The following is a 57,671-nucleotide window of genomic DNA, read 5'->3' as shown; positions in this document are numbered from 1 at the left end:
TTTTACCTTTGATGTTACAGCAATGGTACTTACTGCCAGATTGGGAAAGTATTAATTGGTATGTAGCATTAGCGTTGTTTGCTTCAACTGTGCTGGGAGTAGTTATAGGTTCTACAGTTTATCTGCACAAAGCTTGGTCAAGATCGAGATTTTTGGCATGGAGATTTGTACAAGACTTATTAGGTTATGATTTTTATATTGACCGAGTTTATCGCGTAACTGTGGTAAGTGCAGTCGCACTGCTATCTAGAATTTCTGCTTGGAGCGATCGCTATTTAGTCGATGGTCTAGTAAACTTAGTTGGGTTTGCGACAATTTTTGGCGGACAAACTTTAAAATACAGCATTTCTGGGCAATCTCAGGGCTATATGTTGACCATCCTTGCAGTTGTCAGCGTCCTGGTTTTCTTCATCGGCTGGTCATCGGGTTTACTAGATAAATTGCCTTTTTAAAGATATTGTCATTGGTCATTTGTGATTGGGTAAGATTTTTTTCCCATTCCCCATTCCCCATTCCCCATTCCCAATTCCATATCTGCTTATGCTTAGTGTTTTAATTCTAGTGCCGTTAATCGGTGCAGCTTTAATTGGTTTCTCGCCTTCTGGTATCAATGGGAAATTTGCCCGTGGGGTGGCTTTGGTCTTTGCCATTATTGCTTTCTTGTGGACAATCGTACTAGCAATTCAGTTCCATCCAGGGGAAATCACTCAACAGTTTGCTGAATCTGTACCTTGGATAGATGTCTTAGGCTTAAACTATAACCTAGGAATTGATGGTTTATCTTTGCCACTGCTGGTTTTGAATGGACTGCTAACTTCTATTGCCATCTACAGTAGCGATGAATCTCTACAGCGCCCGAAATTTTATTACTCTTTGATACTATTATTGAGCGCTGGGGTGACTGGAGCATTTCTGGCACAGGATTTACTATTATTTTTCCTGTTTTACGAATTAGAATTAATTCCGCTATATCTGTTGATAGCTATTTGGGGTGGAGAAAAGCGGGGTTATGCGGCTACAAAATTTCTTATTTATACCGCCGTTTCAGGAATCTTGATTTTGGCAAGTTTCCTCGGCATGGTTTGGCTGAGTGGTTCCTCTAGCTTTGCACTAGCAACATTAAACCCTACGACTCTACCTCTAGCGACACAGCTTTTATTGCTAGCAGGGATTTTGATCGGTTTCGGGATTAAAATTCCCTTAGTTCCCTTTCATACTTGGTTGCCAGATGCTCACGTTGAAGCTTCCACACCAATTTCCGTGTTGTTGGCTGGGGTGTTGTTGAAGTTGGGAACTTACGGCTTACTGCGGTTTGGTATGAACTTGTTACCAGAAGCTTGGGCTTATTTAGCTCCTTGGTTAGCGACTTGGGCAGTGGTGAGTGTATTGTATGGTGCATCCTGCGCGATCGCTCAAACCGATATGAAAAAAATGGTAGCATACAGTTCCATTGGACACATGGGCTATGTGCTGTTAGCGACGGCGGCGGCTACACCATTAAGCGTGTTAGGTGCTGTAATGCAGATGATTAGCCACGGCTTAATTTCCGCCATGCTGTTTTTGTTGGTAGGAGTTGTGTATAAAAAAGCCGGAAGCCGAGATTTAGATGTTATCCAAGGATTGCTGAACCCAGAACGGGGTATGCCTGTAATTGGTAGCTTAATGGTTTTGGGAGTGATGGCCAGTGCTGGGATACCAGGAATGGTAGGGTTTATTTCCGAATTCATCATTTTTAGGGGCAGTTTCCCTGTTTTTCCAGTGCAAACTCTACTATCAATGCTTGGTACTGGCTTAACTGCGGTTTACTTCCTAATACTCCTTGACCGCGCCTTTTTTGGCCGCTTGTCTGCACAAGTTACTAACTTACCACGTGTGTATTGGAGCGATCGCGCCCCAGCTGCAATTTTAGCTGTCCTGATTGTGATTTTTGGCATTCAACCCGCTTGGTTAGCACGCTGGACTGAACCAACAATTACAGCAATGGTGAATAGCCAAAATGTAGTAGTAGCAGTGTCCTTGGAGAAAGCAATGGGGGCTAAGGATTAGGGAGTAGGGAATGGGGAATGGGGAATAGGTAAGAAGCAGGGGGAAAGGGAGAAAACTTTTCCCCTCTGCCCCCTGCACTCTGTCCCTCTGCCTCTTTTCAATGCCCAATGCCCAATGCCCTAATTCCTAAAGTTTTTGGAGAGATAGCAATGGTAACTATTAAAAAGAAAGCGGCTCACAACCCCTTGGCTGAGTATATTGAACGGCTGCAAAAAGGAGAAGCATTACTCCCCAATAGTCCAGAAAATGTATTAGAAGTAGTTGGTATTCTTAAAAGCTATGGTGTAGTTTTAGATGCCTACTCAAAAAATCTTAACTATATTGCCGAGCATCAGTTTTTAATATTTTTCCCATTTTTTAAATACTTTAATGGAGAAGTTTCTGTTGAGAAATTACTCCGCCACTGGTGGCATAATCGAATTAATTTTGAGTATGCCGAATATTGTATGAAAGCTATGATGTGGCACGGTGGTGGCGGACTAGATACCTATTTAGATACAACAGAATTTAAAGAAAGAGCGCAAGTCGTTATTTCCGCAAAATTTAAAAATAATCCCTTAATTTCGGGTATTAACCAACTGTTTCCAGATTTCTTAACAGAACAATTGCGTGTCTCTGCTTACTACACGGGTTTAGGTCAATTTTGGCGAGTCATGGCTGATATTTTCCTCAGCTTATCAGACCTCTACGATCAAGGCAAAATAAAATCGATTTCCGAAGTTGTAGAACATATTAAGGCAGGGTTGGTGGCAAATGCATCAAACCCAATTACATACGCCGTCAAAATTCGGGGTGAAGTCTATGAAATCATTCCTAAAAGCGTTGGTTTGACCTTCTTAGCAGATACAGCAATACCTTATGTAGAAGCAGTATTCTTCCGGGGAACTCCTTTCCACGGTACAGTTTCATACAACGCCCAAGGTTATCAAATCCCCCCAGATCAAACGCGATTTCAGTATGGCGCATTATATGCCGATCCTTTACCCATTGGCGGCGCAGGTATTCCTCCCACATTGTTGATGCAAGATATGCGTCATTATCTTCCAGAGTATTTGCACGAAATTTATCGTCGCAGTCTTCGGGGTGAAGATGATTTGCGGGTACAAATTTGTATGAGTTTCCAAAAATCGATGTTTTGCGTGACAACAGCAACGATTTTGGGACTGATGCCTTATCCTTTGGATACTAAAGATCCAAATGAGGAAAAAGGTAATCGAGTTTATTTAGAGAAGTGGATGAGTCGTTTAGAAACTTCGCGGTTGTTGGATGTGAATAAATAACTGAGTTGAATACAGAGCAATTTCAGATGCTTCTCAATCGCTATAAAAATCTTCACCTAATTCAACAACTTGATCCAGTGGAAGATCATTGCCGGATTTATCATTTAATGAATGGTTATGAGTTTCCTTGGGATATGACGCGATCGCTCGAAGTTGCTTTGATGCGAACTTATTGCGTTCCTAGTATTTCTAAATTGCTGAATCAGACAGGAGAATTTACCCATTGTCCGCAAAAACGCTACGATGATACGTCAATAATTGTTGGAGAGATGATTAAGTGGGGCTATGATAGCACCCGTGGCAAAGAAGCCCTGCAACGCATGAATGCACTCCACGGACGCTTCAAGATTGACAACGGTGATTTCTTGTATGTACTTTCAACTTTCATTTTCGAGCCTATCCGCTGGAATGTGCAGTTTGGCTGGCGGCTGATGTGCGAACAAGAAAAATTAGCGTCTTTTTACTTCTGGCGAGAAGTAGGTAAGCAAATGCAGATTCAGAATATCCCTGAAACCTACGAAGAATTCGAGCGCTATAACCTTGACTACGAACGCCAAAACTTCCGTTATTCAGATACAAATCGTCGAGTTGGGGAAGCTACACGCGATTTATTTTTAAGTTGGTTTCCTTCGTGGATGGGTTCTGCTATCAAACCAGGTATCTACGCTTTACTTGATGACACCATGCTCGATGCCTTTGGTTTTCCCTATCCTTCGCCATTGCTGCGATCGGGTATGGTAAGTCTACTAAAAATTCGAGCCAGATTAATCCGCTTATTCCCACCTCGGAATCACCCTAATTTTTATATTGACTCTCCTATCCCCAGCTATCCCACTGGCTATGAAATTTCAAATTTGGGGCCACTTCATCCAAAAATCTAGGCTTCTGGTTCGATACCTAGCGATCGCAATTGAGCAGTTAGGCGATCGGCTCTTTCCTCACCAGTCAACAACAAATTACCTTGCAAATCCCACCAACGTAGCCAAGGTAATTCCATATTGTAATATTGTCCCTGCCAAATCCCTAACTCAACTCCTAAAGGATGTATGGGATAATGTCCGCGTTCGTTTGCTGTTAATAACTGATATTGTCCCCCAATTAATTCATAAACTTCTACGCTGGCTTTATTCACTTCATAAATGCCGTAGAAGGGAGGACGAAATTCAGACAAGCTAACATTGTTTTCAATCTCTTGGATTTCGGAATTTGCTATATTAGTTGAGAAAGGTGCTTTAGTTGCAAGAGTTTTGATAAAAAGTCGTTCAACTTGATCCGCGTCATTAAGCCAGTGACGAAGAGGATAGTTAGGTGCAAGTATTATTGTATGGAAATCTTCTTTAGTGCGGAGGCTTACCTTTACCCCTTGAGCTTTGACTGCCTTTATGGTCTTAATTAGCTCAGACATTCTTTGCTGTGCTACTTGTTCATTCGGAGCCGGATTTCGCAAAGATAACTCATTTAATATTAAGTCAAAATCCACCTTTTACTCTCCCGCAGGCTCAAGTAAAACATCTAAACTTTTTTCCCATTCATCGAAGAAACCATCAGGCCATTTATCAATTCTTCCATTGCGATCAATATGTGGAGATACTACTTCTGTAACAGGTTGTCCTTCTTTTTCTTGTCGCTGAAAATAATGTAGCTGAACATCATACGGCTTAATTTTTCCCCCATGAACAGCAAGACGAATACCATTTAAAACATGATCACTATGAGTTTCTATTACTATTTGAATTCCACAACTAGCTGCAAGCGATAATAATTCACCCATCTTGACTTGCCCTTTAGGATGTAGATGTGCCTCTGGATTTTCAATTATAATTAGTGTACCCGGAGAAGATGATAAAACTGCTACGATAATCGGTAATGTGTAACTAATTCCAAATCCGACATTAGTAGTCCGATAGGGGTTACTATCCCCATAAAAATATTGTAAACTCATCAAACCGATATCTGAATTTGAGTTAATTTTAATCCTTGTACCAGGACTAACTTCTCTCATCCATCCTTCAACCTGGCTACTAAGGGCGTTAGATTTTGCCATCGGATGTCTTAGTTTAGTTTGAAGAACATCTTTATCTTGATTAATTGCTAAAAAATGTGCAGTATATTCACCCTTACTACCTAACTGTCCTAGTCGCCTTGCTTGATAATCTGACATATCATAAGATGTTCGTGGCCCGAGACGTTCAGCCTGTAAATAGTGAAATCTTCTATTGAAAGGACTTAATTTATAGACATTCTCAATTGGTAATTTAGAATCTAAATTATTTAAAACATCTGCACCTGTCTTAATTGGGTCATAGCTAAAACGCCAAATCCCTTTTTTTTTATCATTCCAAATAATCTCGAAACCAAGATAATCCTCTTTGGCTCTTTCACAAAATGCATCTTGAGCAGTACCAATGCGTACTAATTCACCATTCAATGCTAAACCGACATTTGGCAATAATTCTTGTTGATAAGATTGGCGCAGCAAAAGTAGCGATTGTAGTACAGAAGATTTTCCCGTACTATTTAGACCAGAAAGTAAAGTTAGTGGCTTAAATTCAATTAACTGATTTTCAAACGCTTTGTAATTGGTCAATCTTAGAGAATTAATCATAATAATACTTCTTGGATGATTTTTTCAACTGTTTCAAATCTATGCTCTATTTTGTTTGCTGCTTGAGATATTGATACTAGAAATTCTGTATCGTTGTCTACATATTTAACAAAAGTATCTATTAGTTCTTTTTTTCTCTCTTTTAATATTTCAATATTTTGAATATCGAGCTTTGCAAGATTCACAGACCAAACTTCAAACAAAGATTTATTGAGTGGAAATTTTCTTTTATTTTTCTTAGAGATTTTACGAAAAGCGTTATTATTAAAAATATCAAATGCTGCACTCATTGATTTTTTAAACATTTCTTCTAAACTTTGTATTTCTTCCTGACAAAGACTATTTACCTTAAATAAAGCTTTACTTAAAAAAGAATCTCTAGTTTCATCTTGATACTCTTTATAAGAAATTAAATAAAAAGCAATAAATCCTAGAACAAACTCTCTATCATCCATTCTCTTTTTTTTATCTGGGGTAAGATTAACAACACGTTTAAACTCTGGTAAAGAAGCTAGATTAGCCAAAAGTTTTGTAGCTTGCCCAGGATTCAAAGCATGTCGTAGTTCCTGATTTGAAAGACGTACACCTCCTGTATTGATACGTTTGAAGATATTATACTTAACTTCCAAAGGTGTGCCTTTTTCAATTAAATATACTGTAACTTGAGTTTCTAATATCCGACGTTGATATCTGCGCTCTAATTCTTCATAGGTTTTATTATTAAGCTCTTTCAGGTATTCTAATCCAACTAGTTTAAGACTTTTATCAATAACAAAATGTTTGAGTGCAGACAATCTTTGTAAGCCATCTACAACTACCCATTCATCTTCATTTGTAGCATCAATATAAAAAGCAGGCAATGGAATTCTAATTAGAATAGATTCAATTAATTTACCTTTTGCTTCTAGAGTCCATATATTTGCTTGTCGTTGAAATTCAGGTGCTAAATCAAGGGCATCTTCGTTAATTCTTCTGAGTAATTGCTCAATAGTTGGCTCCCTTGTAACAATATTGATTTTCTCAGGGTCATACTGAAATGTAACTTTTTCTTCTTGTTCTTCATCATTGTCTTCTTCATCAGCTAATTCTGGGTTGTAGTTACTCAAATCTGTCACAGCGCTTATTCCTTAGTATTAACACTTGTTTGTTCACTTAGTTATTAGTAATGCTTGGTTTTACTACATCAGCAAATGGGACTTTTTTACTAGCGTATTTCAATCCTACTATTTCCCCAAATAATAGAGACGCGAAATTTCGCGCCTCTATGTAACTAGTCTATTACTTGTTTACGTTCCCCAGGCAAATCAAAAATTGGTGCGATCGCCTCCAGTAACATTAGAGCGATCGCACCCTTAAACCAAATACTCAAACTTCCGCTTCAACACCGAGCGATCGCAATTGGGTAGTTAGGCGATGGGCTCTTTGTCTTTCCTGTTCGGCTCTTTCCTCACCAGTCAACAATAAATTACCTTGCAAATCCCACCAACGCAACCAGTGAAAATTAATACAAATATTTTGGAAGTTGCAAAGATTGCTTTGGCAGCAGGCGATCGCCTGCAAAGTGAGAAATAAACTAGGTTTTAACTACCGCAGCCAATAAAACGCGAAACTTAACATGCAAATTTGTCATCATGAGAGAAATTACCTATCGATTATTAACTCAGCACCAAGATGACTGAAGCAACAGCAACTCGTCCCAACGCATATATCCAGGAAACTGGCCCGACAATTCATTACCTAGTAGCAATGCCTCAACCAGAAACCCATCTGTTTGAGGTGACTTTACGCATTGTCGATTACCCCTCGCCGATTCTCGATTTAAAATTGCCGGTATGGACACCCGGTTCCTACTTAGTTCGAGAATATGCCAAGAATTTACAGGATTTTGTAGCTTTTGCAGAGGATAAGCCTTTACCTTGGCGGAAAATCAGTAAAAATCACTGGCAGGTAGACAAAACAGGTGTTTCAGAATTAACTGTACGTTACCGCATTTTTGCCAATGAGCTATCGGTACGGACAAATCACTTGGATGCTACCCACGGTTATTTCAATGGTGCAGCACTATTTTTTAGATTACCGGGCTGGGATAAGCAACCCATTCGCGTTACCATCGTACCACCATACCCAGAATGGCAGGTAACAACTGCTCTACCTCCCGTAGGTGAGGAAACAAATACTTTCTTGGCTAGCGATTTTGATACTTTGGTGGATACTCCCTTTGAGATTGGTAGCCATCAATTTTATAAATTTGAGGTCTTGGGAAAACCCCATGAACTGGCTATTTGGGGGAAAGGTAATTACCAAGTTCAGCAATTGATTGCTGATATCCAAAAAATTATTGAAGTAGAAGCGCAGATGTTCGGCGGTTTGCCTTATGAACGATATGTGTTTCTGCTACATTTATTTAGCCAAGCTTTTGGCGGTTTGGAGCATAAAAACTCTTGCTCCTTAATTTACCAGCGTTTTGGGTTTCGCGCTCAGGAAAAATACGATCGCTTTATGCAATTAGTTGCACACGAGTTCTTTCACTTGTGGAATGTCAAACGAATTCGCCCAAAAGCATTAGAGGTTTTTGATTATGACCAGGAAAACTACACATCATCATTATGGTTTTGTGAAGGTACTACTAGTTACTATGATTTGTTAATTCCTTTGCGGGCGGGAATTTATGATGTTAAATCATATTTGAATAATTTGAGCAAAGAAATTACCAGATATGAAATGACACCAGGGCGCAAGGTGCAACCCGTTTCCGAGTCGAGTTTTGATGCCTGGATAAAACTTTATCGCCCCGATGCAAATAGCGGTAATTCCCAAATTTCCTACTATTTAAAGGGAGAAATGGTATCGTTGTTGCTTGATTTACAGATTCGCTCCACTCACGACAATCAGCGTTCCCTCAATGACGTGATGCTGAAAATGTGGCAGCTGTTTGGGAAAGATGAAATTGGCTATACTCCAGAACAGTTGCAGGAAGTTATAGAATCTGTCGCCGGAATCGATTTGACTGATTTCTTTAAACGCTACATTGATAGTACTGATGATTTACCTTTCAATCAGTATTTAGAACCCTTTGGTTTGCAGTTGGTAGCTGAACAGCAGGAAGAACCTTACCTGGGTGTGAGAATAAATACAGAGAATGGGCGGGAGATGATTAAGTTTGTGGAAACTGATTCACCTGCACAAATAGGGGGAATTGATGCAGGTGATGAGTTGTTAGCAATTGACGGGATTAAGGTAACGGCGAGTAGTTTAAGCGATCGCCTGAAAGATTACCAAGCAAACGATACCATCCAAATCACAGTTTTCCACCAAGACGAACTGCGTACTTATTCCATTACCCTCGCGTCACCACATCCTACTCGATATCACGTAAAACCTGTTGATCATCCTGACTCCACACAGCAAAAAAACTTTGCTGGATGGCTTGGAGTTGCGATCGCAACTGTTTGATAAAGGGATTGGGCATGGGGCATTGGGCATTGGGTTATTGGTTATTAATTCTTCTCTCCCTTGCCCTCTGCTCCCTGCCCCCCTGCTTCTTCCCCATTCCCCACTTCTAAGGCGTTCTCAGTGCCCCAGAGTAAATCAAACCCCGTTGCAGATCCAGCGTTATAATCGCTCCATCTCGAATCACTTGCGTTGCCTGCTTCACGCCAACAATCACTGGTACACCGAGACGTAAGCCAATCACCGCCGCGTGACTTGTGAGACTTTCCTCTTCCGTAATAATCCCGGCAGATTTCCTAATAGCCTCAACAAAATCAGCACTAGTGCGCGGTGCAACTAATATGTCTCCAGGATTAAAGTTACTAACATCCATGCCAGTATTAGCTACCCGTGCGCGACCACTCACTAAACCTTGTCCTAATCCAATTCCATGACCTAGTACCGCTGTCACCACCTCAACCTTAATCAAATCTGTGGAGCCAGAAATTCCCTGGAGTGTGCCAGCAGTCATCACTACTAAATCACCCTCAGAGAGTAACTTCAACTCCTGAGCCACATTAATCGCAGCTTGGAATGTCTGACCAGTGGAAGGTAATCCTAGCACCAATAGCGGTTTTACTCCCCACACCATTTGTAGCTGCCGCGCTACATTCACATGGGGGGTAACAGCCAAAATCGGTGTATTGGGACGGAATTTAGAGACATTGCGAGCAGTTGCCCCAGTTTGCGTTAGGGTCATAATTGCCGCTGCACCTAGTTGTTCGGCAATTTGACCTACAGCTTGACTAATCGCATTAGGAATGGAGCGCCTAGCATCTCTCACGGAACGCAAGTTTAAGTGTTGGGCTTCTTCTTGCTCCATCCGCTCGGCAATCCGCGCCATTGTCGCTACTGCTTCTACAGGGAAGCTACCCACAGCAGTTTCGTTGGAGAGCATCACCGCGTCTGTGCCGTCTAAAATCGCGTTTGCCACATCTGACACTTCCGCGCGAGTAGGACGAGGATTGCTCACCATGCTGTCTAACATCTGGGTGGCAGTGATGATGGGAATCCCCAAACGATTTGCCGTAGCAATTAGCCGCTTTTGGAGTACTGGAACATCTTCTGCTGGCAATTCTACGCCTAAGTCGCCTCTGGCAACCATCACGCCATCACATAAAGCCAGAACTGCCTCCATTTGTTCAATGGCTTCATGTTTTTCAATTTTGGCAACCACTGGCACTTGTTTGCCCGTGCTGGAAATTAGTTCTTTAATTTCGATCATGTCCTGCGGATTGCGGACAAAGGAAAGTGCCACCCAATCTACACCTTGATCTAGACCAAACATCAGATCCTCTCGGTCTTTGTCGGTCATTGCCTTAATTGACAGGTAAACGCCGGGAAAGTTTACACCTTTATTGTTAGAAAGTTTACCAGGCACGGTGATGCGACAATGCAAATCACCTTTTTCTCGGTTAATCTCCTCCACGACCATTTCTACTCGTCCATCATCGAGGAGGATTTTTGCACCAACGGGGACTTCTTCGGCTAAATAATCGTAGGTGACGCAGCTAATTTCCTGCGTGCCTACCACCGGACGGTTTGTCAAGGTGAAGCGATCGCCTTTTGCCAAAACTATAGACCCGTTGTCAAACTTCCCCAAGCGAATTTTTGGGCCCTGCAAGTCTTGGAGAATGGCCACTGGCTGATTTAATTCAAAAGCGGTTTGCCGAATTAAGCGAATACTACGCTGATGGTCGGCATGAGTTCCGTGGGAGAAGTTTAGCCGCAGCGTCGTGGCTCCCGCTTCAATAATCGCCTTGAGCATTTCAGGACTGCTAGTGGCGGGGCCGATAGTAGCGACAATTTTTGTCCGGCGCAGAGAATCTCTTAATTGCATAGGGGCTGAAGTGAGGGAGCTATCTGGGAAGTCATCGTAACTTAAGTTGCATCTCCTTTTCAGTTACTGCTATATCAATAGATATAAGCAGTTAGAGAGGTTTTATGGGAGAGTGAGGGCTGTGGGATAGACTAGATATAGTACATCAATCTTGTATCCATCCTCCCAACGAAAGAGTTTATCCCATCAACTTTTTGCCAATTGCCATACCCCACTTATCAGTAAAGATTAAGTTCTTGTCTGGAATCATAGCGTTATTCATCTACTGATATGCAAAGCTGTGCATAAATATTGCTATACAAAAGGTTACAAAACTTTATTCTTCAGTAATATTTATCGTATATTCGTAATGTTTGATAAAGAAGGAGTCAATGTTAGAAATGATCGCATCGGAGGCACGAAAGCCACTGACAATCCCGCCAAAGGAATTTTTAGCGCCTCCTGGTGATTTTAATCCCACGCTATTGCTGTTTTTGGTAGCTGTAGCAATGCTGGTGTTATCTAACTTTGGTTACTGGCTGTGGGAATGGCCCCACTGGCTCTGCTTTAGCGTTAACACTATTGCGTTGCATTGTGCTGGGACGGTTATTCACGACGCTTGTCACCAATCTGCTCATCGTAACCGGGTGATGAATGCGATGTTAGGACATGGCAGTGCGTTGATGCTAGCTTTTGCTTTTCCAGTGTTTACGCGGGTGCATTTACAGCATCATGGCCATGTCAACCATCCCGAAGACGACCCAGATCATTATGTCTCTACGGGTGGCCCACTGTGGCTGATTGCAGTGCGGTTTTTGTATCACGAGGTATTTTTCTTTCAACGGCGACTGTGGCGGAAATATGAGCTATTGGAATGGTTCATCAGTCGCTTAATTGTCGGTATAATTGTTTATATATCAGTGCAATACCACTTTTTGGGTTACATTCTGAATTTTTGGTTTATACCAGCTTTTGTAGTGGGGATAGCACTAGGATTATTTTTCGACTATTTACCCCATCGTCCCTTTGCGGAGCGCGGTCGCTGGAAAAATGCTCGCGTCTACCCGAACCAAGTTCTCAATATTCTGATTATGGGACAGAATTACCACTTAATTCATCATTTGTGGCCTTCTATTCCTTGGTATAATTATCAACCTGCATACTATGTCATGAAGCCCCTGTTAGATGAAAAAGGGTGTTATCAAACTTCAGGATTGTTGCAGAAAAAGGACTTTTTTGAGTTTGTTTACGACATCTTTCTAGGAATTCGGTTTCATCATCAAAAAGAATAGAGTTTTTGTATACAGCGATGCCTAGGTTGGGCTGCGCCAACGCGTCAAAAATCTTTGATTTCAATAACCACACGTGGAGCGATCGCTGCTAGAACCTGCTAACACTGGGTATCAATGGAAGTAAATCAGCCAAATGTACAATAGCGATCGCGCCCCTTTTGTTTGGCATTGTACAGGGCTTTATCGGCTGAAGCGATGAGTGTATCTGGCTTGATGTCCAAAGTGGGTATTACAGAACTAATACCCAAACTAAGTGTGACGATATCCTTGATATCAGAGTTTGCATGAGGAATGGCCTGCTCGTGAATTGCTTGTTGAATACTTTCTGCTACTTTGATCGCTCCTACTAAGTCAGTATTGGGGAGTAGTACCGAAAATTCTTCTCCTCCGTAACGCGCTACTAGATCAGCAGGACGATGAACTATCTGTTGCACTGTTTGCGCTATTCTGATTAGACAATTATCGCCTCCAAGATGCCCATAGTAGTCGTTGTAAGATTTGAATTTATCAACATCCAATAAAATCAGTGATAGGGGTTGTTGTTCTCGTGCAAGGCGTTTCCATTCTGCTTGCAGTCGTCCATCAAAGCAGCGACGGTTAGCCACCTGAGTCAAACCATCTAGATTTACCAGTTGTTCTAGTTTCTGATTTGCATCTTCTGCTTTTTCTTTAGCAATTAGTAACTCTGCTGTTCTCTCCTGTACCCGTTGTTCTAGAGTTTCAAAAGATGTTTGTAACTGAAGTGCCATATTGTTAAACGATTTTGCCAGTTGACCTATTTCGTCTTTTGAGCTAATTTTGGCGCGGATATCTAAGTTACCTGCGGTAAACTGGAAAACTATATTGGTAAGGGAAATTATTGGCTTTGTTAGCACTTGCCCAATGGCAAAAGCAATGATTGTCACTACTGAAGCGATAATTGCAAATAGAAACATTGCGTCACGAATTTGCTTTTCCACAGGTGCTAGGGCAACAGCAAGGGGTTGCGCGAACAACACAGACCAAGGTTTATATTTTAAACGAGCGATCGCAATCAGATTAACCTGATTACCTGTTGCTGACAAAGATGTAATTAAATCCGACTGTTTATTATCCAATGCTTGCTTAAGTTTTGACTCATTAGTTGCCAATTCTTTGACAGGATAATTAGGCAAACGTCCTTCACGTTGCAGTTGATTTACAACATCGGCAGGCAGAGGGACAATTGATTTAAAAACCAGTTCTGATGTAGTGCTATGTGCCAGATAAATATTATGTTCATCTAAAAGAATAGCAAAGGATTTTGCCCCAGCCCGTTCAGTTTCTCTAGTTACTAACTGCTGAACAACAGTCGCATTGTATGAAACACGCAATACACCCAATATATCTCCCTTGGCATTGCGAACTGGACTGCTAAAAAACAGGGTAATAAGGTCAGGAATTGTCGGCGATCGCTTCATGCTAGAAACAAAAGATAACCCAGTTTCTAGCGGTTTTTTAAAATAATCTTCAACTGATTCATCTTTGCCAATATTCGGTGTTGTATATGTATCCAATACATTTTTCCCGTTTAAGTCGAGCAAAGAGTATGAGATAATGTTGAGCATATCTTTGCGACTGAGACGGATTAATGTTTCTGTCGCCAATTTCATTTCGGGACTGTGATCTCGCTGTTTTGGAGTTAGGCTGAGGTAGCGTGCCAAACCTGGTAAAATCGCCTCTACACGAACGGCATTGAGATTTCCATCAATAAAGGCATCTATTCTGTTAGCAGTTTCCTTAGCCGCCGCAGATAGGGCTTGTTTCGCGTTGTCAGTTAGTGCTTTTTCAGTTGTCTGTTTGTTGATAAATGACAATAACAGCAACGGAATCAAAGCAACAATCAGAAACGAAGTGATCAACTTTGTACGGATGCCGCCCAAAAGAGATTGCTTCATGGCTTTAAACTAGGAGGGAGGCTTCAAGAATGAAGAATTGAACAAAGTTTTTAGCTCAGGAATGCGCGTGACGTTTCCAGAGCGAATAAAAAAGTCTGTATATATCTTGGCAGTTTTGTAGATGGAGTTAGGGCTGCTAGATTGCAATAATTTTTGATTTTCACCTAAATCAATTAGGTTTACTCCCTCCAGAGAGATTGTATTGCTAGGAATTTTTAAGACTTTGCTGATGATAGCGTTTCCTTCCTGAACATTTGCTTTCCAGTAGTTTACTGCTTGCAGCCATCCTCGCACGAATGCACGAACATCTTCAGGGCGATCGCGGATTATCTCACCGCGAAAGACAATCATATCTAAAATCAAGCCAGGGGTTTCTTTGCTGCTAAATAGGATATGTTCCCCTAATTTTCTCGCTTCAGAAAGATGGGGTTCCCAAGTGTGTCCGGCTTGAATAGTATTATTTTTCAGACGTTGAGGAACTTCTGAAGCCTCTGACTTAACTAAGTTCACATCATCGCTGGTTAAGTTGGCAGTTTTCAACATCTCAGTTACGAAAACTTCGCTAAAACCGCCTAGATTTGCACCCAGCTTTTTCGCTTTCAAGTCAGCAACGGTTTTAATTTGTGATTGGGCGACTACTACATCTGCTCCTGTTGATTCATCTACAACCATCACGCATTGTATATCTGGATTTGTGGCGCTCAAGATGATAAAACTTCCCAAAGAATACATAGCACCATCATACTTACCCGCACTGAAATTTCCTTGTTCCAATTGGATGTATCGTTTATGAAGAATTAGTTCCACATCTACCCCTTGGGCTTTGAAGAATCCTTTCTCTTGGGCAATGATGGCTGGATACTCCCCAACAAAATATCCAGATGGTATTTTCAAGGGAGGGCGTTTGAATTCGATTGGTGCCCTCTGACAAGCAAATAGCAAACAGGCTGTAATGATAAAAATACCAGCGTATTTAAGTAATTTAAACATAGAATATTTGCTATTTTGTAATCATTGCCAGCTCAAATATTCCACTAAATTAACTATCTGTTCAAATTCAAATTAACAGGTAAAATTTTTAAATACTGGATGAAAAAAGTTCTGATTTTATGAATTCATCTGATTGATTTTATGACAAGATTACTATTTGCTTGTCAAGCAGTCTCACAGAAATGATTAATCATTTTTTGAAATATACAAATTGGGAGCATCCCAATGCAAAAAAATCTACTAAGATAATGAGTCGTCATTGCGTTCGCCTCTGGCGTTCCCGAAGGTATGAAGCGTAGAGCCTTCTCTTCTCTTTCAGAGACGCTAATGCGAACGAGAGGCTTGTCTGCGACACGCTACGCGAACTGCATAGCTTCGCTTAACGTGGTAGCGTCTCGTAAGAGAAGCAAAATGTACTCTTTATGATTCAATTTACACTTTTGACTTCACTACTGGCTGTGATGTTTGTAAAGACTGAGGCAAACTCCAGTCGGGACGCAAGCTAGCGGCATTGCGTAAATAAATATGATGAATTGAGGCGGAGGCTGGCAGATAGGCGTGGATTAAGAACCGAATGCAGCGCTGTAAGCTACCTTCTACGTGCATTTGCTGCACATCCAACATCGCCACATTATCCCAACCAGGACGCGCTCTAGCGATCGCAGCTGGAAAAATCGCATCCAAATCGCGTGTCACTGAGAAAGTCACACTAATCATGTCTGTCGGCTGAAATTGATTCCGATTTTCCAATTCATCCAGTAGTTCTGTAACTACCTCTTGAATTACCTCAACAGTATTTTCTGAAGCAGTTGTTGCTCCACGAATAGCCCGCATTTGCCACTCCACGCCAAAATCCTCCTAAAAAGATAAAAGTTAGGAGTTAGAAGTTAGGAGTTAGGAGTTAGGAGTTCAAACTCTCAACTTCTCACTCCTAACTCCTAACTCAAGCTAGGGTCGATATAACCACAGAGGTAAACCACTAGTAGAGACTTCAAATTCGAGCCAATCAATTCCAGATCGAATTCCTGATGAAACCTGACGACTTCCTGGTAGAAGACGACTCAATAAGGGTTTACGTTCTTCTAGGGTATAGCAGAGAGTTTTTTCCGGATCAAGTCCGACCAGTTCTGCTGTCCAGCGACGGGCATCTTCTTCAGTGCCCAGGCGATCTACAACACCCAATTCTAGGGCTTGCTGTCCAGTAAAAATCCGACCATCGGCGAAACTTTTTACAGCTTCTACTGTTAAAGAACGGCCATCAGCTACCGTTTGGACAAACTGCTGATAACTTGTGTCAATCAACTCTTGCAAGATGTTTTCTTCTGGTTGAGTCAGCTGCCGATCAAAAGCCAAAATGTCTTTGTAAGGGCCAGACTTAATTACCTGGAAGGAAACACCGATTTTTTCTAGCAAGCGTTCCAAGTTATTGCCACGCAAAATCACACCAATACTACCCGTAATTGTACCTGGGTTAGATACGATGTGTTCTGCTCCCATGCCGATGTAGACACCTCCAGAAGCCGAAATATTGCCAAAGCTAGCGACGATTTTAATTTTTTCGCGCAAACGCTTCAGGGCGCTGTAAATTTCTTGAGAATCTCCGACTGTACCTCCAGGGCTATCGATCCGCAGCAATAATGCCGGAAATTTTTTTTCTTCTACAGTTTTCAGTGCTTCTAGGACGCGTTTGCGAGTCGCACCGGCGATCGCACCAGTAATTTCAATCCGCGCAATTTGTTTTCTAAACTTGGGCTTAAACGGCCAAACCATGAGCTGTAAACATTCCTCGTAATAAACTCAATATAAGATCCCCAGAGGTCAGACGACCTTCTTTGCTCTGTTAAGAAACATGAGCAGGCATTATGTTTATCAGGATTTTAAGGAAGTTTTTATATTTTGCAGTGAGTTTTATTTGATATTCTCGATGAATACTAATAAATTCCTTAAAGATTGCAGCCAACACAAAATGCCAAACTCTAGTTTAGCGTCCAATGTGGTTGTTTAGCACAGACTATTTTAGCTATTTTGCATAATTCAAAGTTTCAAAGCCCTTAGTTTACTAGCTTTTTGACTGTTTTAGGATTGGTTTACTACAGTCGGGCATACGGAACATTTATTAGTAATTAATAACTAATAACTAATTAACAATAAGTATTTAATTAGTAATTTCGGTACTCAATTTAATGAATAAAATTTCATTCAGCAACACTAATCCCTGTTTAGGTTAAGACAAGTAATACTTTCATTTTGGGAAATCTCAATTTTTCCTCTCTTGTACAGCCCATGAATACCTGACGAAGACTATTCACATCATTCAGGAGTCTATTCGTAAAATTTGATACCGATAGTAAACATAAGTATCAAACAGTGACCCGACGAAACTACAGGTCAAGCTAATTACAAATAATCCACGCAGGGGAGTCCCACTGCCAAAGGTGGCGAGAAAACGTATAATCTCAGTGGCGATCGCCTCAGTTAACTCTTGTAAACCCGGAAAGGAACCCATAAGGGATAAAAGGAGCAGTCCACCGCCAACGAAGAAGATGGGAGCGACAAAACTAAATATGATCGTCAGTAGTAAGGAGCGGAGAAAGTTAATGAAAATAGTCATTTAGGACAAACTCCGTGAGTAGAGATGACAATAGCTAGATAGCGGTTTGTCATTTTCTACAATACGTGCGATCGCTCCTAAGCAAACAATCTGTCAAGAATCTTAAGTTTTCATTAAAAGAAATGGCTACCAGTTACAACACGTGCTGGGGATATAATAAAATGTCTTAAATCTCTAAAAGCCTTGCAAAATAAAGGTTTAAAATAAGATTAACACCTATTTATTGGTTTGCAGCACCTTTAATAATAGCTTTCTTTCCTGAGAGCATTTTTAATCTAAGTTAATATTCAGCCTCTTTGGGAGCAGGGAGTTAGGGGGATGAAGGAGCAGGGGAAAAAGAACTATTGACCAATGCCCAATTCCCAATTCCCCATTCCCTATCCCAACGACTTCCGCTATTCTTAAGGCAGTTACCGAGTTAGCTATAGAACATTGAACCAGACTACATCCAAATCCAGTTTAGGAGAATGGAGCCAGCGATTGCTGGCAGCGATTTTTCTGGGTGGGCAAGTACTAGTTCACCTATTGAGGGGCAAAATCCATCGGCGCAACACCTTAGAACAAATGGCAGCAGTTGGGCCAGATTCTCTATTTATTGCCCTATTGACGGCTATTTTCGTCGGCGCAGTGTTTACCATTCAAGTGGCACGAGAATTTATCAACTTTGGTGCAGGAAACATTATCGGGGGGGTGCTTTCTATAGCGTTAACACGAGAACTCTCTCCCGTGTTAACAGCAGTGGTTTTGGCAGGGCGAGTCGGTTCTGCCTTTGCAGCCGAAATCGGTACCATGCGAGTCACAGAACAAATCGATGCCATGTTGATGTTAAAAACAGATCCAATCGATTATCTGGTTATTCCCCGCGTTATTGCTTGCTGTTTAATGCTACCGATTTTAACCCTCCTGTCTTTGATAACAGGGATGTTCGGAGGATTCATAATTGCAACAAATGTCTATAACCTATCTGATACGGTATTTCTAGACTCAGCCCGTAACTTTCTTGGGATCTGGGATATTATTAGCGCCATGCTGAAGGCATGTTGCTTTGGGATTTTAATCGCCGTAATTGGTTGCAGTTGGGGATTGACGACAACAGGAGGAGCCAAAGGAGTAGGACAGTCAACCACAACTGCTGTTGTGACTGCCTTGCTAATTATATTTGTTAGCAACTTCTTTCTTTCTTGGCTAATGTTCCAAGGACTTGGCAGTGCATTTTTGAAAGGCTTATAAAAGTGAGAAGTGAGTATTTAGGAGTGAGGAGTTTTAACTCATCACTCCTGTAGAGAAGCGATTAATCGCATCTCTACTTCTGACTTCTAAAATAAGAGATATGTTTACTAATAAAGCAGGATTCAAAACTGTGACCAGTTCATTTGCTCCTAACTCCACATCAACTGTGGAACTCAAGCCTAGTTACAATATACCTATAGTGTTGGTGATTACCGCTATTCCACTACTGTTGGTACAACCGTGGATAGGCGCTGTTTTCACACTGTTTGGCTTATTTCTCATGTTTCAGGCGTTAACGCTGCGTTTGCAATTTACCGTCACCAACTTAGATATTTACAGAAATGAAAAATTGATTCGGCGCTTTCCCTACCAGGAATGGCAAAACTGGCGGATCTTCTGGAATGGAGTCCCCATTTTGTTTTACTTTAAAGAAATTAAAAGTATTCACTTTTTGCCGATTTTATTTGACCCCAACACCTTGAAAACTTGCTTAGAACAACGTTGTCCGCGTATTTAGTGCTGAGTGCCACGAGTGCTGAGTCCTTTTGATCTAAACTCATAACTCAGCCCTCATAACTCAGGACTTTTATGGCAGGTTAATTGTAATATTTCTGAAAGCTATTTATTCGCGTCATAGGAATTACACTATTGTTTATGAACCCAGAGGCATCTCAAACCCCAGAACCAATTGATGAGCGGTTGGCAGAAAAAGAAGAGCAAAACAATGCAGTTGAACATCCAGTCAATCCATCTGTTGAGTCAGTGGGAGAAACAGGAGGCGTTAGCTCATCAGAAAACTACGCAACTTTTGAGCCACTCATCTCCAATGCAGAAGTGGTAGATACTACAGTAGAGCTAACAGAAAATTCAAATGGCGAGTTTGTAGCGCAGTCGGAACCAGTATATACCGCACTGGGGTCAGAAATAGAATCAGAAAATCATTCATTATATGTAGAAGCAGAGCAGCGAGTAGCAGAGTTGCAAAACGCTGAAGCAGCCCTCAAGGAAGAAATAGTTAAGCTGCAAGCTTCTTATAAAAACCTTCAGGCACAAGTGAGTGAAACTCAAACCTCACTGGGACGACTTGTGCAAGAGTCGTTGGTACAGTTAGAACAACGCAAACAAACCCTGCAAATTTCTGTAGAACAACTAGAACGCCGTCAAGAACGTATCCGCAACGAGATGCGAACCACTTTTGCTGGTACATCCCAAGACTTGGCAATTCGGGTGCAGGGTTTTAAAGACTATCTCACGGGTAGCTTACAGGATTTAGCCGTTGCTGCCGAACAGTTGCAACTAACACCAACTGTGGTGGAACGAGAAAAACCTGCTGTAAAAGAGGCTAAACCTGTTGAACCCCAATCTGGAATACCGCAATTTGCCCAACAGCAGTTTCAAGATACTACAAAGCAAATTCGCCGCCTAATCGACCAATACCGCAATAAACCAGATTATTACGGCCCAGCATGGCAACTACGCCGAACCTTTGAACCAATCCATGCAGAGCGAGTCTCGAATTGGTTTTTTACCCAAGGGGGACGGGGTGGTTTGCGGACAATGGGTAGCCGCTTACAGAATATTCTGATTGCCTCAGCTGCAATTTCGATATTACACAAGCTGTATGGCGATCGCATTCGTACTTTAGTTTTAGCTAATACACCAGAGCGATTAGGTGAATGGCGGCGTGGCTTACAAGATTGTCTGGGAATCGGTCGCCCAGATTTTGGCCCAGACCGGGGTGTAGTATTATTTGAGGCTTCTGATGCTCTCGCTCAGAAAGCAGACCGATTGACGAAAGCCAATCAACTGCCCTTAATTATCATTGACGATTCAGAAGAGCAAATCAGTTTGTCACTGCTGCAATTTCCTCTGTGGTTAGCTTTTGCTCCTGACCCCAAAACCGTGAGAAACTATGATGATGACTTTTAATTAGTCATTGGTCATTGGTCATTGGTCGTACCAATTCTGTGTAAAACTGGACTTTATTTATGTAGAGGCAATTTATGAATTGCCTCTTTAGTATGTAGTTATCTTCTTTCAAGAAATGGAATTAAAAGGTATTTCTCTAGATTTTTAAATTTTATTATGGCTATCTGGTTAAGTCTGTGCGGCGTAATAGTGCTTATAGCTTACCTGCTGGGTTCCTTTCCCACTGGGTATATTGCTGTGAAGCAGTTAAAGGGTATCGATATTCGGGAAGTTGGTTCAGGTTCCACTGGCGCAACTAATGTGCTAAGAACCTTGGGGAAAGGGCCAGGAGCATTCGTTTTAATACTTGATTCCTTAAAGGGAGTATTAGCGATCGCTCTAGTTTACTGGTTATTCAAGTTTGCCTCTAGTCAAAATTTTATCCCTCCAACGATAGATGCACAAGTGTGGCAACCGTGGGTAGTAACCTTCGCTGGGTTAGCTGCCATTCTGGGACATAGTAAATCAATTTTTTTGGGCTTTACTGGTGGTAAATCTGTTGCTATCAGCTTGGGGATTTTATTGGCCATGAGTTGGCAGATAGGTTTAGGAACAGCCGGTGTGTTTGCCGTCGTTGTGGCGATATCGCGGATTGTTTCTCTGAGTTCAATTGTAGGTGCGATCGCTGTTTCCATTTTCATGGTAATTTTGCATCAACCGTTACCCTATATTCTTTTTGGGATTGCCGGTGGATTATATGTAATTTTGCGCCATCGCACTAATATTGAACGACTGTTTGCTGGTACCGAGCCAAAAATTGGGCAAAAGGTAGCGACAGAACCAGAACAAACTGCATAATTTACCAACCGCAAATAGATATATTTTGTCCCCAGCTTCAGCCAGGCTTAAGTTTATGAATTAACGTTCCCTTTCATTAAACGGTGGATGAGGCGGCAAGGCCAGAAAAAAGCTCCACAGATACTTACTGAAGCGATAGCGGCCACAACTCGCAAAGTAGAATTGGTTCCAGTGGCAGACTCTGAAGGGTGAGCTTGTTGTGTACTTTTAGCTAGTTCTGGCACTGAACGAGATAGCTGGCTGGCTGTACTCACCCCTTCTATTGCGGCTCCAATTAGATAAGCTACTAGGGCGATTACTAGCCAGTGATTCATAATATTCAACTGTTTGAACTCTGAGCGTATGCTTGGCAGTGAGCAATCGATTTCTCGCGCTAATGATTGCCGCCTTGCCCGAAGGATAACCGACCTTCAGCCGTATCACGAATGAGAGGCAGTTTGGATTTTATATAAGTATTAAGGCTGCTATCTGCCTGGGCATCAAGAACCTGCTTCGCTTTTAACTGCTGGAGGAGTAATTGTACTAAAGCAGCATCGTCAAAATGGAGCAGGGTGTTGACCTGGGTAGACTCAATTACAGCCCAAAGCTGTTGCATCATTTTCGCAGTCACCATGAGTCTGTAACCTCTTAAGCTTTTCTTTATAATTACACAGATTTTGAATTTGTGCTTGATTTTTATCTGAAGAATTATAAAGATGTCGGCTTAAAATGCTTGATTAAGTAAGTTGGGCGTAAATAATTGTCGTTGGGATAAGGCAATAGGTAAAAGGTAAAAGGCGATAGGTATAAGGGTTTTAGCCTAGTTAATTTTTATTTACATAGTTTGATTTTATTGTGACAACTTACTTAAGCCAATATGGTTAAGTTATAGCATTTTTCAATTGATTGAAATACAACGCTGCTCATTCATAATTCTTTACCCTAATAGCGGTGTATTGCGGTTCTCAATTGTATGGAATACAGAGCTAACAAAAATATACCTAACCCTTGTAGCCTCTCTTCTTTTAGAGTTGCCCATTAAAGCAAGAATTTTAGAAAGCCACAATGCAGATATCCGTAAGCATCAGCACTTTTTGTCAAAGCTAAACTTCAGTCGTTGTTGAGTGCTACTTTTGAAGTTTATCGTGGAACTTTCGCACAAGCTCCTTCTTGACCAGAAGGATCGGAAAAAATTGCTAAAGTGTGATATTCAGGATTATCTGTCCCATAAATCACTCGAAAAGTATATAGCTTATTTCTACCTTGCGCTTCGGTAACAACTGTTAAAAGTGTATTCTTAGTAAGAGGAAGTCCAGGAATATTTAGCTTTTTAATTCGTCTGAGTTGAATTACATTTGCTGCGGAGTTTTTACAATCTCCTATATTAGTATTAGCTTCTTGACCAAACTGCATACATACAGGGCCATCAAAATCTAGAGTTACTTGTGATGGATCGTTTAACCAAACTTTTTTAATTACTTCTCCAGATGGAATAAAACTTAAGTTTGTTCCTTGTTGATACCAAATCTTGATTGTAGGTATTAGTCCACCTAAACCCTGCGCTTGACAGGAAAATATGGAACGCAGAACAGCATTATTAGCACCAGCACGTCCTAGCAACAATAACATAGCAACCGAGAAAATTAAGGAAGCTAGAGGTAGGAAATAAGAATTACGTGAGTTATTTCCTGACAAGTAAATATTCTTTTTCATGGTTGCAAATTAGGAGATTGATAGAACAGGTGAAGATAGGGAAGATGGCAAGAAAACTAATTACTTAATTACCATTACCCAATGCAAATTTAAAATTGGTATAAATCCTACCTCTTAAAACTGAGTTACTTGATTAACGTATATTTCAATATTTGTACCGGCTGGCAAAAACCAAATATTCGTTTGCTGGGACATTTGGGCGATCGCCTGTTGATTACGTTGGGCAATTTGGGGGACTACAGAGTTCAAACCACCTTCTACAACCCCGGCTGCGATATCGCGTCTGTTTTTAGTGACAGTAGTAAGAGTTGTGCTGCTACTGGTGTTGCCGTCAACGGTAGTTTGTGAAGTAAGTGGTTGCAGTTCAGTATCACTACGATTTATTAACTCTGCTGCTTTCCCAATACCTCCCAAAACGAATAGTCCTAAATCCATCGATGCTATGGACGAACCTTGACTGGGAAATTTATTTGCGATTAAAGGTTGACCTTGGGTAGCGCGAATAATAATTGCATTGTTAGGTAAGCTTCGTTCTATGGGGTTGCCATTATTTTGCGAGACAACTTTGACTACGTTCATCTGCAAAAGACCTTGTTCGGAGAGGGAGCTAATTTCAGCTAGGAATTCGGTATTTGCAGGTAGAGCGATCGCACCATCGGTAGACTTTAGCGGTTCTTTCAATCGAACCACAAATACGTTTTTCTGTTCACCTGTATCACCACCACCACCGCCTGACTTGGTAGTTTCCCCAAATATTGCCGTCGCCAACACAGCTTTGGCACTACTTCCTACTGCTACAGAATTTTGTCCCTGCTGTTGCCCTTGACTGACTAGAGGAGCAGGAGTTTGCTGTTGTGGAGTTTGCTCAGGATTGGGGTTTGGTGTTTGTTGCTGCGGCTGTGGATTGTTTGGAGGTTCAGAAGCCGCTACCGTGTTATTAGGTTGCTCGTTGGCATTGACTTGACCATAGCTACCTAACTTTGATAATTTTGTCCACTCTTCTAATGGATTTGGTGGAGCTGGTGGAGTTATATTAACTACGGGTTGAGTATTTGGCTTCACAACTGGTAGTTGGGGTGATGGCAGTTGAGAAGCAGGTACTTTAACAATGCGCTCAACTGTCACTGTTCGAGGTGCGTAAGCTATTGGTGGGGGTGTTGGGATCACTTTCTGTGTACCTCTAGAAGAAATTGATGGTTCTCGTAAGGCTACTTTAGGCGTTGATTTGGCAATTCTGAGTTGTTGTTGGGCGGCTCTTACCAACTGTGCTTGTTCAGTCAGGGCTAATTTCGTTTTCAGACTATCTACTTCGACTGCTAGCTGTTGAGAGGTCGATTCATTAATTGGTTGCTCACGTACAGGCGGGGAAACAATATTTTTTGGCTTCTGATTGCTGCTACCCATCAACTGGGATAAAAACACACCACCCACCAAAACGATCGCTAAAGTAGCAGCCCCTACCAAGCCTAATTTTGCAAAGGGATTAGATGAGAGGGGTTGCTTAGTCTGAACTTCTTGTGGTTGATAAGGAGACTCTTGCGGCATTGCAGAGTCTTCCAATCCTTGAGGATCGCCAGAAGAAGATTCTTCTTCAAAGCCGACCAACCTTGATATCCGTGATTCCCAATCAAAAGATTCTACTTCTTGTTGGCGATCGTCTGTGGTTAGAGCAAATCCATTTTGAGGAGGCGTTTGGGCAGGAATTGAGTATCGAGTCATGGTAAAGCTTGGTTGGGATTTCCAGAACAATTTTTATCTTGGATTTCACAGACATTATAAATTTCTAATCTGGCTTCACCAAGGCGGTAAGCTGCGAAGTGCGTCGGTAGTGGCGCATTTGGTAGTGAAGTTGCTGGTTCATCTATTGCTCTGACTAAAATTTGTTTATTAAACGAAACTGATTTTCCCAACCTATCATAACCGCTAAAAATTAATTGATTGGCAAACATCTCTACTTTCCAGTTTCCCTTACTGATTTCTGTTGGTTGAGAAATTTTTTGGATGACTAATACATTCTCAGTTCCTCTACTAACATTTTCAAATTGACTATCTGGATTTAAATTAGTAATTTCTGACTTAAGTTTTTGTTTAAAATCATCAGCTACCAGTTGAGAAGTAATTTCCCAGACCTGTGTAGGTGGTTGTTGTTGTGACCAGTTAAGCATTAAGCTCATCGTTTCAGCCACAAAGCGCCGAATAGCCTCTGGCTGTCGCTCTAAATTTGGTTGAGCATCTACTGTGATAGTGCGACCATCAACAAGTTGTACCAAACTTCGAGGTGTAAGTTGCCGACTTAACTGTTGTAACATAGACCCATGAAATATTAGTAAAAGCAAGGTTAATACATGTAAACCAAATGTTCCTACTGCCAAGAGTGGTAATGGGCTATTTCTCTTATTTTCTGGTTTAAGTAATTGCATTAATAATTGATTATATAAATTGAACTATGACTCAGTGAATTAAAAATCTCTTATTTTATAAAGCTATCAGAGGTTTATCCAGCACTGCATTGCTTTAAATTATCTTCGTTAAGGTTGTTATACCCATCTAGCAAACATAAATTACGAATTTCATAAATTTCTAGTTTATCAGTGCGGACACTATAAATTGCTTTTTGCAAGTCTGTGCCGTTGTTGGCTTGGGGATTACCAAAATAATCTACTGCACGGACAAGGAAATCTTTGTTAAAAGGAGTGACGATTTTTTCACCACCAACTCGATTTTTTTGAATTAAGTCGGCTACCATCCCCACTCGCCACTTACCTGGTGCAATTTGTTTTGGTGGATACACTCGCTTAATAATTAATTGTGATGTCATAACTTGGTTAGGATTTTCCGAGAAAACTTCTGGCGGGGTCATTTCTGCAACTGTGCTTAAGAAACCTTTGCGAAAGTCTTCTGATAAGGCAAAACTTGCTATCCAAGTGCTAGTACTAATTTTTTGGCTACTACCTTGGGGTGTTCTAATTAGAATTCCTAAATCTGCTTTAGGATTTGCAACTTCTTCGATATTTTGTGGTGGTAAGGTTCCCGACCAGGTAAACATTGAGATCATCGTTTTGCTGATGAATCGACGGATTGCTTCTGGTTCTCTTGCTAAATCATCAATATTGCCTACTGGTTTACCATCTATTAATTGCACAAAGTTGGGAGGTTTTCTCAGACTAAGTTGGCGAATATTTAGCCCTTGAAATATGAATAAAAGTAAAACTAATACATGTAAACTGAAGGACGCGATCGCAAAGATTGTCAAAACACTTCCCGTTCTTTGTCTTTTTTCTAGTAGACGCACCATTTATTCATCTCCTCCTGCAAAAAACTTCAGCCATTATATATGATGATTTGCGTATAGTCGGCAGTCGGGAAAATAGCCAATACTTAGAATAGATTCTTCTTTGAAAATTTTGAGTTGCTTATATCCTCTCCTTCACTAAAGAAGCCGTATTGCTAATAGCACTGAAGACTGCAAAACCGCCAGCCGCAGCTACAAGTAAGGATAAAAGTGGTGCTAAAATCCCTAGAAAAATAATAAACCACATTAAATCTGGATCAACATTAGCATCTTGACCTGGCCCATTGACAATAACTGCGGCAGTCAGTACCGCAATAATATTGAATGAAATTTTGGCGATTCCAATAGATAAAAATCCAGTCAGCCATGCGAAGATTGGTTTCCCCGCGACAGGTAGTAAAGACCCACCTACAGCTATTGGCCCTAAAGCTGCTATCAGCAACATCGTAGCTTCTATCAAATTCTGGAAGGCATACTGTAACGAAACTAAAAAGTTTTTGATACTCGTTTGCACTGTAGAACCTAATAAAGAATTAAATGAGGTTTCTGATACAATCCCAGTGCCATATCTAATATTATCTACTTTAGTTTGTAGTCTAATTATCCAATTTTTATTTCCATATATATCTCTATATTTTTGCCAAAGAATGTTAACTTTCTCGGCAGCTTTCACAAAGCATTGACTTTGTTGTTCGCCAGTCAGTGATTGACAAGGACGCAGCAAAGAGCCAGCTACTTCTTCGGCAACACTCATATTCAGTGCTTGCTGGTACATTTTGTCTGCGTCTGCTGATACCACGACTTGCTGATTCACAGTGTTTAGAAAATTCCGCACTCCTAGTGTCAGATTAGAAAGAATACTTCCATTGGCTGAATTACTTAAGAGAATCACCACAATAAAAGGCCAAATTAAAGCTGATATGGGACGGGTATATTCATAGGATAGTAAGTCTTTGAGGAATTGTATCATGAAAAACAACAGGGTTCCTACCGCAAAAAAAATACCCAGATTTGTCAGCGCTCCATACAAGTTATTACTGCTGTTGTTTTGTAATAAATCTAGCCATTGCTTATCCCAACCTTCGGCAATACTTTGAGAGGTTGCGGCACCATTATCAAGAATCTCATCAATGCCTACTTGGGCAAATATTTGTTGAATAGCAAGTTGCATGTTCAGTTAAGTAACTGTCTTTTAAAAAAAAGTATTTTCTAGAATCAGAATAATTGAGATTTCTCAATTTTAAATTTCAATTATTCAGCTTTCTGCCAAACAAATCTAGTTGAGAAGTTGCCCGCAAAAGTCTCGCGGCTTCGGTTGATGTTTCTACTCTTCGAGCGCGATTTGTCTCTTCTGCCTGCTGAGAAATATTTGCCAAGTTTAAATTCGAGTATTGCAAAGACTGATTATTTTGTAATGTCTGAGCAAATGTTTCAGCTACGATTTTCGATTGTTCTTGTTGGATTTTAATGGTTTCTTGGTTGGTAGTTAACAATGCTAATAAGCCCTGACCTAGTAAATTGTCGGCAATACTTATAACCTGTTTAGCAGCTGTATCAATACCAGTACTCTCTAATTTATTCTTAAAGCTATTAATCTGGTTATCGGCATCGTTTGATCCGGCAATATCTTGTAGACTTCTCTCTGTATTTTCTAACTTTGATTTTGTCCGAATTTGTCCCTTTTCACCAAGAATCCCTACCGCTACTCCACGGGTAATTACCCGATTAAGTTCATTACTAACTAAATTTCCCCGCACTGCTGAATTATTCTCAAAGCGACCCGCTCTTGAGTCGGAATTAGAAGAGTAGAGAATCAAATTATCACGAACTCTTTGCCCAGCGATAACAGGGTTAGGTATATTCAATTCTCCTCTGGCATTACTCAGAGCATTTTGACTCTGTACTTCTACAGGCTTTAAGTTGTCGCTCAGATTATATTGAAGGTAGTTTTGCAAATCTGTGGAATATGATTGAAAATCAGTCCAAACCTGGCCTAATGCGCCCGTCTGAATTTGTGCCATTGCTGGTAGGATTGCCAAAGATAGCAATGTCAAAGTAAAAATGGTAGTTTTTCTCATATTTCTGTACCTGAAAAAGGTAGATGCAATTAAGTTTGCTGTAAGTAGGATTTAGAGATTTACAAGAAAGTTGCAAAACAAAATTAAATTCTTGTAGGTTGGGTAATATGAGCGCCCATTGCGGTGAATATCTTGTCCGCCTTTGCTTACGGGCGACGGAGATGTCCATGATAAACTCCACGATTAACTACTACGTAAAGTAGCCACTAACTGGCGTGCAAAGGCAGAAATTGCTTCATATTTATTGTTGTGGAGTTGCATCATTTTACTCCGGGCAGTTTGTTCAGATGGGTTATTAGCAACTGCTGCCAATTGTTCATAACCTGGATAATAACGACAGAATGTATAAATACCATTATCATCTAATAACCATTGGCTATAGACACCTTCTTTGCGGGGAAAAAAGCTTTCTGAAGCATTACGAGAAATAATGTTGCGGGGATATTTTAAGATATCTGCAAAACTATCCACTGCAACTGGTTGAATCCGTCCAATCAGTCGTGTTGTCAAGTTTTGCAAAATTTTAGATGCAGCTTTAGATTTGGCAATGGTATCAGGATCTTGTCCTGATAAGATGACTCTGATACCTGCTTTAGCACCGTTGGCACAAATTCTGCCAACCAAGTCAGAGATTTGCTCGAATTCAAATAAAATTGGTGCTTCGTCAATAAAGAATATAGAAGCTGGACTACTTAATGCCCGTCGTAATGCTGCTGAATAGGCACTCAAGGATAGTACGGCTGCATCTTCACTATCTGATAAGTTTCTCAGAGCAAAAACTAACAGTTGTGCATCAGTAGGAAAGCTAGATGGTGCAGAAATAGCTTGTCCCACTCGACTAGAGAGCCAAAACCGCAAGCGTAGCTGAATTTGACTCAGAGCGTCTTCTACTCTGCCACTTAAAGAATCTAGCTGCAAGTATTCTGGCGAGCAGAAATAGAGAAAATCTTTTAAGGTAGGGGTTTTCTGCCAAGCCAGAGTGCCGAATCCTCCCATCATCGCCTGTCGATATCGCTCTTTGATGCCCTCATCTGTAAAGAAGGCTTCTAAAGCTAGGTTGAGTAGCGATCGCACTGTTTGCGATAAAATTTGACTTTCAGTGGACGATCCTAAAACCATTGTCATTAAAGCTGATTCTAGGAAGGCGGTATAATCGTTAAAGCGATCGCGCTGTTGTTCTGGTTCTAGCGATCGCAAATCTGGCTGTTCAAATAAGTTATTTGATTGTTTGGAAATATCAAAATAGGCTCCATTCCCCTCCATAAACTCTGTGTAGTCTGTGAAAGTTGATGTACCATCAGGTTTAGGGAAATCTAACGCCACTACAGGAATGCCATGTGCCAATGCCTGAGTTAAAATCCCTGATACCAACACAGATTTACCAGCACGAGTTGTCGCAAACAAAGCTAAGTTTTTGTGTTGATTAAACAAATCTAAATGTACGGGTGTTCCGCCTTCTTCGGCAATCAATTCAAAGCCTTCTTTATCGCCCCGTTTAGTTAAAACTAAAGGCATTAATCCGGGAACTTCACTGGTTAAATATAGCTGACGACGGTTAAAGGGTGTTGCTAATAAACCTTCCCAAACTATCGGTAGAGTTTGCAGCCAAATTTTCCAGGCATATTCAGTTTCCCTAATTACCCTTGCTGGACGTTGAAAGCAGTTTTCAATATACCTTGTTGCCTCATCTAATTTTTCGACAGTTGGACGGTGTACCAAAATAGCAATACTCGTATAAATCGGAACTGCACCTTCAAATAATTGTTCTTGCGCCGCTACCGATTTTTTCAGCTTCAACTGAGCGTTGACATCAATGGTTTTACTTTTTTCTTGAGCCATGATTGTCGTCATGTTTGACTGCTTCAGCACTCGTTGCAAAGTCGTTTTTACCATTGCTGGATTTGCGGCAGTCAACTCACAAAAAATCTCTGTATCTACTACTCGTTCTCTAGCCAACAGTTCCCATAAATATCGTAGTTGGGAAGATTTATTTGGCCAACCTCCGGGTTTTTCGAGAAATGACAGTGCGCCAATATAACGATTGTTAACATTAACCCAACGGCGATCGGCACAAGGTACGCTAGACTCCATCAGCAAAGTTGTGCCGTGGATATTGTCTATCAGCAATTTAGTACTAGCTAAATCTGAATTAACTTCCTCATGCAGTCCTTGTTCATCTAAGGTCATCAACTGAGGAATCTCTATTGCCTCTGTATCATTAAACCTTTTCCAGACCTCTTTCCAGAGTTCATCTGCTGTCAAAGGTTTGATATCCAATCCCATTTGGTTAGATAAAATCTGTTCCCAGCGCAGAAAACCCTGCTTATAAGCATTGGTGATTAGGGTTTCGATGCGCTGATTTTCTACTTCTGAGAGTTCACCTTTGAATTTCAACCACCATGCTTCAGCTTTGACTAAAAGCTTCTCTATCCAATCATCTGCATGTTGCGAGTTAGATTCAATGGTGTAAGTGACATAAATCCTCAAAAATTTTGGCTTCCGAACACCAGAAACAGTCAGTTCTTTGACTCTGGCTCTTTCTGCCATCAACAAGTATTTGATATCTCGTGATGGCGCATTTTTGATTAGTGATGCTAATTCTTTTTGGCGCTCTTTGTCGGAACTAAAAGATCCCAAATGCAGCGTCATTCTTTCACCGCTAGGGATATCTTTTAATCCAGCTTCAATGTTATTAAAAAGTGTATCGATTTGTTCGGGTCTTAAAGTAGTATGAATTCCCTTACAGTCAAAACCAAAAACAAAGCAAAACCGATCTTTTTGAGTGCCTTTTGTCAAAAGGTACGCGCCAATATCGCGTCCATTCAAGGCGACACGTAACATTGTCGCCAAGTGTAAAGCATCTTCAAATGGTGTTAATCTACTTTCGTTTCCGGCTATGCCGACGCTTTGTTTTCCGATTTTTTGCTTCATGGTTAACTTCCAGTAAGCTTTGATAACGAGCAAAGCCTCTTGTCCAAGCGGGAACGCCAATAAATTTACTTAAAAAACTCCAACTCCTACCACCAGTTAAAATCCACCAGGTTCCTATTCCCCAACCAGTCATTAGTACTGTCCACAACCATTTTTGAAACTCTTCTTGGAAAAGACCCCCAAAAATCCCATTGATAATAAAGTAGGATGCTAAGGCAATCACCGTCCAAGGAAGAATTTGATCGGCAGGGATGGGCCCTAGAGAAGGTTGGCTTCCCAGAACCTGATTAACTGGACGAAATTCTTGTTCCCGCTCTTGAGACATTTGAAATATCTGAATTATTTACTGCTATCGCCAATTACAAAGCGTGTGAGTACATCAGCAATAGTAACAGCAACAACGACTAATAGGGGAGTTCTGGCTATGCTTTGCCAATCTTCATCTTTACGCACTGCGTTGATCACACCAACCAGGGAGATTGCAATATATAGTAAGTAAATCGCCCGCAACACATTAAATATCAAACTTACAGCTGTGTTGCTACCACCACTATTGGTTGTTGAACCATCACTTAAGGTTTTTTTGAAAAACTTTTCAGCTTCCCCAAAAAACTGTGCTTGGGCAGGGGCTGCAAAACAGTCTAACCAATAAAAACTCAGGATGATGGCTGCTGCTAGAATTTGCAATAATATTAGCGATCGCCTGGGTAAATGAAACTGCTGCCCAATTTGCTGGGTGATGAGTGCAATTAAACTACCAACGAGTAAACAAAAGAGCAGGATAGGACTTTTTAGGCTGATAACGCTTACAAGTACAGCACAAGCAATCAAAAAAGGTATAGATTCAATCAGAATGAATAAACTGGATTTCAGTCCTAGTCTTAACTTATGAGATCCTTTGACAGCGCTACCATTTAAAGCTTTGAAAAAGTTTCTCTTGTGAGAACTTTGTCTAGACATTTGCTAATTTTCCTATGGTGTACTTGAGGGCTAGTTGTCTAAAAGTTTACATCTACTTAGAACTTAACATGATTGAACATTCATTTGTAATAGAATTATGAAGTTCGTAGTAAAGTCTTACATTATATACAAACTATTAATAATTTAAATTAATAAAATATTAATTTTGGTTTAATAAGGTAAGTATGCATGGTTTGAGAAACTAGGTTTCAAGCTTTAAACCATAACTGCCATAGTTCTCCTAAACTCTTTCTATATCAGTGCTTTTGCCTCAATTAGAGGCTGGGGAATCCAGTAGAAACGCGAGCCAATGCTTGAGCGCGTAGTTACAAGTTCTATAGAAAACATTTTATTCCTCCAAGTAACCTTTTTGTGAGGTGTTATCTTTTTCTTGTATATTACAATTTACGACATATTTGTTACAAATTTACCCCAGTTTCTAACGTATCCCACTGGTAAAAGGCTTTGGGAATACTTTTGCAGATGATGTTATACCAATAATTCTCTCAGCTATTGCCAATCCACTCAATGGGTTCAGTAACAGTCCTGGAAATAATTTATTCGGATTCTTAGATGAGATGATGCGATCGCACTAACTATTCATCCTGTGTGTTTTCAATTATCTAAAAATCGGAATTGAATACAACTTAATGCTGTTGTTGACCTTGCATCTATGGGTCAGACATAGTTGAAAAAAGTTCAACCGTCAACTATGTTATGATAAAATAGTTGAGAAATATTTTCGGTCATGTAACTGACTATGTAGACACCTCTCCGAATCTAAATCTCTACAAACTTTGCTTCTGGAGGTGTTTTTTGTCAGTTTATATTGCAAATTTATCCTTTAAAGATGAAAGTCTTTAAGGATTGCAAAAATTGAAATTTTTAGTGAGTAGAACTGTATTGCAATACCTGGCGTGAAACGGATACCTCTCACTTTCAAAAAATATGCTAAAAAGAACGGACAAGTTTAGTGTGTCACAAACACAGACAACATACGGATAGTACTTAAACTTATGCCAACGGATATAATTACTCGTCCTGAGTCCCTCACAGAAGATTGTTTCTTTACTTACGCCCTTGGGACTGATTTGCATGATACTAATTCCACAGCCAAATATTTACGCAGGATCAGAAAAGAAGATAAACCTTATATCGATATAGCCGTTTCTCCCAGACCTGGCTATCGGTTTGAGGTTTGTCTTATCCCTGTTGAAGGGTTCGCTCAAGAAACAATCTTGACAAAAGATGGGTTCGCCAAAGCTTTAGCGATTATTTGTGCTGTATCTAACAAAGCTAGAAAGCGATTTCCTTCTGGAAACGGACAAGAGATTGTCCGGTGTCAATTTAGCAACTTAGCTGATGCAGTCGCTGTAGCGAACAGATTGTCTGCATTGCCCTCTGATATGTATGAAACTCTCGCCAAGGTACCAAATGCTTTGTGAGATTGTGTCCGCTTTAAGATTTATGATTAAGGCTGACGCAAAGACATTTTAATGGTAAGTAAGTAGACGGACAAGAGAATAAAAAACTCAATAGTTCATATTTTATTTGTTCATAAAAGTCTTGCCTAACGAGCCTTTTAACCTTAAATGTACAATTTTTTGTTTTTGTACAGCGATCCATAATTCAAAGTGAGTCTTTTTTATGCCTATTAGTCCTTTACGTGAAGAACCTCGTAACCAACGAGCGCCTGTAATTCGTACAAGTAATGAATTTATTCTTTTGGAATGGCTAAAGTCAACTGGTCGTCTAATCGAGCGTGAACATCAAGAATCTGAGTATCTAAATGAAGTAGAAGAAATTTCAGAAATGATTGACCTTGATGATATCCCTTACGATCATGACGATGATGATGGTGATATGGATATAGAAGCGTAATTCGTAATTCGTAATTCGTAATTCGTAATTACCCTAAGCGTTTGATTAATGCCGAAAGGCTAAGAATCCCGGCTTTTTTTTAAGAAGTCGGGATTCTTAGTATGAAAATGCGAGTGGGTTTAATTTTTGGACTTGAGTAGTAAATAAAATAATTGTCCATTGCTGACTGTGACACCAGCGCGATCGCCTGCTAATTTCCCAGTACCTAAAAAATAATCTACCCTACCTGCACCTTTAATTGCGCCGCCAGTATCTTGGTCAAGAACATAGCGGCTAACGATACGCTCCTCCAGTTTTCCGGTAGGATTAGCGAAAGGAATAGAAGCGCGAATCAACGCTAAAGCACCAGGAGGCATAAGAGATTTATCTGTAGCGATAGAACGCTCTGCTGTTAGGGGTACGTTGATTGAACCTTGAGCTGGTTCACCGTGATTTTCTTGAAAAAAAACAAAACTGCGATCGCGCGGAATATAAATATTTAATTCTTGGGGATGCTTTTGGAAATAGTCGAGAATAGTTGGCATAGTTACACCGTCTAGTGGTAATTTGCCATCATTGATTAATTCTCGCCCAATACTTTTGTAGTTATAAGCGATATTACCCGCATAGCCGATTGTTGTCTGAGTACCATCGGGAAGCTGAAGTCGCGCCGAACCTTGAATTTGAGCTAAATATGGTTCAAGGCGATCGCGAAACCAAAACAACTCTAATTCTCGTAATTTCCCTTTTGCACCTTGTAAACCATCTGCTCCTTCTAACTCCTCTCGTGTTGGATGCGGCTTAGGCCAAGAGTTTAAATCAGGAGGTAATCGATAAACAGGATAGCGATATTCTGGTGTGGGGACGCGACTGGCTGCGTAAATCGGTTCATAATAGGCGGTGAATAAAACAGAACCTTGGTTATCTTTACCGACTGACTGGTAAAGAACAAATTCTCGCTCGATGGCTTGATGTAATTCTGTTGCAGAATTAGTTGTCAAGACGAGTTCGCGGAATCTTTTCAAGCTTTTGAAGACGCGATCGCGTGTAATTCCAACCACCTGGTAGTTCTGATAAGCAGTCGTAGCATTAGCCGTTTGCAAGTATTGGAGACTCCGAGCGATCGCGCTCAATAGCGCCTTTTTGTCTGGTATTTCTCCATAGAGAAGTTCATCCAAGCAAGATGTATCACCTTGACAACAAGTAACTGGTAATCTCTTAATTAATGGTGCTTTTTGGTTTTCAGCAGTCAATGAAACTGGTATATCCCACTTTTTCACCTGACATTCAGGCGGTCTAAGCTCCTGATGCGCGAAAGATTGTATTCGCACCAGGAAAATCGACAAAAAGACAGGTAAGCCAATAGCGATAAATTTGCTAAACTTTTCTAACTCAGCAAGTGTCTTTTTCATCAAAATTCAAAGTTTTTGAGATTATCCCACTTCCCTCAAATTCAAAAACCAAATAATTTAGCTCCCAATTCCCTATTCCCTATTCCCTATTCATTCATATTACGATAAGTCGCAACTGCCGAAGGCGATATCCGGTTCAAATATCGGAATATCCAATATTTGAAAATGGTATCTAAAATCACTGGGAATGTAGCAATAAATAAGAAAATAAAATCCCGATTTGCTGGTAATCCCCAATGACGTGATACACCTTCTAGCAGTACTTCCCAGCCATGAGGAGAGTGGAAACCTACAAATATATCAGTAAATAAAATGATGATAAATGCCTTGGCACTATCACTAAGTCCATAGACAATATTATCAAAGAAATCTTTGACTACAGCAATAGAAGACTTGCTAACAAGCAAAAGCCAGATAAAAGCAACAACTGAGAACATATCTGCAAAAACATTTTTGATCGCATTAGAGCTTTCTTGACGAAATTCTTCAGCAAGCTCTAAAGCCTTGTTTGTCATTTTAACTTCCATCTGTTCAGACGAAAGTGGAGGAGCATTTATAATGAGATTTTCAAACTTGAGTTTTTCTTCAAATCTTTCTAATTTTTCAAGAGCTTCCTCTTCCATTTCTGAGTTGATAAATATCTGCATCTGATCGCTACTTCTAAAATGCTCAACAGATGGCCCAACGACAAAAGCTTTTGCTATCTGATGCGTCAAAAGTGGTATGATAATTAATAGTAAAATAAACCTGATAGATATTATTGTTCTTCTTTGAGTTTGACGAAAATTCTGAATTACTTCTTTTTCCGAATTAGGATCTAATTCAACTTGCAGACGAGTGATAGTACTTAAAATAGAACGGGGTAGAACGCCTGTAGTATCTACTTTACCCTTTGGTTTTGGTTTTTTCTCTGAGTGTTGAGTTGGTATTTTGGGTGGTAACGTTGGAGTATTGACGGGCAGCAATTTGTCATCAGATATGGCAGATTTAATTGGTAGATTTTGAGGTTTGACTGCTAAAGCATTAGAAGTTATTTGATCGGAACTTATGGTGTATTTAGATATAATTTGATCGATAAAGTTTAGCTTTTCCAAAACCAAAGAAGGACTGGGATGTTCTATACCTGCTTTCTGAGCAGCTTTTTGATTCTCTTCATTTAGAAACCAACGGCTTGCTCTAAACTCTGTCAGCCGCATCTTAGCAATTTTTAAAAGCTTGTTAAGGTCTGACTCAAAATAATCCATCACGCTGTTACTGTACGTGGCTGAACCAATGTCTATTTTATTACCATTAAAATGCTTATCTTCTATTTCCTTAATCTTTAATGCTGCATCGTAAGCTTCATGTAAAGAACGTTCAGGAGTCTGTAAGTACCATCGATAAGCAGCAAGTAAAAAAGAATAGATTTTTTGGCTAAAAACAGAATTTTTCATTGGAAACAATCATCCAGCATTATTTGGTGATTCTTAACCTTAAGTTAACCCACGAGGTATATTAGCAAATCTACAAGGAGAAAGTTTGTGGTTTCTCATTCAGTTTGGATTGTTGGCACTAGTCGCACTGGTAAGACGGCTCGCTTGGTAGAGCAATTTTGTAGTTGGGTACAACCTGAGAAGCAGCATACTGAATTATTTTATACTAATAAACAAGCACGTAAAAAAGGCGAGCGTATACCCGAATTTTTATATCTTAAACAAACAGAGCCAGGAGTTTTAGTCTTAGCTGCTAATGATGATAATCGCCGAGAGTTGGGAGATATTATTGTTACATCCACATTGGGGAAATATCCGGTACGTGCCAAGACACCGCTAGGCTTTTTCCAAGATGAGGTTATTTTATTTTGGCCGTTGCTAATTAACTCATTGAACCTGAAGGCCCAGTTTCCGGTAAGGTTACGGCCAGAAACGGAACAAGAGTTAGCAACCAAACTCTGGCGTTCCCAATTAAACGAAGAAATTTTACGAGTTGCGGGAGTGAATGAGTCGCGCTTGGTGCGTCGCATTTTAGACTTATTGCAATTAGCTGCTTACAGTGGTGTACATTGCGAAGATATTGCCCAGATTCTGACAAGGGGTCTGGGGGAAAATACTACAACTTTAGAGCCGGAATTTTTGGCATCTTTGCTCATTGATTGGCGTAACTGGTGTTTAGAGAGGGGGTTACTAACTTATGGCATTATTACCGAACTCTATAGTCAATATTTATTAAGCGATCGCAACTACCAACAGCACCTAACTAAACGCTATCAAGCAGTATTGGCAGATGATGTTGACGATTATCCTAGCGTAGCGCGTCTTTTGTTTGAATTGCTATTAGATCAAGGGGCAATTGGCGCGTTTAGCTACAATCCTGACGGTGCAGTGCGATTGGGATTGGGAGCAGATCCCAAATATTTAGAAGGGTTAGCAAAGCGTTGTCGGGTAGAAATCTTAAGCGAGCCGCCTCCAGAGTCTCTGGGAGAACAAGCTAAACAGATGGTGGAATTAGTCACAGAACCAATGGTGTTGGTTAGTTTACCTGAGATTGTGCATTCCATTCAAACCACCTCCCGCGCTCAACTATTGCGACAAACAGCAGAGGTAATTGCTGATGCTATCCAATCGCAGCAAGTACAAGCAGAAGAAGTAGCGATTATTGCACCAGGTTTAGATGCGATCGCTCGTTATACTCTAGTAGAAATCCTCGTCAAGCAAAACATCCAAGTAGAATCGCTCAATGACCAACGTCCCCTAATTAGTTCACCCGTCATTCGCGCCTTACTCACCATGCTGGCACTAGTTTATCCCGGCTTGGGTCGCCTCGTAGATCGGGATGCCGTGGCAGAAATGTTAGTTGTCTTGAGTAGAAAGCAACAACTACCAGAAAACAGTACAGACGCGATTCATAGCATTTCCAGTAGAGACGCGATGAATCGCGTCTCTACCAATATTGATCCGGTACGCGCTGGTTTGATAGCAGATTACTGCTTTGTACCCCATCCCGATCGCCCCAACTTGCTACCAGTGTCAGCCTTCGAGCGCTGGGATAGAATCGGCTATGCGGCGACTACAGCCTATAATGAGATATTGGAGTGGTTAGAACAGCAGCGATCGCAACAAGAACTGCGGTTAATTCCCAGTCCCATTTCCCTATTAGACAGAGCAATTCAGCGCTTCTTGTGGAATGGTAGCAATCTTCCCTACGAACAACTAGCAGCACTGCGGGAATTATTAGAAACCGCCCAACACTACTGGGAAATTGACACCAGGTTACGACAAATTGCCCCAGTTGAGACAACGCCTCACACAACTATTATCGAATTTATTCAATTACTGCGACGCGGTACAATCACTGCCAACCCTTACCCTGTACGCCCTATTGGTGGAGCCAGAAAGTCCGTCACCTTAGCAACTATATTTCAATATCGGTCTAGCAGGCGATCGCACCGTTGGCATTTTTGGCTGGATGCTGGTTCACCTCTTTGGGCCAAAGGTGGCGCAGCGACGTTATTTGGTGCGCCGTTTTTCCTGCAAGATAGGTTAGGCGAACCTTGGACAGCAGAAGATGAGAAATTGGCAGAAGAAGAACGACTGCGGAGGATCTTGACAGATTTACTTTCTCGTGTATCCGAGAGAGTTTATTTATGTCACAGCGATTTAGCCGTAAATGGACAAGAACAATTAGGGCCGCTGTTACCTTTGGTGAATGCTTGTGTAACAGTTATTTCTGAGGCTAAGTAAGTTGGTGTGAAAAACACTAGGTATGTTACGAAACGTAAATAGGCTTAAAATCCTTACTAATGACAAAGGGCAGCCTTAGCCAGTTAGCTTTAATTTCGCCGACCTACTCACTGCTAATTAAGTGTCTTTTGCTTTGGCAAGGCTTAGATCCCCGACTTCTTTAAGAATTCAGGGATCTTATTATAATATATCTGTTTGTATTTAGTAGTAATTGTCCCCTTTTTAATATTGAACTTTGGGGTTGAACTTTGAAAATTTCGAGACTGTGGTTGAGTCGGAAAAGGAGAGCGAGGAAGGACTTTATCACGCCTTAAGAGCAAAGGAATACTGAGAAGTCCCAAAACAATTACTACTCCAGTCATTATCCAAACGATGATCCTATTTGGTTTATAATCTGCTTGTTCAATTTGCCAGAAAACTTGGTTGTATCGCCACGCGGCTAATGCAACAACCAAAATTCCAAAAACTACTAAAGCAACACCCAAATTTTCCGAGTTAGATAATGGATTTAGCCTAGTTTCTTGTTGAGTAATAGCAATATTTAGCTGTTGCAGAAATATACCAAATCGCGCAATAGCAAAACCAAAACCAATCAATGAAATAGAAGTACGTAGCCAAGCTAGAAAAGTACGTTCGTTCGCTTGATGCTCCCTTTGACGATCAATTTTTGGTATTTTATCCATGAGTACTTCTGACGATTACTTACTCTTGAAAAGTATTCATAATGATGAATAGCATGGACTAGCACCACAAGGTCAACACAAGCCGATCAGGACTTAAGAGAAAACCCCAAGCGATCGCAAGAATCTTTACAATAGTAAATAAGGTAAAGATATATATCAGAGTCAAAATCAATGGCACTATTCGGATTTGGCAAAAAGCAAGTTATGCCCACACCAGAAGAAGCTTTGTCAGGAAGGGCACAGTCTATGCCAGTACCTGCTGCTCATTATGTCAACAAGAATCCTTTAAAAGCTCCTTATCCCGATGGATTAGAGAAGGCAATTTTTGGCTTGGGCTGTTTTTGGGGTGCAGAACGCAAATTCTGGCAACTTAAAGGAGTTTACACCACCGCAGTGGGTTACGCTGCTGGATTTACACCCAACCCCACTTATGAAGAGGTATGTAGTGGGCGAACCGGTCACAATGAAGTGGTGTTGGTTGTGTTTGATCCCAAAATAATTAGTTATTCTGAACTGCTCAAAGTCTTTTGGGAAAGCCACAATCCTACCCAAGGGATGCGCCAAGGTAATGATGCTGGCACTCAATACCGTTCGGGAATTTATGTATATTCTGAAAGCCAAAAGCAGCTAGCAGAAGCATCGCGAGAAGCTTATCAGCAAGCTCTCAATAGCGCAGGTTATGGCAAGATTACTACAGAAATCTTAGATGCACCTGAGTTCTACTACGCAGAAGACTACCATCAGCAATACCTGGCTAAAAATCCTAATGGGTATTGTGGTTTAGGAGGGACAAATGTTTCTTGTCCCGTAGGTGTAGTTGAATCACAAGTAAGCGGTTAGAAAGAAGCAAGGGGAAAAGGGGCAGGGGAGAAATCAATTCACAATTCAAAATTCAAAATTCAAAATTCAAAATTAAAGAACTTCTGACCCCTCTTTCCCAATTCCCCATTCCCCATTCTCAATTCCCAATTCCCAACTAAAATGCAGCTTTGAGCAAAGCGATCGCTCGAACCCACAGCATAATACTAATAGGCGCTCCAATTAGAATACCAGCGATCGCCCAGCCTCTTTGATGGGCTTTGAATTGTTCAATACTGCGCCACTGCCTACTTTTCCAAGCCCATTCATTGCCTTTGGCACCGAGTGCGATCGCCATTAACCACCAACCATGTGGTACAAAACAGAATAGCCCATACCATACCTGATTCGGCCACATCCACAACCAAGGCATGAGAAATGCGCCCCAGTTCCAACCAAGAATTTCCTCTGGGACTGTTTCATTTTGATTACTTATGCCGCATCCAGAATTGTTAATTATTTCTCTTAACGGTAAAAGCTGACTTCTGTTTGCAGATTTCACAGCTAGACCAGATTTGAGAGCATTCAGCGCTTGGCGAGCATCAGGAAATCGTTGTTCGGGAGCGGGTTCTATTAACTTTTGTAGCCAACTGACAAAACTGGGACTGAGATTAACTCGGTCTGCAAATTGCAGTCGCAAATCCTGCTGAGGTAAATCAGAGGGGCAAGTCCCAGTCAGCAAATGAATCAGAGTCGCACCCAGTGCATAGAGGTCTGAAGCTGGAACTGCTCGACCACCAAATTGTTCCATTGGGGCATAACCATAAGTACCCACAACGGTGAAAGTAACGCCTTCTCTTGCTGCTTTATCTTGAACTGCGCCAAAATCAACCAAATAAATCCGATTATCTTCGCCCCAAATTAAATTACTCGGTTTTATATCTCTATGTAACACCCCTGGATTTAACTCATGTAGATACATGAGAATATTTAAAATCTCACCGGCGATTTTTCTCGCTCGCTTTTCACTAAACCTTTTGCCAAGAGCAAGTTTTTCTTTAAGCGATTCACCAGGAATATATTCTTGTATTAAGCCAAACCAGAGAGTGCGATCGTCGATACAAAAATAATCTATATATCTAGGAATGCGGGGATGACTTATTGTTTTAAGAATTTGTGCTTCCCTCTCAAAAAGTTTTAAATCATCCCACTGTATAGTACCGCCAAAGGCTAAAAGTTTGACCACAACGGTCGAATTTTCGCCATCAGAGGCTTGTAAATCCTTTGCAAGCCAAGTTTGACGAATTCCATTGTTACCAAGTTGGTGTTGGATTTGATAACGATCTTGTAATATCTGTTCTGGTTGCAGCATCTTACACCTGCTGGCAGTTTACGCCGATCTGATTCCCTTATATTCAAGGATAGTCATTATCTAGAGAAATTGTGGGAATGAGATAATTTTTGCGATAGTAAGCTTGATATTCTGCAGACAGCAGAGGTTCCCACCAATCACGATGATTGAGATACCATTCAACAGTTAAACGTAAACCCTCAGCAATCGTTACAGAAGGTGTCCAACCAAGCTGAGTTTTAATTTTGTTTGCATTAATCGCATATCTCCTGTCGTGTCCCTGTCTATCCTTGACAAAAGTAATCAACTCCTTTGCTGGACGTACTGGTAAATCAGGTGCTAATTCATCCATCATTTCACACAAAAGCTGCACCAGGTTGAGATTTTCCACCTCATTGTTGCCACCAATATTGTAGGTTTCCCCTGGTTGGCCATGATTGATTACCACATCCAAAGCACGACAATGATCGACCACATAAAGCCAATCCCGCACATTTTTACCATCGCCATAAACAGGTAATGGTTTACCTATTAAAGTGTTGATGCACATTAGCGGAATTAGCTTTTCGGGGAATTGATAAGGCCCGTAATTATTAGAGCAATTTGTGATAATGGTGGGAAGTTTATAAGTATGATAATAAGCCCTGACTAAGTGATCGCTACCAGCTTTGGAAGCTGAATAGGGACTATTAGGAGCGTAAGGTGTCGTTTCCGAAAAAGCCGCATCATCTGGGCCCAAACTACCGTAGACTTCATCAGTCGAAACGTGTAGGAAACGATAATCAGATGGCTGTGCTTTAGCCTCCCAATATTGGCGAAAAGCTTCCAGCAGCGTGAAAGTTCCCACCACATTAGTTTGCACAAAAGCCGCCGGCCCAAGAATCGAACGATCAACATGAGATTCAGCAGCAAAATGGGCGATAGTATCTATATTTTCAGTTGATAATAGGTTGTCTATGATGGTGCGATCGCAAATATCCCCCTGCACAAACCGAAAATTGTCTCTTCCTTCAACCAGCGCCAAATTGAGACGATTCCCCGCGTATGTAAGCGCATCCAACACCACCACCCGGTCATCTGGATAAACCTGACACCAGTGATGGACAAAATTCGCCCCAATAAACCCCGCGCCCCCAGTAACTAATAACCGCCGACTCATTCAATTTCCTCTCTTATCTCTGTGTTCTGTGCGCCTCTGTAGTGCGTTTCTATTACTTAAAATATTTCTTCCTCAACTTTCCATATATTCTCTGAGCGAGTAATTTTGCCTTACGTATTCTCGTCAAGCTCTTAATATTAGATGGCTGTTGGATCTTGTGATCGAAAAACTCATTTAACTCATCCAGAATAACTTGGAAGCGCTTAATAATATTTTCAGTCCGATGCTCGGTGAAAAAATCTTCAGATAAACTAAAAGCTGCTGAAGAATCAATCACTTTTAGAATACGTTGCACATCATATTCTTGAGAATATCCAGCAATTTTATAGCAATTAAATCCAGGATCTAAGTAATCTGCCAGTCCTCCGTTAACACTAGAAAATACTTGACAGCCACAGGCAAGAGCTTCCATTGGTTGTAGACCAAAGCCTTCACTAACGCCCTGCTGTGCCCAGTACTCAGCCGAATCATAGAGGTAAACCTTAGCTCGGTTAAATAGTCCGGGTAAATCCTCTATGTATGAATCAACAACCAATACTTTACAACGTTTTTGCAACGCTGGAATCAATTCTTTAATTAAATACTCAGAAGATTTTCGAGCCTGGACTAAAACATCAATATCCCGTTCCAGACCTAAATTTTGAAACTCATCAGAAATTTGATTGGGCAAATAATAAATCAGAGAATTAGGTGATTTTTCTCCCCAATATCCCATTGTATAGCGGCTAACAGTAACAATCGGAATACTCGCAGGTAGTCTAAATGGATAACCTGCACTATGTGCATGGTAAACCACATTGTATTGCTTAAGTTTAGCCACGAGTTGAGCTATATCAAATCCCCAACTAATGACAAAAATTACATCATTTAAATTTTTCTCTTTTAGTAAATCATCAATAAAAAGCTTATCTTTTTCTCGCTGACGGTAAGTTACAACATCAGCACTACAGAAATTCTGAGCCAGATTAAGTGCTTTTAACTCAGCCCAAAGACCACCACAGGCAAATTTGCCATCTGTACCGGGGAGTAAGAAGTAAAGTTTTCTCATAATTTTATTTATTTAAGGAATTGGGAATTGGGAATTGGGGAGAATAACATTACCTATTTCCCCCTTGCCACCTTGCCCCTTGCTCCCTCTCATTCTTGCCAACCCACTTTAACAAAATGTGCGTCACGCCCCCAAACGTCGCGTGTACGGGTAATATTTTCAATTGCTAGGTTAAAAGGAATTGCTGTTGTTAGGTAACGCTGGGCCATAAAACCTAAATCAGGTGCGAGTTCAGCGGCTGTCGTCGCTGCTAACCCCAAACCTATAAGTTGCTCGATTGGCCGAAATGGTAGTAACAGATGTACACCAACAGCTAGTCCAGCTGTTAAGAGCATTGCTACCGATAAATTTGTGCCGCAACGGGGATGTACAGCTAAATCCCATTCTCCATTTGTAAGGCGATGTCGAGCAAGTGCTACCGCACGCCGCAAATCACTAATATTTACTTCACCATAAAGGTAAAATCCATGCTCAGTAGACAAACCGCCTAATAGTTCATTATCTGGTTGAACGTTAGTAGCTTTTCCTTTAGCAGGTTGGGCACTTTGTGAATCACTAAGAACCCAAACAGTAGCGTGTTCTAAGGCGTGAACTTGCCGGATCATCAAAATTTCTTTCAACCCTGGAATAAATGATAGCTGCCTGAGTAGGTCAGCATCTTGTGTGGGTTGCGGAAAGTCTAAGGCACGGTATTCTGGGTTCGGAACTTTTTCAGATACAGGTGCCCTAAGATCAAAGTTAAAAAAATCAAAGGGAGACGAGCCACCCTGAAAAGAAGCAGAAGTATTCATTGGAACACCACTCTCCAAGCCGATGGAGCAATATAGATTTCTCTCAAATGTAACGCTTGCACTACTGAATTGTTGCTAATTTTTATGGTTGATTGTTGAGCTTGGGTATCAAGTATGGGGCATTGGGCATTGAAAAGAGGCAGAGGGGCGGGGTGCTGCTCTTGCTGAGGGGAAAACTTTTCTTCCTTGCTCCCTGCTCCCTCGCTTCTTCTCCAGTCCTACATCTGTTCTGCTGAATGTGGAAAGGAATTCTTTAGTTATATGTTTCCGAGTCCGAGGGTCAGCTGGCTCCACTAACATAAACTCCGGCTGAGTGAAGGACTCGGAACTTTTGGTAGAGCGTTCACACTGAAAACTTAGGCGTGAGGAGGGAAACAATCAGTCAACCTCAAAATTGGCTTGCAATTCTACCAGACCATAGCAATTACGTTGCTACTAGTAAATTGTTTATTCGATCTGGTTAGGGAGAAGACAGCAATTGACATCATTTAAGCAGACTTTGCCCCACTGTAAGGCCCAGCGGACAAGAGCTACTCGATTTTCGGTCTCAGTCTTGGTCAGAATATTGCTGATATGGTTATCAACTGTACGCTTGCTAATCTCCAGTTTACCTGCAATCTCTTGGTTAGTTAAGCCAGCGGCCACTAGGTCGATAATTTGCAGTTCTCTGTCTGACAGACTAACGGGGGTCTCAGACTTGCCACCAGCCATGACTATTTCTATCCTCCTTTGGTATATCTACTTAATCACTCTTTTTAATTCTAGAAGATTCTTTTGTTGGTAGGGGTTTCAAGTATTAGCAGTAACACTATTGTCAATATTTTCTTTGGATTTCAAGTTGGCAAGAATATAAATCATGACAATATATAAGTATTATACGACACTTGTTTTTGTCTACACTCTAGTATAAATATTTAGATGGTTTCGGCGGTAATTAGAAGCATATAGATGTTATGGAGTAATAAAAATTGCTATTTAATTCTATGAAGAACTGGCGACAAATTAGCAAAAATTGTTGTAGATTTTATACTGTAAATTCTTAATCCAAAATCGAAATCTCAAATCTAAAATGAAATGAGCAATTCCCGTGTTTTGTGCCTCGGTGAAATTTTGTTTGATTGTTTAGCCGATCAATTAGGGTTAAAGCTGGAAGAAGTTAAATCCTGGACTCCCTATCCAGGAGGGGCACCAGCTAATGTAGCCTGTGCTTTAGTCAAGCTGGGGACGACAGCAGGATTTATCGGAGCCGTTGGTGAAGATGAACCAGGAAATGCACTGGTCAAGCTATTACAAGATGTAGGTGTAGATACGACTGGGGTACAACGCCACCCTACAGCACCAACGCGGCAGGTTTATGTTACACGGGATCTGGCTGGCGATCGCACCTTCGCTGGATTTGGTCAGTATGACACCGCAGAATTTGCCGATACTCGCTTGCAAGCCAAACAATTGCCAGATGCGCTGTTTCAAGAGGCAGATTTTCTGGTTTTGGGTACTTTGGAATTAGCCTATCCTGAAAGTGAACAGGCAATTTACCGCGCCCTAGAGTTAGCAGAACATTACGATCTGAAGATTGTCCTAGATATCAATTGGCGGCCTGTATTTTGGGACGAGCCAAAAATTGCTCATCAAAAAATTCCAGAATTATTTAAGCGAGTAGATTTTCTCAAACTCTCCAAAGAAGAAGCTGAATGGCTATTTGAAACCGCAGATCCTGGAGCCATTACTTACCGCTTGGCTTCAATTGAAGGAGTATTAGTAACAGATGGTGAAAACGGTTGTACTTACTGTCTGGGTGAGAACGAAGGCAAATTACCTTCCTTTTCCATCCCCGTAGTTGATACGACTGGTGCAGGAGATAGCTTTTTGGCAGGATTCATCCACCAGTTGAGCCATTACGGCATCCACAGCTTGCGGGATGCTGAAACTGCAAAACGCATCGTCACTTATGCCAGTGCTGTTGGGGCACTAACTACCATTAAACCAGGCGCGATCGCTTCCCAACCAACAGATGCTGAAGTTGAAGCTTTTCTAGCCTCACATCAACTTTAGGAACTAATATAAGCCACTGGGATATCAGCCGCCAAAGGCTGATATTCCCGACTAGAAAATGGGCGAAAATTATTATGCCATTCTGCGGTCATATTGCATAATAAACGTAGTTGGAGAGGAGTTGGTGCTGGATTAACGCGCTCAACATGTACCTTTACAAGTTCAGGATTTTTGCTCTTGAGTTTAAAAACATCGTCCACAATATACCGAGGACAATAACCTACGATGTAATGATCCTCAGTACATAAAAGCAATGCACGTGGGTCATGGGGATTTTGAAATTCGTTAGCTAAATATAAAAGCTCACCCGTTTGTAATTGACTAATTCGTTCCATTGCACAAGCGGGAAAGTGCCGCACACCGTGTGCAAAAAAATGGATATGGTATAAACCATTGTCATTTGGCTCTGGGCAGGGGAAGACTTCAAAATTATCCGTTACTTTGCGCCCACCACTACGAGCAAGAATAGTAATTGGCTCATCCTCATCATGAGGGATATTTAGCCACTCAATATAATTTTTATAATCGGGGCGAGAACGTCGCATTAATCGATTGGAGAACAAGGGAAACAATTCAACTGATGTGTATACTTCCTTGAAGTCGGGAAAAGAGATCAATGGTTGAAACCCACACTTGACTTGAGCTTCTGTAGCACCATACGTGTAAATAAACTGGTATTTAATATTATCAAAGGTTAATCGACCAATGGGAAACCAAGCACGACTTTTCGGATCTTGCCAAGCTAAAAACAATGTTTTCATAGTAGGGTGTCTTGCAGTTTCAGTAGCCTGCTTTGATTGAATTCTAATATTTTCTGTGCAAATTCAATTGCTGTTTGCGATATGCGTTCTGATGGGATACGCCTACAAATATCTAACGTATCATTGCTTGACACCCTTGCTAAATTATCCAACCATACTCTTGCTGCATTTGGATAACGCTGTTGAGCTTCACGAAACGCATCAACAGCCTTGAGAGGTTTTCTATCATCAACACTAGCATAAAGTACAGAATTACATTTTTCCGCATACCCCGCGACAGATTTATTGTTAAGCTTTAAATGTCGTTTTTCATCTAGCAATTCCCTACCCATGCTAGAGGCATGGTCATAAGTTGGTGCTAAATAAATTTTCTCTTCCAAACTGATGACAGCCCAGTTTTCATGGTGTCGATCAGAGTTGCCTATCCAAGCATCTAACAATAAGTATCCAACAAAAGTATGCACGGCAGTCATAATGCCATGCGGTGGTGTCCAATTGAGAGGCAGATTTACCGAAGAATCTCCAATAGCATTAAATACAATATCGATTGTGTGTTGAGATGGGTTTTTTGAGTATTTTGGATAGTTAGACACTACTCCCGCTAGAATCTCGTTGCCAAGGGTAAGCCTACTAAGGGGAACCCTTTCCTCTTCAGGTACACTTTTATCTTCAGGTAAAAATGATGGTGAAATAGTTCCTCTCTCGCTATTAAATGTAGCTAGTTCATAATCAGCATGGGGTAGCTCTAGTAAATCGGACAACTCAGATGCAATCTTCTCTGACCAATCTTCTCCTGTATTTGGTCTAGCTTTCTTGTAGAGACAAAGACCTAAATCCTGGTGATGGAACCAGAACTTTTCTTTTGTTCCCAAATCCTCAATATCCTCAGGAGCATCTGGGGGAACCTCAATGATAGGAAAATGCTTTGCCATAATTTATCTTGAAATCTTCCCAACAAGTTGCTGAAATCCCCATTTACTCAGTCTTAGCTTGCTGCCATAGAGTATCAACAGTTACAAACTCATAACCTTGTTGTAGCAGTTGCGGAATGAGAATTTGGATTGTGGCAGCAACATCTTGTCCACCGCAAGCACCATCATGTAAGACAATCAAAGAACCATTTTTGACCTGCTGCATAATTCGCTCTACCACAGTGGTGATCCCTGGTCGTACCCAATCTTCTGGTACAACGCTCCACATAACTGAACGGTAATTCCACTGGGAAAACAATTTTAAAGTAGCAGGTGTAAATAAACCATTGGGGGGACGGACATCCCTTACTTGTTCGGGTTGTAGATTGCAGGCATTGTAGATGGCAACTTGGGTTTTTTCTAAACTATCCTTCAATTCATTGAGGGAAAGCATGGGAAAAGAGCGATGATCGTAGCCATGCAATCCGATCCAGTGGCCGCGATCGCTAACAGCTTTGGCGATCGCTGGTGAACGGTTGACGCAAACACCCAACCAAAAAAAACTAGCTGTAATGTTGTAGCGATCCAATACTGCCAAAACTTCGGGTGTGTATTGAGGATGGGGCCCATCATCAAACGTTAATGCGATCGCTTTAGTATGGGGATTTCCACCCCAAAGGCAATTGGGAAAACTCGGTTGGAGAATGCGATAGAAAATTGGGAACAGAGGAGCTAGCTGCATTTGCGTTTATCTGCTGCTGACAACTTTTTATAGGTGTTGCTTGCGAAACTACGATGTCTGCGACAAGTTCTTAAATGGTAATTTACATCTGGTAAGTCAGTCTTTGTAACAAAATCTGTAACAGGATTACTATTTGAGCTAGCACTCGTCTAGATTGATGACAAATCTACGGGTAATCCCGGTATTGAAGGATTAATGTTGCTCAAAGATATACGAGATTATCAAATTCTATTTCTCGGCTTGTTCCTAGTATTGGGAATCGGTACAAGAGATTGGACGCTGCGGCCAGAGTTAATTGGGGTAGCGATCGCCACAAGTCTAGCAACCCAATGGATATTGTCATTAGTGACTGGCAAAGAACAAATGGCAAATCTCCGCAGTGCTTTAATTACCTCTCTAGGACTGGGACTGCTATTGCGGGCTGATTGCTGGACGACAATGGCAATAGCCGCAGCAATTGCGATCGCTAGCAAATTTATCTTCCAAGTCGGCGATAAGCATTTCTTTAATCCTACCAATTTTGGCATCATATCTGCCTTGATTTTGACCCCCGATGCTTGGGTTTCACCTGGACAATGGGGTGAAGAGTGGTGGTATGGGCTATTATTTGCCGGCACTGGCGGCATGATTTTACAGCGCGTTGGTCGCTGGGACACCACAGCAGCTTTTTTAGGTTCCTACGCCTTGCTAGAGGCGATTCGTAATCTTTGGCTGGGTTGGACTTGGGATGTTTACTGGCATCGATTGATGAGTGGGTCTTTGCTGCTGTTTGCCCTATTTATGATTACAGATCCGCGATCGATTCCCAATTCCCGAATTGGGCGTGTAGTTTGGGCAATCTGCATCGCCGGATTAACTTTTATTCTGCGGAATTATTTCTTTATTTCCACAGCAGTTTTCTGGGCGCTGTTTGCCCTTGCGCCATTGACCATCCTGATAGATGTTCTCTGGTTAGCCCCAAGGTTTTCTTGGCAAGAAAGAGAAACAGATGTAGAGACATTGCAATGTAACGTCTCTCAACATTAAAAAAATAGAGGTATAAAATAATGAAATTTTTTCGAATTTTAACGCCATTATTGTTGGCAATCGTAGCTGTTTTCTGCTTTGCACCAGCAGCTTGGGCATTTTGTGGATTTTATGTAGCTAAAGCTGATACAAAACTGTATAACAAAGCTTCTCAGGTGGTGATAGCGCGAGATGGCGATCGCACCGTCCTAACAATGGCAAACGATTTTCAAGGCGAAGTTAAAGATTTTGCGATGGTAGTACCAGTGCCAACGGTGCTGCAAAAAGAACAAGTTCGTGTGACTGAAACTAAGATTATCGAACGCTTAGATGCTTTTAGTGCGCCGCGATTGGTTGAATATTTTGATCCAGATCCTTGTGCCCCAGTTTACCCCCAAGAATTATCAGCAGCACCAGCGCCAGCAGCAAGCAATGAGTCAGCGCGTAAGAGAAGCAGTGATGCTAGTTTGGGTGTAACAGTTGAAGCACGTTTCAACGTCGGCGAATACGACATCGTGATCCTTAGTGCTAAAGAATCTGGCGGGCTAGAAACTTGGCTCCAACGCAGTGGCTATAAAATTCCTAGAGGTGCGAAACAGTTACTAAAACCCTATATCCGCTCCTCAATGAAATTCTTTGTTGCCAAAGTAAACTTAGATAAATTCGAGAAATCTGGCTACCAGTTCCTTCGTCCGCTACAAATTTCCTACCAGTCACCCAAGTTCATGTTGCCGATTCGTTTAGGCATGATCAATGCCACGACAGAGCAAGATTTGATTGTCTACATCCTCTCGCCCCAAGGACAGGCAGAAATCACTAACTATCGGACGGTGAAAATCCCCTCTGACACAAACGTTCCCTTGTTTGTCAAAGATGAATTTGGTGATTTCTACAAATCAATGTTTCAAACTGCCTACACCAAAGAAAACAAGAAAGTTGGTTTTCTAGAATACGCTTGGAATATGAGTAGTTGCGATCCCTGTTCTGCCGATCCTCTAACCCCAGATGAGCTTAAGCAAGCAGGCGTATTTTGGCTAGATGATAATTCTGGAAGTAATGTACCAGTATCCCCACGCTTTCGTCGTCCCTTTCCAAACAGTAGCGTCTTCATCTCCCGATTGCATGTCCGTTACACCCGCGACAAATTCCCTGAAGACTTGATATTCCAACAAACTGCTAACAGTGAATTTTTCCAAGGGCGTTATGTTTTACAACATCCGTTCCAAGGAGAACTCAAATGTCAGGCGGGTAGAGAATATAAGCGGTCTTTGCCCAAGCGTTTTGAACAAGAGGCGCAAACTCTGGCTAAACTCACAAATTGGAAGATCCAAGACATTCGCAACAAGATGAAACTGAGTGTTGGTAATCTGACATATTCCTGGTGGGAAAATTTATTTTCTTGGCTGGGATTATATTAAGTCGACTGAGGACTGAAGAAGAAGCAAGGAGGTAGGGGAGACAAGGGGACAAGAGGTGAGAACTTGAAACAAGCCTTTCCCCTTGTCCCCAATTCTCCTTGTCCCCAAGTCCTCTTGCCCATTCCCCATTCCCAGCATTTTGATGAAAGGTAATTTTTTGTGGCGTTGTTATACGCAATACTTAAGATATTCTTGCTTTCTGCCTCAAGATTGTCATGGTTCAATTCGATGAACAGCTACGCCGCTTAGTTACCGAAGCCTGTGGACACCCACTTGGAAGTCCTCAGCGTCAGAAGCTGCTCACGCAAATTATTCGCTTGACAGCAAATAGACTCTGGAGAGAGGGTACTCCCTACTATCAAGATGCACTACAACAAACTTGGTTATATTTCTGCCGCAATGTTTGTGATGGCTTGACTGGTCAAATCTATGACCCCAATTATGGAAGTATCATCACCTGGCTAAATGCTTACCTAAAACGTAGACTACAAGACTTTTACATTAACCAGAACCGGGAACAAGCCACCACAGTGCCTCTTCGGGTTCGTCAGTCTACATCGGGTGGAACAAGCGAAACAATTGATCCTATAGATAACCTCCCCGCTAGCCCCCAAGCACCTCCCATTCTGGAAGACTTGGAAACATGGGCTCAGACCGATTCTGAAGGAGAACTGCGCCGTACTTGTATTAAAGGACGACCAGATGTGAATTGTCAGGTGTTAATTCTTAAACGCCTGCCTCCTGAAGTTAGCTGGAAAGAATTATCTGAGGAGTTTAGCTTGTCAATTCCGACGTTAAGCAGTTTTTATCAGCGCCAGTGTATACCACGTTTGCGTACATTCGCTGAATCGGAGGGATTGTTTTAAATAAGGAAGAAGGGGAGCCAGTTCGTTGCAAACTTTCCCAAAGATAAAAAGACCTCTCCCTGGTTTGACTACCTAAAATTTATCCTTCTCGGAATCGGAGAGGGACACACTTTAGTCAAGTTCAAGACAGTGAGAGGTTAGTATTAATTGTTGATAGACAAAACCCAGTCGCCTAAAAGTTGATTTACTCTATCCGGTACTTCATCATGGGGACAATGACCGGCTGTTAAAAAGTGTTCCCTGAGTTCAGGATAATATTGACGAAATTTTTGAGAACGTTCTCTAGCATTCATCCAAGGGTCAGCTTCTCCCCACAACATTAATAGAGGACAAGTTAATTGCTTTAGTAGCACATCAACTTTTTCCCCTTGAGGAGTGCTAAAGACTGAAACAAACACATCCAACGCACCAGGATCGTAAGCAGGGCGAGAAATTTCTTCTATTAATTGGTCTGTAATGGCACTCTTGTCAAGATAAACTTTTTCTAGAGTTTGGCGAATTACCCAACGTTGTCGCACGTACTGAAATAACAAAAACTGGGCTAAAGGTTGTTGAAAAATCCACTTAGTGCCGTCACCAAGAAGTTTTTGCAAATTAGCCGATTGTTTGGGAGGCTGAATTTCTGATTGTAAAGCTTCAGGCTCAGGTGTCGGCTGCCTTTCGCTAAAAGGCCCGGCGCTATTGAGTAAAACTAAACCAGCAGCACTGTCAGGACGCTGTGCTGCAACACACAAGCCAGCGTAGCCACCAAGGGAATTACCCGCTAATACTGCTTTTTGACCAATTACTTCACTGATAAAATCATGGAGTTGATCGCGCCACAAGTCGCCACTGTACTGCAATTTTGGTTTTGCCGATCGCCCAAATCCTAAAAGATCGATCGCAAATACTTCAAAATCTTGACACAATCCGGTGATATTCTTGCGCCAGTGGTCTGTGGAAGCACCAAATCCATGTACCAAAAGCAACGGCGGACGTTGCGCTTGCTTCTCTCCCGCACGCACATAGTAAACGTTGTGCCCACGCCACTGCCAATATTTACCAGGAATTGGGGCTGTAGTTGCCTGCATGATTCAAAGAATTGTTAAGTAGCTTTAATAATTGTAGTGTAGAGCAGAGGGTTAGCTTTTGACTTTTGACCCTTGACCTGAAAAGAAAAAGATACAAGCCCCTAAAATTATTTATGGGGATTGTAATTTTGAATTTTGAAAGTGCCGCTCCTGTATGGCATGAGTATATAAATCTAGCTATTCAAAAACAATAAATACTTTCAAATTACTTCTTAAGAAAGATGATTTAAATTTCCCAATCTATCTTCAGGTGATAGGATAAAACTCAAGTTAGACGATAAAATATCTGAACAAATAAAAATCACTTTACTAAAAGTAAATATATGTTAGGCATACTTTGGGGTATTGTTGTTGTACTGGTTGCTTTTTGGGCATTAGGATTATTACTTCATATTGCTGGAAATTTAATTCATGCAGTATTACTTATAGCGATTGCGCTTGCCATTTACAATTTTTTCAAAGCCCGTGATGTGTGAGAATTGGGTAAATATGTAGTGATAATAAAGACTGGAATCCTTGCGTTATAAGAATTTAGCAGGGAGAAATCACTACTGATTTATTGACAAATGGCAAATGACAAATTGATTACAGGTAAAACTAAACTGCTAGGGGTAATTGGACATCCGGTAGAACATTCGCTGTCGCCAGCAATGCATAATGCTGCGATCGCTAATTTAGGATTAGATTATGTTTATCTTCCCTTTCCCATAGCACCAGAGAATTTAGAAGTAGCGATCGCAGGCTTTGCCGCTATTGGTGTTGTCGGCTTTAGTGTTACAATCCCCCACAAACAGGCAATCATGCCCCTGCTCTCAGAAATTACTCCTCTTGCTCAAATGATAGGGGCTGTGAATACAGTTAGTCGCCAAAATAACCAATGGGTGGGGACAAACACAGATATAGAAGGATTTATCGCCCCTTTACAGACAACCTATAAGCAAGATTGGAGTCAGAAAATAGCAGTAATTTTAGGCAATGGTGGCGCAGCCAGAGCAGTTGTAGCAGGTTGTCACCAACTAGGTTTTGCCAAAATTCATGTTGTTGGGCGGAATGTGCAGAGATTACAAGAATTCCGCGATAGTTGGAGCAATTCACCTATAAGTGAAAATTTGCAAGTTCACCAATGGGAGGAACTTTCAAAGCTAATTCCCCAAGCTAATCTGCTGGTAAACACAACCCCCATAGGAATGTATCCCAAGGTTGATGAGTCGCCTTTGAGTGGAGAGGAAATAGCGAATTTACCAACAGGTGCGATCGCTTACGATTTAATATATATCCCTAAGCCGACGCAATTTCTAGAGCAAGCTGAAAAACAAGGTGCAATTGCCATCGATGGCTTAGAAATGCTAGTCCAGCAAGGGGTAGCAGCATTAAAAATTTGGTTGCAGCAAGAAAATGTTCCTGTAGAAGTAATGCGCCAAGCTTTGCAAAAGCATTTGGGTTTAAGTTGATAGAGAATTGAAGAAGGTAGGAGGCAGGAGGCAGGAATCAAAATTTCCTTGTGCCCTCTGCCCTTATTTATTGCTAACGGTAACGCCAAGGGCGAATGTTTGTGTAGCCGCGATATTCCATTCGCCAGGGCTAATTTATTTGCTTTGCAGTCATTATTACCGCATTCTAATTTATGTTTCCCAAACCCCAAATAGTTTTTTCATGGCTTGTATTATTACTAAGTTTTACAAGTCTATTTCTCAGTTCTTGGATTCTTCTTCCGGCTCCAAATATGTCTTTACTCACGCTAGCGGTGGGAGCGCCAGAAGTCAGTCCTTGGTTATTGTTATTAAATTCATTCTCTTTATTGCTTTCTTTTTTCTGCATTCGCCGCTATAAAATACGGCGTTTATCTTGCATTTTCAGTTCAATAGGATTGCTACTTTGTGTATGGGTGCTGGCAAATATTCCCCTGACTCAAATGCAGATGGATAAAGCAATGAAGCAAGGTTTGGGAACGGATTATCTAGAGCAAATTCCAGTCCAAGTAAGGGCTAAAATGCAAACCCATCCCTTTGATTTAGTTAATTCTTTTCGGGGTATTGCATTAGGTAAAATCCGTTATCAAAAAGATATTCTTTTTGCCTCTCCTGCGGGAGTGCCTTTAAAAATGGAAGTTTACCAACCTCCAGAGGCAGGGAAATATCCAGCAGTGGTAGTAATTTATGGTGGAGCTTGGCAATATGGAAACCCTCATGCCAATTCTGAGTTTAATCAATATATCGCTTATCAGGGATATACAGTATTTGCGATCGACTATCGACACGCACCTAAATATCAGTTTCCAACTCAGTTAGATGACGTGCGTACAGCCTTAAATTTTATTCGCAAAAATGCAGCAAGTTATGAAGCCGATCCAGAACGGATGGTACTTATAGGACGTTCGGCGGGAGCGCACCTAGCAATGCTAGCGGCTTATCAACCAGATGCACCACCCATTCGGGCTGTAATTAACTATTACGGGCCTGTTAACTTGCCTGAAGGATATAAAACGCCACCAGTTCCCGATCCTATTAACACCCGCGCTGTTTTAAAAGCATTTCTCGGTGGTTCATTAGAAGAATTGCCTAATCAGTATAAAATTGCTTCACCGATAAATTACTTGACGCACCCTTTACCACCAACTTTATTAATTTACGGCAGTCGTGACCATTTGGTGGAAGCGCGATTTGGCAGACAAATGTATGAAAGTTTACACAACTCTGGTAATACTGCGGTCTTTCTACAAATTCCTTGGGCAGAACACGCTTTTGACGCAGTTTTCAACGGTGTGAGCAATCAATTAGCGTTGTATCATACCGAGAGGTTTTTGGCTTGGGCGTTGTTTAAGCAATAATTTTATTAACATACAGCATCAATAAGAGCATAAAGACTCATTAACGAGTATCAAAGACTCATTAACGGAGTTCAAAGACTCATTAACGGAGTTCAAAGGCTCATTAAAGGAGTTCAAAGGCTCATTAACGGAGTTCAAAGACTCATTAACGGAGTTCAAAGACTCATTAACGGAGTTCAAAGACTCATTAACGGAGTTCAA

The 57,671-nt window shown here is 41.1% G+C and carries 52 protein-coding genes and 2 pseudogenes (1 of these 54 running past the window's edge); 21 read left to right on the top strand and 33 right to left on the bottom strand.

Annotated features, from left to right (window positions below):
• From GNF10_RS07025 to GNF10_RS07010, 4 genes are all read left to right on the top strand, one after another.
• On the top strand, window positions 1-452 hold the final stretch of the coding sequence (locus tag GNF10_RS07025) for an NAD(P)H-quinone oxidoreductase subunit F (RefSeq protein ID WP_185580921.1). It extends 1,405 nt beyond the left edge of the window; the window shows 452 of its 1,857 coding nt (coding positions 1,406-1,857); the start codon falls outside the window, past its left edge; it ends in the stop codon at window positions 450-452.
• Window positions 453-540: 88 nt separating this feature from the next.
• Window positions 541-2,046 (top strand): NADH-quinone oxidoreductase subunit M, encoded by a 1,506-nt coding sequence (locus GNF10_RS07020; protein WP_185580920.1) that lies wholly within the window; start codon window positions 541-543, stop codon window positions 2,044-2,046.
• 149 nt (window positions 2,047-2,195) lie between these two features.
• A complete protein-coding gene (locus tag GNF10_RS07015) occupies window positions 2,196-3,326 on the top strand; it encodes a CO2 hydration protein (RefSeq protein ID WP_185580919.1) in 1,131 nt (376 codons plus the stop codon).
• Window positions 3,327-3,331: 5 nt separating this feature from the next.
• A complete protein-coding gene (locus GNF10_RS07010) occupies window positions 3,332-4,207 on the top strand; it encodes an oxygenase MpaB family protein (RefSeq protein ID WP_260446115.1) in 876 nt (291 codons plus the stop codon).
• Here the strand turns inward: GNF10_RS07010 and GNF10_RS38400 are convergent.
• The 4 genes and pseudogenes from GNF10_RS38400 to GNF10_RS06990 all read right to left on the bottom strand — a co-directional run.
• On the bottom strand, window positions 4,204-4,806 hold the full coding sequence (locus tag GNF10_RS38400) for a hypothetical protein (RefSeq protein WP_311774119.1): 603 nt from the start codon (window positions 4,804-4,806) through the stop codon (window positions 4,204-4,206). The genes GNF10_RS07010 and GNF10_RS38400 overlap by 4 nt on opposite strands.
• Window positions 4,807-4,809: 3 nt before the next feature.
• Window positions 4,810-5,931, bottom strand: a complete 1,122-nt coding sequence (locus tag GNF10_RS07000) for a DUF3696 domain-containing protein (protein WP_185592715.1) — start codon at window positions 5,929-5,931, stop codon at window positions 4,810-4,812.
• Window positions 5,928-7,046 (bottom strand): DUF262 domain-containing protein, encoded by a 1,119-nt coding sequence (locus GNF10_RS06995; RefSeq protein ID WP_185607132.1) that lies wholly within the window; start codon window positions 7,044-7,046, stop codon window positions 5,928-5,930. Before GNF10_RS06995 ends, GNF10_RS07000 begins: the two co-directional genes overlap by 4 nt.
• Before the next feature lie 250 nt (window positions 7,047-7,296).
• Window positions 7,297-7,425: pseudogene (locus tag GNF10_RS06990) on the bottom strand (Uma2 family endonuclease); the annotation flags it as partial.
• Between the two features lie 177 nt (window positions 7,426-7,602).
• Here GNF10_RS06990 and GNF10_RS06985 point away from each other — a divergent pair.
• Entirely contained in the window at window positions 7,603-9,384 is a 1,782-nt protein-coding gene (locus GNF10_RS06985) for a M61 family metallopeptidase (RefSeq protein ID WP_185585342.1), read from the top strand.
• 106 nt (window positions 9,385-9,490) lie between these two features.
• Here the strand turns inward: GNF10_RS06985 and pyk are convergent, their stop codons facing one another.
• Window positions 9,491-11,260, bottom strand: a complete 1,770-nt coding sequence (gene pyk, locus GNF10_RS06980; RefSeq protein WP_185585341.1) for a pyruvate kinase — start codon at window positions 11,258-11,260, stop codon at window positions 9,491-9,493.
• A gap of 380 nt (window positions 11,261-11,640) precedes the next feature.
• On the opposite strand from pyk, the gene crtR reads away from it, so the two are divergent.
• Window positions 11,641-12,531: a beta-carotene hydroxylase gene (gene crtR, locus GNF10_RS06975; RefSeq protein WP_185585344.1), complete on the top strand. Its 891-nt coding sequence runs from the start codon at window positions 11,641-11,643 to the stop codon at window positions 12,529-12,531.
• Window positions 12,532-12,656: 125 nt separating this feature from the next.
• Here the strand turns inward: crtR and GNF10_RS06970 are convergent, their stop codons facing one another.
• The 5 genes from GNF10_RS06970 to GNF10_RS06950 all read right to left on the bottom strand — a co-directional run bounded on the left by GNF10_RS06970 (window position 12,657) and on the right by GNF10_RS06950 (window position 18,048).
• Window positions 12,657-14,447: a diguanylate cyclase gene (locus GNF10_RS06970; protein WP_185585340.1), complete on the bottom strand. Its 1,791-nt coding sequence runs from the start codon at window positions 14,445-14,447 to the stop codon at window positions 12,657-12,659.
• Between the two features lie 9 nt (window positions 14,448-14,456).
• Window positions 14,457-15,437: an ABC transporter substrate-binding protein gene (locus GNF10_RS06965; protein WP_185585339.1), complete on the bottom strand. Its 981-nt coding sequence runs from the start codon at window positions 15,435-15,437 to the stop codon at window positions 14,457-14,459.
• Window positions 15,438-15,869: 432 nt separating this feature from the next.
• Window positions 15,870-16,283 (bottom strand): chorismate mutase, encoded by a 414-nt coding sequence (gene aroH / locus GNF10_RS06960; protein ID WP_179074135.1) that lies wholly within the window; start codon window positions 16,281-16,283, stop codon window positions 15,870-15,872.
• Between the two features lie 102 nt (window positions 16,284-16,385).
• Complete coding sequence (gene sppA, locus GNF10_RS06955) at window positions 16,386-17,207, bottom strand: signal peptide peptidase SppA (protein WP_163930209.1); 822 nt, start codon at window positions 17,205-17,207, stop codon at window positions 16,386-16,388.
• Between the two features lie 544 nt (window positions 17,208-17,751).
• Window positions 17,752-18,048, bottom strand: a complete 297-nt coding sequence (locus GNF10_RS06950) for a hypothetical protein (RefSeq protein ID WP_185585338.1) — start codon at window positions 18,046-18,048, stop codon at window positions 17,752-17,754.
• Window positions 18,049-18,480: 432 nt separating this feature from the next.
• Here GNF10_RS06950 and GNF10_RS06945 point away from each other — a divergent pair, with 432 nt between their 5' ends.
• The 4 genes from GNF10_RS06945 (at window position 18,481) to plsY (ending at window position 22,044) form a co-directional block, all read left to right on the top strand.
• Window positions 18,481-19,278 (top strand): MlaE family lipid ABC transporter permease subunit, encoded by a 798-nt coding sequence (locus tag GNF10_RS06945; RefSeq protein ID WP_114082863.1) that lies wholly within the window; start codon window positions 18,481-18,483, stop codon window positions 19,276-19,278.
• A 100-nt stretch (window positions 19,279-19,378) separates the two neighbouring features.
• A complete protein-coding gene (locus tag GNF10_RS06940) occupies window positions 19,379-19,795 on the top strand; it encodes a DUF3119 family protein (protein WP_185585337.1) in 417 nt (138 codons plus the stop codon).
• 137 nt (window positions 19,796-19,932) lie between these two features.
• Window positions 19,933-21,207, top strand: coding sequence for a DUF3086 domain-containing protein (locus GNF10_RS06935; RefSeq protein ID WP_185585336.1), 1,275 nt, complete (start codon window positions 19,933-19,935; stop codon window positions 21,205-21,207).
• Between the two features lie 156 nt (window positions 21,208-21,363).
• Window positions 21,364-22,044, top strand: a complete 681-nt coding sequence (gene plsY / locus GNF10_RS06930; RefSeq protein WP_185585335.1) for a glycerol-3-phosphate 1-O-acyltransferase PlsY — start codon at window positions 21,364-21,366, stop codon at window positions 22,042-22,044.
• A 53-nt stretch (window positions 22,045-22,097) separates the two neighbouring features.
• Here plsY and GNF10_RS06925 read toward each other — a convergent pair whose 3' ends face one another.
• From GNF10_RS06925 to GNF10_RS06875, 11 genes are all read right to left on the bottom strand, one after another.
• Window positions 22,098-22,358, bottom strand: a complete 261-nt coding sequence (locus GNF10_RS06925; RefSeq protein WP_185585334.1) for a hypothetical protein — start codon at window positions 22,356-22,358, stop codon at window positions 22,098-22,100.
• Between the two features lie 59 nt (window positions 22,359-22,417).
• Window positions 22,418-22,657, bottom strand: a complete 240-nt coding sequence (locus GNF10_RS06920; protein WP_114082867.1) for a hypothetical protein — start codon at window positions 22,655-22,657, stop codon at window positions 22,418-22,420.
• Window positions 22,658-23,163: 506 nt separating this feature from the next.
• Window positions 23,164-23,736: a hypothetical protein gene (locus GNF10_RS06915; protein WP_185585333.1), complete on the bottom strand. Its 573-nt coding sequence runs from the start codon at window positions 23,734-23,736 to the stop codon at window positions 23,164-23,166.
• 114 nt (window positions 23,737-23,850) lie between these two features.
• Window positions 23,851-25,455 (bottom strand): TrbI/VirB10 family protein, encoded by a 1,605-nt coding sequence (locus GNF10_RS06910; protein ID WP_185585332.1) that lies wholly within the window; start codon window positions 25,453-25,455, stop codon window positions 23,851-23,853.
• The gene (locus GNF10_RS06905) at window positions 25,452-26,156 is read right to left on the bottom strand and encodes a hypothetical protein (protein WP_185585331.1); all 705 of its coding nucleotides are present in this window, start codon (window positions 26,154-26,156) and stop codon (window positions 25,452-25,454) included. The genes GNF10_RS06910 and GNF10_RS06905 overlap by 4 nt, the downstream gene beginning before the upstream one ends.
• 74 nt (window positions 26,157-26,230) lie before the next feature.
• Entirely contained in the window at window positions 26,231-27,031 is an 801-nt protein-coding gene (locus GNF10_RS06900) for a hypothetical protein (RefSeq protein ID WP_185585330.1), read from the bottom strand.
• A gap of 118 nt (window positions 27,032-27,149) precedes the next feature.
• Complete coding sequence (locus tag GNF10_RS06895; protein ID WP_163930188.1) at window positions 27,150-28,199, bottom strand: hypothetical protein; 1,050 nt, start codon at window positions 28,197-28,199, stop codon at window positions 27,150-27,152.
• A 76-nt stretch (window positions 28,200-28,275) separates the two neighbouring features.
• Window positions 28,276-29,106 carry a hypothetical protein gene (locus GNF10_RS06890; protein WP_185581647.1) on the bottom strand — a complete coding sequence of 277 codons (831 nt, stop codon included), beginning with the start codon at window positions 29,104-29,106 and terminating at the stop codon, window positions 28,276-28,278.
• A 183-nt stretch (window positions 29,107-29,289) separates the two neighbouring features.
• On the bottom strand, window positions 29,290-32,037 hold the full coding sequence (locus GNF10_RS06885; RefSeq protein WP_185581646.1) for a hypothetical protein: 2,748 nt from the start codon (window positions 32,035-32,037) through the stop codon (window positions 29,290-29,292).
• Window positions 31,985-32,362, bottom strand: a complete 378-nt coding sequence (locus tag GNF10_RS06880) for a hypothetical protein (RefSeq protein ID WP_114082875.1) — start codon at window positions 32,360-32,362, stop codon at window positions 31,985-31,987. Before GNF10_RS06880 ends, GNF10_RS06885 begins: the two co-directional genes overlap by 53 nt.
• A 14-nt stretch (window positions 32,363-32,376) precedes the next feature.
• Entirely contained in the window at window positions 32,377-32,997 is a 621-nt protein-coding gene (locus GNF10_RS06875) for a hypothetical protein (protein WP_185581645.1), read from the bottom strand.
• 1,016 nt (window positions 32,998-34,013) lie between these two features.
• Here GNF10_RS06875 and GNF10_RS06870 point away from each other — a divergent pair.
• Both GNF10_RS06870 and GNF10_RS06865 read left to right on the top strand, forming a co-directional pair.
• A complete protein-coding gene (locus tag GNF10_RS06870) occupies window positions 34,014-34,442 on the top strand; it encodes a hypothetical protein (RefSeq protein WP_179074149.1) in 429 nt (142 codons plus the stop codon).
• A gap of 202 nt (window positions 34,443-34,644) precedes the next feature.
• Complete coding sequence (locus tag GNF10_RS06865) at window positions 34,645-34,878, top strand: DUF3134 domain-containing protein (protein WP_114082879.1); 234 nt, start codon at window positions 34,645-34,647, stop codon at window positions 34,876-34,878.
• 119 nt (window positions 34,879-34,997) lie between these two features.
• Here GNF10_RS06865 and GNF10_RS06860 read toward each other — a convergent pair whose 3' ends face one another.
• Entirely contained in the window at window positions 34,998-36,269 is a 1,272-nt protein-coding gene (locus tag GNF10_RS06860) for a murein transglycosylase A (RefSeq protein WP_185586726.1), read from the bottom strand.
• Window positions 36,270-36,355: 86 nt separating this feature from the next.
• Window positions 36,356-37,711, bottom strand: a complete 1,356-nt coding sequence (locus GNF10_RS06855; RefSeq protein WP_185586725.1) for a proton extrusion protein PcxA — start codon at window positions 37,709-37,711, stop codon at window positions 36,356-36,358.
• A gap of 78 nt (window positions 37,712-37,789) precedes the next feature.
• Here GNF10_RS06855 and GNF10_RS06850 point away from each other — a divergent pair, with 78 nt between their 5' ends.
• Complete coding sequence (locus GNF10_RS06850) at window positions 37,790-39,988, top strand: recombinase family protein (protein ID WP_185586724.1); 2,199 nt, start codon at window positions 37,790-37,792, stop codon at window positions 39,986-39,988.
• A 248-nt stretch (window positions 39,989-40,236) separates the two neighbouring features.
• On the opposite strand, the pseudogene GNF10_RS06845 reads toward GNF10_RS06850, so the two are convergent.
• Window positions 40,237-40,671 (bottom strand): annotated as a pseudogene (locus tag GNF10_RS06845) (YidH family protein); the annotation flags it as partial.
• 171 nt (window positions 40,672-40,842) lie between these two features.
• Here GNF10_RS06845 and msrA point away from each other — a divergent pair.
• The gene (gene msrA / locus GNF10_RS06840; protein ID WP_185586722.1) at window positions 40,843-41,511 is read left to right on the top strand and encodes a peptide-methionine (S)-S-oxide reductase MsrA; all 669 of its coding nucleotides are present in this window, start codon (window positions 40,843-40,845) and stop codon (window positions 41,509-41,511) included.
• A 136-nt stretch (window positions 41,512-41,647) separates the two neighbouring features.
• Here msrA and GNF10_RS06835 read toward each other — a convergent pair whose 3' ends face one another.
• The 5 genes from GNF10_RS06835 to GNF10_RS06815 all read right to left on the bottom strand — a co-directional run bounded on the left by GNF10_RS06835 (window position 41,648) and on the right by GNF10_RS06815 (window position 46,529).
• Entirely contained in the window at window positions 41,648-42,841 is a 1,194-nt protein-coding gene (locus GNF10_RS06835; RefSeq protein ID WP_185586721.1) for a serine/threonine-protein kinase, read from the bottom strand.
• 43 nt (window positions 42,842-42,884) lie between these two features.
• Window positions 42,885-43,979 (bottom strand): dTDP-glucose 4,6-dehydratase, encoded by a 1,095-nt coding sequence (gene rfbB, locus GNF10_RS06830; RefSeq protein WP_185586720.1) that lies wholly within the window; start codon window positions 43,977-43,979, stop codon window positions 42,885-42,887.
• Window positions 43,980-44,031: 52 nt separating this feature from the next.
• Window positions 44,032-45,027 carry a glycosyltransferase gene (locus GNF10_RS06825; RefSeq protein WP_185586719.1) on the bottom strand — a complete coding sequence of 332 codons (996 nt, stop codon included), beginning with the start codon at window positions 45,025-45,027 and terminating at the stop codon, window positions 44,032-44,034.
• Window positions 45,028-45,116: 89 nt separating this feature from the next.
• On the bottom strand, window positions 45,117-45,818 hold the full coding sequence (locus GNF10_RS06820; RefSeq protein WP_185586718.1) for a DUF6391 domain-containing protein: 702 nt from the start codon (window positions 45,816-45,818) through the stop codon (window positions 45,117-45,119).
• 447 nt (window positions 45,819-46,265) lie between these two features.
• The gene (locus GNF10_RS06815) at window positions 46,266-46,529 is read right to left on the bottom strand and encodes a helix-turn-helix transcriptional regulator (protein WP_012410583.1); all 264 of its coding nucleotides are present in this window, start codon (window positions 46,527-46,529) and stop codon (window positions 46,266-46,268) included.
• A 363-nt stretch (window positions 46,530-46,892) separates the two neighbouring features.
• Here GNF10_RS06815 and GNF10_RS06810 point away from each other — a divergent pair, with 363 nt between their 5' ends.
• Window positions 46,893-47,870 (top strand): carbohydrate kinase, encoded by a 978-nt coding sequence (locus GNF10_RS06810; protein WP_012410582.1) that lies wholly within the window; start codon window positions 46,893-46,895, stop codon window positions 47,868-47,870.
• Here GNF10_RS06810 and GNF10_RS06805 read toward each other — a convergent pair.
• From GNF10_RS06805 to GNF10_RS06795, 3 genes are read right to left on the bottom strand one after another with little or no spacing between them, the layout of a single operon-like run.
• Window positions 47,867-48,631, bottom strand: coding sequence for an HIRAN domain-containing protein (locus tag GNF10_RS06805; RefSeq protein ID WP_185586717.1), 765 nt, complete (start codon window positions 48,629-48,631; stop codon window positions 47,867-47,869). The two genes, GNF10_RS06810 and GNF10_RS06805, sit on opposite strands and share 4 nt — an antisense overlap.
• Window positions 48,628-49,563 carry a HipA-like protein gene (locus tag GNF10_RS06800; RefSeq protein ID WP_185586716.1) on the bottom strand — a complete coding sequence of 312 codons (936 nt, stop codon included), beginning with the start codon at window positions 49,561-49,563 and terminating at the stop codon, window positions 48,628-48,630. Before GNF10_RS06800 ends, GNF10_RS06805 begins: the two co-directional genes overlap by 4 nt.
• Window positions 49,564-49,606: 43 nt before the next feature.
• Window positions 49,607-50,284: a polysaccharide deacetylase family protein gene (locus GNF10_RS06795; protein WP_185586715.1), complete on the bottom strand. Its 678-nt coding sequence runs from the start codon at window positions 50,282-50,284 to the stop codon at window positions 49,607-49,609.
• 195 nt (window positions 50,285-50,479) lie between these two features.
• Between GNF10_RS06795 and GNF10_RS06790 the strand changes: the two genes are divergently transcribed.
• The 3 genes from GNF10_RS06790 to GNF10_RS06780 all read left to right on the top strand — a co-directional run bounded on the left by GNF10_RS06790 (window position 50,480) and on the right by GNF10_RS06780 (window position 53,573).
• Window positions 50,480-51,310 (top strand): RnfABCDGE type electron transport complex subunit D, encoded by an 831-nt coding sequence (locus GNF10_RS06790; RefSeq protein ID WP_185586714.1) that lies wholly within the window; start codon window positions 50,480-50,482, stop codon window positions 51,308-51,310.
• Between the two features lie 20 nt (window positions 51,311-51,330).
• Window positions 51,331-52,707: a DUF2330 domain-containing protein gene (locus GNF10_RS06785; RefSeq protein ID WP_185586713.1), complete on the top strand. Its 1,377-nt coding sequence runs from the start codon at window positions 51,331-51,333 to the stop codon at window positions 52,705-52,707.
• A 215-nt stretch (window positions 52,708-52,922) separates the two neighbouring features.
• Window positions 52,923-53,573, top strand: a complete 651-nt coding sequence (locus GNF10_RS06780; RefSeq protein WP_185586712.1) for a sigma-70 family RNA polymerase sigma factor — start codon at window positions 52,923-52,925, stop codon at window positions 53,571-53,573.
• A 143-nt stretch (window positions 53,574-53,716) separates the two neighbouring features.
• Here the strand turns inward: GNF10_RS06780 and GNF10_RS06775 are convergent, their stop codons facing one another.
• On the bottom strand, window positions 53,717-54,643 hold the full coding sequence (locus GNF10_RS06775) for an alpha/beta fold hydrolase (RefSeq protein WP_185586711.1): 927 nt from the start codon (window positions 54,641-54,643) through the stop codon (window positions 53,717-53,719).
• 323 nt (window positions 54,644-54,966) lie between these two features.
• Here GNF10_RS06775 and GNF10_RS06770 point away from each other — a divergent pair, with 323 nt between their 5' ends.
• The 3 genes from GNF10_RS06770 to GNF10_RS06760 all read left to right on the top strand — a co-directional run bounded on the left by GNF10_RS06770 (window position 54,967) and on the right by GNF10_RS06760 (window position 57,470).
• Window positions 54,967-55,119 carry a lmo0937 family membrane protein gene (locus GNF10_RS06770; RefSeq protein WP_185580531.1) on the top strand — a complete coding sequence of 51 codons (153 nt, stop codon included), beginning with the start codon at window positions 54,967-54,969 and terminating at the stop codon, window positions 55,117-55,119.
• Window positions 55,120-55,209: 90 nt separating this feature from the next.
• Window positions 55,210-56,094 carry a shikimate dehydrogenase gene (locus GNF10_RS06765; protein WP_185580532.1) on the top strand — a complete coding sequence of 295 codons (885 nt, stop codon included), beginning with the start codon at window positions 55,210-55,212 and terminating at the stop codon, window positions 56,092-56,094.
• A gap of 173 nt (window positions 56,095-56,267) precedes the next feature.
• Window positions 56,268-57,470, top strand: a complete 1,203-nt coding sequence (locus GNF10_RS06760; RefSeq protein WP_185580533.1) for an alpha/beta hydrolase — start codon at window positions 56,268-56,270, stop codon at window positions 57,468-57,470.
• Window positions 57,471-57,671 lie beyond the last annotated feature (201 nt).

It is taken from the genome of Nostoc sp. UCD121, assembly GCF_014222285.1.
Lineage (GTDB): Bacteria > Cyanobacteriota > Cyanobacteriia > Cyanobacteriales > Nostocaceae > Nostoc.
This window is presented reverse-complemented; position numbering and strand designations above follow the sequence as displayed.

What these genes read in the sequence shown, in the direction of transcription:
- GNF10_RS07020 (WP_185580920.1), top strand. Translation starts at nt 541, where the DNA reads ATGCTTAGTGTTTTAATTCTAGTGCCGTTAATCGGTGCAGCTTTAATT.
- GNF10_RS07015 (WP_185580919.1), top strand. Translation starts at nt 2,196, where the DNA reads ATGGTAACTATTAAAAAGAAAGCGGCTCACAACCCCTTGGCTGAGTAT.
- GNF10_RS07000 (WP_185592715.1), bottom strand. Translation starts at nt 5,931, where the DNA reads ATGATTAATTCTCTAAGATTGACCAATTACAAAGCGTTTGAAAATCAG.
- GNF10_RS06985 (WP_185585342.1), top strand. Translation starts at nt 7,603, where the DNA reads ATGACTGAAGCAACAGCAACTCGTCCCAACGCATATATCCAGGAAACT.
- pyk (WP_185585341.1), bottom strand. Translation starts at nt 11,260, where the DNA reads ATGCAATTAAGAGATTCTCTGCGCCGGACAAAAATTGTCGCTACTATC.
- crtR (WP_185585344.1), top strand. Translation starts at nt 11,641, where the DNA reads ATGATCGCATCGGAGGCACGAAAGCCACTGACAATCCCGCCAAAGGAA.
- GNF10_RS06970 (WP_185585340.1), bottom strand. Translation starts at nt 14,447, where the DNA reads ATGAAGCAATCTCTTTTGGGCGGCATCCGTACAAAGTTGATCACTTCG.
- GNF10_RS06965 (WP_185585339.1), bottom strand. Translation starts at nt 15,437, where the DNA reads ATGTTTAAATTACTTAAATACGCTGGTATTTTTATCATTACAGCCTGT.
- sppA (WP_163930209.1), bottom strand. Translation starts at nt 17,207, where the DNA reads ATGGTTTGGCCGTTTAAGCCCAAGTTTAGAAAACAAATTGCGCGGATT.
- GNF10_RS06950 (WP_185585338.1), bottom strand. Translation starts at nt 18,048, where the DNA reads ATGACTATTTTCATTAACTTTCTCCGCTCCTTACTACTGACGATCATA.
- GNF10_RS06940 (WP_185585337.1), top strand. Translation starts at nt 19,379, where the DNA reads ATGTTTACTAATAAAGCAGGATTCAAAACTGTGACCAGTTCATTTGCT.
- GNF10_RS06935 (WP_185585336.1), top strand. Translation starts at nt 19,933, where the DNA reads ATGAACCCAGAGGCATCTCAAACCCCAGAACCAATTGATGAGCGGTTG.
- plsY (WP_185585335.1), top strand. Translation starts at nt 21,364, where the DNA reads ATGGCTATCTGGTTAAGTCTGTGCGGCGTAATAGTGCTTATAGCTTAC.
- GNF10_RS06925 (WP_185585334.1), bottom strand. Translation starts at nt 22,358, where the DNA reads ATGAATCACTGGCTAGTAATCGCCCTAGTAGCTTATCTAATTGGAGCC.
- GNF10_RS06920 (WP_114082867.1), bottom strand. Translation starts at nt 22,657, where the DNA reads ATGGTGACTGCGAAAATGATGCAACAGCTTTGGGCTGTAATTGAGTCT.
- GNF10_RS06915 (WP_185585333.1), bottom strand. Translation starts at nt 23,736, where the DNA reads ATGAAAAAGAATATTTACTTGTCAGGAAATAACTCACGTAATTCTTAT.
- GNF10_RS06910 (WP_185585332.1), bottom strand. Translation starts at nt 25,455, where the DNA reads ATGACTCGATACTCAATTCCTGCCCAAACGCCTCCTCAAAATGGATTT.
- GNF10_RS06905 (WP_185585331.1), bottom strand. Translation starts at nt 26,156, where the DNA reads ATGCAATTACTTAAACCAGAAAATAAGAGAAATAGCCCATTACCACTC.
- GNF10_RS06900 (WP_185585330.1), bottom strand. Translation starts at nt 27,031, where the DNA reads ATGGTGCGTCTACTAGAAAAAAGACAAAGAACGGGAAGTGTTTTGACA.
- GNF10_RS06895 (WP_163930188.1), bottom strand. Translation starts at nt 28,199, where the DNA reads ATGCAACTTGCTATTCAACAAATATTTGCCCAAGTAGGCATTGATGAG.
- GNF10_RS06890 (WP_185581647.1), bottom strand. Translation starts at nt 29,106, where the DNA reads ATGAGAAAAACTACCATTTTTACTTTGACATTGCTATCTTTGGCAATC.
- GNF10_RS06885 (WP_185581646.1), bottom strand. Translation starts at nt 32,037, where the DNA reads ATGAAGCAAAAAATCGGAAAACAAAGCGTCGGCATAGCCGGAAACGAA.
- GNF10_RS06880 (WP_114082875.1), bottom strand. Translation starts at nt 32,362, where the DNA reads ATGTCTCAAGAGCGGGAACAAGAATTTCGTCCAGTTAATCAGGTTCTG.
- GNF10_RS06875 (WP_185581645.1), bottom strand. Translation starts at nt 32,997, where the DNA reads ATGTCTAGACAAAGTTCTCACAAGAGAAACTTTTTCAAAGCTTTAAAT.
- GNF10_RS06870 (WP_179074149.1), top strand. Translation starts at nt 34,014, where the DNA reads ATGCCAACGGATATAATTACTCGTCCTGAGTCCCTCACAGAAGATTGT.
- GNF10_RS06865 (WP_114082879.1), top strand. Translation starts at nt 34,645, where the DNA reads ATGCCTATTAGTCCTTTACGTGAAGAACCTCGTAACCAACGAGCGCCT.
- GNF10_RS06860 (WP_185586726.1), bottom strand. Translation starts at nt 36,269, where the DNA reads ATGAAAAAGACACTTGCTGAGTTAGAAAAGTTTAGCAAATTTATCGCT.
- msrA (WP_185586722.1), top strand. Translation starts at nt 40,843, where the DNA reads ATGGCACTATTCGGATTTGGCAAAAAGCAAGTTATGCCCACACCAGAA.
- GNF10_RS06835 (WP_185586721.1), bottom strand. Translation starts at nt 42,841, where the DNA reads ATGCTGCAACCAGAACAGATATTACAAGATCGTTATCAAATCCAACAC.
- rfbB (WP_185586720.1), bottom strand. Translation starts at nt 43,979, where the DNA reads ATGAGTCGGCGGTTATTAGTTACTGGGGGCGCGGGGTTTATTGGGGCG.
- GNF10_RS06825 (WP_185586719.1), bottom strand. Translation starts at nt 45,027, where the DNA reads ATGAGAAAACTTTACTTCTTACTCCCCGGTACAGATGGCAAATTTGCC.
- GNF10_RS06820 (WP_185586718.1), bottom strand. Translation starts at nt 45,818, where the DNA reads ATGAATACTTCTGCTTCTTTTCAGGGTGGCTCGTCTCCCTTTGATTTT.
- GNF10_RS06815 (WP_012410583.1), bottom strand. Translation starts at nt 46,529, where the DNA reads ATGGCTGGTGGCAAGTCTGAGACCCCCGTTAGTCTGTCAGACAGAGAA.
- GNF10_RS06810 (WP_012410582.1), top strand. Translation starts at nt 46,893, where the DNA reads ATGAGCAATTCCCGTGTTTTGTGCCTCGGTGAAATTTTGTTTGATTGT.
- GNF10_RS06805 (WP_185586717.1), bottom strand. Translation starts at nt 48,631, where the DNA reads ATGAAAACATTGTTTTTAGCTTGGCAAGATCCGAAAAGTCGTGCTTGG.
- GNF10_RS06800 (WP_185586716.1), bottom strand. Translation starts at nt 49,563, where the DNA reads ATGGCAAAGCATTTTCCTATCATTGAGGTTCCCCCAGATGCTCCTGAG.
- GNF10_RS06795 (WP_185586715.1), bottom strand. Translation starts at nt 50,284, where the DNA reads ATGCAGCTAGCTCCTCTGTTCCCAATTTTCTATCGCATTCTCCAACCG.
- GNF10_RS06790 (WP_185586714.1), top strand. Translation starts at nt 50,480, where the DNA reads ATGTTGCTCAAAGATATACGAGATTATCAAATTCTATTTCTCGGCTTG.
- GNF10_RS06785 (WP_185586713.1), top strand. Translation starts at nt 51,331, where the DNA reads ATGAAATTTTTTCGAATTTTAACGCCATTATTGTTGGCAATCGTAGCT.
- GNF10_RS06780 (WP_185586712.1), top strand. Translation starts at nt 52,923, where the DNA reads ATGGTTCAATTCGATGAACAGCTACGCCGCTTAGTTACCGAAGCCTGT.
- GNF10_RS06775 (WP_185586711.1), bottom strand. Translation starts at nt 54,643, where the DNA reads ATGCAGGCAACTACAGCCCCAATTCCTGGTAAATATTGGCAGTGGCGT.
- GNF10_RS06770 (WP_185580531.1), top strand. Translation starts at nt 54,967, where the DNA reads ATGTTAGGCATACTTTGGGGTATTGTTGTTGTACTGGTTGCTTTTTGG.
- GNF10_RS06765 (WP_185580532.1), top strand. Translation starts at nt 55,210, where the DNA reads ATGGCAAATGACAAATTGATTACAGGTAAAACTAAACTGCTAGGGGTA.
- GNF10_RS06760 (WP_185580533.1), top strand. Translation starts at nt 56,268, where the DNA reads ATGTTTCCCAAACCCCAAATAGTTTTTTCATGGCTTGTATTATTACTA.